Source organism: Arsenicicoccus sp. UBA6765 (assembly GCF_002453335.1).
Lineage (GTDB): Bacteria > Actinomycetota > Actinomycetes > Actinomycetales > Dermatophilaceae > Arsenicicoccus > Arsenicicoccus bolidensis.
Genome location: NZ_DKGR01000040.1, coordinates 1 through 48,530 on the forward strand (window position 1 = coordinate 1; position 48,530 = coordinate 48,530).

The window sequence follows — 48,530 nt, forward strand, 5'->3', positions numbered from 1 at the left end:
CGGCGAACTCGATGATCGCGACGACGACCGACGCGATGGGTGCTGGCGCTGCGGGTGGCAACATCACCAAGTACACGTGGGACACGGCGAACAATCCGACCCAGGTGCAGATCCCCACCGGTGCCATGACGTCGGCGGTGTACACCACAGGCGGGGCATGCGGATCCACCGACTCGGCCAACCCGGACCGGCCCAAGTGCCTCACCGACGACGCGGGCAACAAGACCTCGATGACCTACGACGCCGTCGGGAACCTGACCAGCAAGACCGACACCACCGCCACCGGCGGGGCTGCATTGAAGTACACGTGGAGCGTGCCCGGCTCGACGGACAACACGAAGAACTGCTCCCCGTTCGCGGGCCAGCTGTGCACCATCACCAAGGGCAACGGCAACGTCACCCGGTACACGTACAACGCGAACGGTGACCTGACCAAGGTCACGCCACCGTCCCCGCTGGGAGTCCAGACCTTCGAGTACGACTCCCTGGGCCGGATGACGGCCTCGATCAACGGCCGCGGCCACCGGATCACGTACACCTGGGACAACCAGGACCGGAAGGTGAGCTACACCATCCCGGACACCCCCGCGGGGAACCCGTGGACGAACTATCTGACCTACGACGCCGACGGCAATGTCACCTACAACCAGTCCACCATGGGCTATGACGCGCTGAACCGGCTGGTGTCGATGAAGACCCCGGCGCACGCGAACCCCTCGACCGTGGGCTATGACCCGGCCGGGAACGTCACCACCTCCACCGACCCTGACGGTAACGCCACCACGTACACCTACGACGCCGCGAACCAGGTCACCACGGCCGGGTTCCCCGGCGCCACCTGCAGCCAGGACCTCGCCTCGCAGGCCGGGTGCGTCAAGTTCGGCTATAACGCGAACGGCCTGGAGAACAAGCGGGTCATGCCCGCCAACGTCGTCCAGGACATCACCTACGACAACTCCTCCCGGGTGACTCGCACCAAGGCCGGCTCTCCGAACCAGGCAGTCTTGAACGACTTCGCCTACACGTACACCGCCACGGGCGGTGGGGACCGCACCCAGGTGCAGACCATGACCGACAACGTGGGCTACGCCGCTAATGGCGCCACGGCCATCCCCAAGGGCGCGGTCACCAGCTACGGCTATGACTCCCTCAAGCGACTGACCAGCGCGACGGAGAAGACCCCCGCGGGCGCCGCGTCGGCGTCGTACGCCTACGCGTATGACAAGAACGGCAACCGCACCAGCCAGACCCGGACGGGAAGCCTGGGGTACAACGCGCAGCCCGGCACCACCAGCTACGGGTACAACACCGCGGACCAGCTGACCACCCTCAACGGTGACGCCAGCAAGTTCTCCTACGACGCCGACGGCAACGAGCTCACCGCGCCTGGAGACACCGGCGTCGGGGTGCCCAACCGCAGCAGTGAGTGGACCGCTGACAACGTGGCCACCGCGATGACCACCCATGGCAGTGACCGGTACGAGTACGGCTACGTTCAGCACAGCGACCAGGGCAACCTGATGTGGTGGAACCACGGTTCCACCCAGCAGCGATCCCCGATCGGGCTGGACACCACCGTTACCGAGTCCTCGGGTACCACCAAGTACCTGCTGCACCCTTCGGGCAAGCCCCTGGCGTACAAGTGGGTCGCCAACGGCGGGGACTGGAAGACCGACCCCGGCCTTTACTACCTGACTGACCGGCAGGGCTCGGTCACCAGCACCGCGACCGGTGACCACGGCCTCGAAGCCGCGATCTACCGATACTCCCCCTACGGGGAATGGCGCGTCGCCGACGAGCACTACGACGGCGGCACCAAGGCCAACCGTATCCAGTTCCACGGCCTTCTCTACGACGACGCCACCGGCCTCTACCGCACCGACACCCGCTGGTACGACCCCGGCACCGGCCGCTTCACCCAACCCGACACCGCCGCCAAGGAAGCCAACCCCTACCTGTACGCAGGCGCTAACCCATGCAACGCCACCGACCCCACCGGTGAGTCATGCACCAAGGCTATGGTCGGAGCGGCCATAGGTGCCGGGGGGATGGTCGCCAGCGCCATCGGCGTGGGAGTATTCGCCCTTGGCACTCCCGTCACAGGTGGTCTTTCGAGCGTCGGCGCGTATGCTTCAGGTGTCGGTTTCGTGCTGTCGGCGGGTGGCCTGGCTCTGTCCATTGATTCAGTTAGGGAGTCGTGTGGATAGCTATCAGAAGAACAGGACCTTACGGTTTTACCGGCGTCTTCTGCCGTTCTTCAGCTGCGCGGTTCTATTCGGCATATTTCTCTATGCCTATCTTTACACCGACACCTGGGGGTGGCTGATTGCAGGAGCGATCTCTGTAACTGCCAGCCTCTACTTCCTAAGGGTGGCTCTGCTCAAACAGCGAAGGGAAGACTCTGAACGAGGGTGACTCTCGTAACGGTAGACATCGCGAGTTGCTCCTTCTGGGTCGTGGTGGCCGCCCCGGCTTCGGGTCGTCTTGCGCTGCTCCCAGCGCCTCGATCAGCGAAGTCATCAGCGGGGTTCATTGGAGTAAAGCTGGACATGTCCGAAATCTAGGCGACATGCCGTGGTGTGCCTAGGGCGTGTCTCCCAAAGGTGTGCGTGGTGACCCGCGATTCTTGGTGCCATGTCGCGGATGCAGGTGCTCTCGGATGATGAGTGGGAGCTGATCGAACCGTTCATGCCGAGCTCGGATGGCAAGCGGGGCAGGCGTTTTCGTGATCACCGCGTCGTTGTCGAGGGGATCATCTACCGGTACCGGACCGGGATCGCGTGGCGGGACCTGCCGGGCGAGTTCGGCCCCTGGCAGACCGTGTGGAAGCGACACCGCCGGTTCGCGGGGGACGGGACCTGGGACCGGGTCCTGACCGCGCTGCTCGTGCGCGCGGATGCCGCGGGGGTGATCGACTGGGACACCGCGGTCGACTCCACGATCGGGCGAGCTCACCAGCACGCGACGAACACCACCCGCCTCGCGGGGGGCTCTGTCGAATCACAAGAATCTGCTCACCGAGCCGGCTGACCACGCCGTCGGCAGGTCCCGCGGAGGCCTGTCCACGAAGGTCCACCAGCTGTGCGACGGCAAGGGCCGCCCGATCGTGGTGCTGCTCGGTCCCGGTCAGGGCAGCGACTCGACGATGTTCGCGAACCTGCTTGCCGCTTTGCGGATCCCGCGCCCAGGCCCGGGTCGCCCCCGCACGACACCGGACGCGGTGATGGCCGACAAGGCGTACTCCTCCCGAGCCCACCGCGCGCTGCTGCGCGCACGGGGAATCACGGCCGTGATCGCCGAGCCCCGCGACCAGCAGGCCAACCGCAAACGCCGCGGCTCGGCCGGTGGGCGTCCCCCGAAGACCGACCCGCACCTGTACGCCAAACGCCACGTCATCGAGAACGGCTTCCAACGCATCAAGCAATGGCGAGGCCTCGCGACCCGCTACGACAAGCTCGCCATCACCTACCGCGCCGGCATCCTCCTACGCGCCATCACCCTCTGGCTACCAGAATTGAGAGACACGCCCTAGGGGACCGACCTCACTAGGGACGATTCCACGACCGCCGTCCCCCAGGGGGGTGCCTGCGGCGACGCACCGGTGACGGACGGTCGCGCTCGGCTCACGGTCAGCGTCGTGTCGAGGCACCCATGACCTGGCGGCGGGCGGGGCTGACCCATCGGCCGGTGGACGGAGCGGCCCAGGCGCGACCCAGCGCGGTCAGGCACAGGGCCGCATCGAGGATCCGCAGGAGGGGGAAGGCCACGGCATACAGCAGGTAGGACGCTCGACGGGTGCTGACCGCGGCCAGGACCGACAGGATCAGGTCCGGGAGCAGCACCCCTAGCAGCACGTCCTTGACCGTGAGGAGGCCACCGAGCCAGACGAGCCACCCGGGAGGACCGGCGACGGCACCGGCGAGCGCGCTCGCCAGCAGGCTGCACGCCAGCAGGGGGACGACGAGCAGCCACACGAGGGACGCGACCACCACCTCCACCACGAAGGCGCCCAGCGCCGTCCAGAACACACCGCGGTGCAGTCCGTGCAGGCGCACCGTCTGCCAGAAGCCGAGCATCCACCGGCGCATCTGGTGGCGGTAGTCCCGCAACCGGTCGGGGTCCTGCGTGTAGGCCGTCGCGGACTGCGGGTGGAAGTCGATGCGGCCGAGGCCCTTGCGATGCACCTCGAAGGTCATGTTGAAGTCCTCGATCACCAGTCCCGGTGCCACCACGTCGATCTCGCGCAGGGCGCTGGTGCGGTAGAGGCTGGCAAAGCCGGGGACGATGGGCACGGCGTTGGCCGCGCGCGCGGCCTGGCCGTACTTGAGGAGCAGCTGCACGGCGACGTAGAGGCGCTCGCGGTAGGCGACGAGGAGGCGCCCGAGCAGGGTGGGGGAAGGCGGGTCGAACAGGGTCCGGGCGCGCCCGGCGACGGCCACCACGTCGGGGTCGGCGAGGTGCGGCAGCGCGGTGGACAGGTAGTCGTCGGCCGGCTGGGTGTCGGCGTCGAGCAGCATCACGACCTCGTAGCGGTCGCAGAGGCCGAAGTGCTCGATGCCGGCGGCGAGGGCGCCGGCCTTCCCGCGGTTGGGGTGCAGGTCCAGGACGTTGACGCCGCAGGCCCGGGCGAGCTCCGCGGTGCGGTCGTGGGAGCCGTCGCTGACGATGTGGATCTGCTGGGGCGGGACCAGGGCCGAGGCGCTGCGGATGGTCTGCTCGATCACGAGCTCCTCGTCGTGCGCGGCCACGAGGACCGCCACCTGGTCCAGGCCCGGCGGGTCCGTGTGCGCACGGTGGGACCCCTGGTGCGTGCGGCTGGTCGTCCTGCGTCGCCCGGCCACCAGACGGCCGACACCGACCAACGACCACACCGTCGTGGAGATGCCCACGACCAGCACGGCCAGCACCAGACCGGTCATCCGTCACCGCCTCGGTCCCGCCGCCGAGACCATGCCGGACGGCCCGGGCGCACGGCGGCGATGGACAGACCATGCCTTGCTCACCCGAGGGCAGGGGAGGGTTGGCCTGGGCGAGGCAGCTCAGAGCCCCCCGGGTGGCGGACGACGACCACGCTCGGTCAGCGGCGGCCACCCCCGTCGTCGGCGCGGCGACGTCGGGTCAGGCGGCTCAGGCTCACCAGCCCCCCTACGGCGAGGACGAGGGCCAGGCCGACCCACGGCCACGGGGAGCTGCCACCCGAGGAGGCGGAGGCCGACGGGCTCGCGGGCTGGGCGGTCGGGCTCGTCGTCGCGGGGCTGGTCGACGTGGGGCCGGTCGACGTGGGGCTCGACGAGGCGGGCGCGCTCGTCGTCGCGGGGGACGAGGTGGGCGTGGTGGACGTGGTGGACGTGGGAGCACCGGTGGCCCCGGACGTCGCGAGCGTGAAGTGCAGCTCGCCGGCGATCCGGTGGGTGTCGGCGCTGACGACGCTGTAGACGACGCGGTAGCGGCCGTCGACCAGCCCGGCAGGGAGCCGGGCGCTGACCACGGGGCCGGCGACCGTGGCTGCCTCGGCGACCTGGCGACCCTCGGGGTCGGTGACGATGACCTTGCTGAACTGTCCCTTGACGTCCTCGTTGAAGGTCAGGGTCACCGCCGTCGGTGCGGTGCGCAGGGTGCTTCCGTCGGCGGGGTCGGCGGACACGAGGGCCGAGTGCGCGGACGCAGGCCCGGCACCGAGCAGGGCGAGCGCTGCGGTGAGGAGGATCAGCAGCGGCAGGGCGACGTGGCGGGCTGGGCTGACGTGGGTGGGCATGGTTCCTTCCGGTCTGGACCCGTCTCGCGGCCGAGTTGTCCACAGGTCGTCGCGATCCGGTCGGCGTGGTCCCCAGGCAGAGCGGGCGCGTCCCGGGGTGGTGCAGGTCCTTCCTAGCATCCTCGCCAGGGCCGTCCATGGGAGGACGGCGCGGCGGCGGAGGTGAGCATGGACGGTGGTCAGGTCGTGGCGTGCGCGGCGGTGCTGGAGCAGCACGCGGCGGGCATGGGGCGGGCGGCGGAGCGGCTCGCGCAGGCGGCCGCGGGGGTGGACTGGCAGTCCCCGGCCGCCCAGGCCGCCCGGGACCGGGTCGACGACCTCGTCGCCGGTCTGCGCGCGGGGTCCGAGCAGGTGCAGGAGGCGGCGGTCGCGGTCAGAGCGCACGGTATGGCGGTCTCCGCCGCCTGGGCCGAGCTCGTCTCGACCGCGGCCGCCGTCCACGACGCCGCCGACCAGGGGGCCGAGGCGGTGCGCCGGGTGTTGCGTGACGAGCCGGTGGGCACGGGCCTGGTGGGCCTCCGGTGACTGGGGACGGGCCCCGGATCACGGGCGTCGACGGCGGCGCCGGCGGCATCAGGGTGGTCGTGGACGACGTGCAGATGCTGGGCGTGCTGTGCCGGGGCGTGGGCGCCGATCTCGACGAGCTGGGCGTCGCGGGCGCCCTGGCAGGCGCGGGTCTCGCGGTCGACGCGACGGCTGTCCTCTCCCCGGCCACCGCGCTGGGGGCCGCCGCGGCGCTGCAGCGGTCGCTGATCGGCCCGTTCTCCCCGCTCGTCGTCGCGGGTGGCGCGCGGGTCGTCGGCAACGCCCTCGTCACGGCGGCGAGCGGCTACGACCTGGCCGAGGTCGCCAACACCGCCCTGTGGGACGCCCGCGACGCGGCCGGCGTGGTCCTCGCGGTCGAGGGCGTCGTCCGTGACCCGGTGGGCACGACCCGGTCGGTGGGGGAGGCCTACCTGACGGAGTCACTGCGGGCCGGGGAGCCGCTCTCACCCCGGGAGGCGGCCGACCGGTGGGCCGCTGACCACGCGGGGGAGCTGGAGCACCGGATCAACGGTGCCGCTGCCCTATCTGCCCCTTGGGTCGCGGTCGCCCGTCTCGCCCAGGGCGAGGAGGTCCTGGGGGAGCACGCGGAGCTGTCCCCGGTCGCGGTGGTCGCGCACGCCGCCGCGCCGCTGTGGGTCGACGGCGAACCCGTCCTGGTGGCCGCCGGGCCCGTGTCGGTCGGGCCGGCGCCTGGACGCACCGCCGACGTGGTGCGGGGCCTCGCCGAGACCAACGCGCGCGAGGACGGCACGATCGCGGTGCGGCGCATCACCAGCCGGCAGGACGGGACGGACCGGCAGGCGGTGCTCGTCGACGTCCCGGGCACCGACGCCTGGAGCCTGCCGGGGGAGGAGACGGACCAGGTCCGAGACCTCGGCGGCAACGTGGGCCTGATGGGTGGGGAGGCCACCGCCTACGCCCGTGGCGTCGAAGCGGCCGTGGTGGCGGCGGGCGTGCCCAAGGACGTGCCGATCGCGCTGGCGGGGCACTCGCAGGGCGGCATGGCCGCGGTGGTGGCCGCCGCCCGGTTGCGCAGCCAGGGCTACCGCGTGACGCACGTGCTCGCGGTGGCGGCGCCGATCGCCCACCTGCGGCAGCCGCGCGGCGTGACCACGCTGGCGCTCGACGGCGACCGGGACGTCGTCACCAAGCTCGACGGGCGCGCCAACGGCGACCGCGCGCGGCGGGTGACGGTGCGGTTCGACAGCGGTCTCGCGGGCACGGGCCCCAACCACGACCTGCGGACCTACGCCCGGGCGGCCGACGAGGTCGACGAGCTCGCCGCCACGGACCCCTCGCTGGCTCGCGTGGTCAGCGAGATGCGTGCGGTCGGCGTGCTCAACGAGGACGGGGCAGCGGCGTCGATGGAGACCACCCACGTCCGCATCACCGCCGACCGGCGATGGTGAGCCGCGAGGGCGCGGTTCGGGCAGGCAGCCGAGAGGCCCCGGACCGTCACGGTCCGGGGCCTCGCATCGACTGGGGTGAGTGACGGGACTTGAACCCGCGGCCACCTGGACCACAACCAGGTGCTCTACCAGCTGAGCTACACCCACCATGCACCTCGACCACGGTCGCCCGCGTCGAGCAGCGCGGACCATACTACCGTGGATCTGAGGTGCTTCCGACCACGTTAGGACCGACGTTCGGCCCGGGGCGGCCCGGGACGGACCAGGGCGCTCAGGCCCGGGGGGAGCCGCCGCCCCCGCCCTCGTGTTTCGCCGCGATCCCCCGCGCCTGGTCGGTCGTGGGCCCGGGCTGCGGCACGAACATCGCCTCGCGGTAGTAGCGCAGCTCGGCGATCGACTCGGTGATGTCGGCCAGCGCGCGGTGCCCACCGACCTTCTTGGGGGAGTTGAAGTACACCCGCGGGTACCACCGCCGGGACAGCTCCTTGATCGAGGAGACGTCGACGATCCGGTAGTGCAGGTAGGACTCGAGCTCGGCCATGTCCCGGGCGAGGAAGCCGCGGTCGGTCGCGACGGTGTTGCCCCCGAGCGGGGCCTTGCCGGGCTCGGGGACCCACTCGCGCACGTAGTCCAGGACGCGGGTCTGCGCCTCCGCCATCGTCACCCCGGAGTCCAGCTCGGCGAGCAGCCCGCTCGTCGTGTGCATCTCGCGCACGAAGTCGTTCATCTGGTCCAGGGCCGCCTGCTCCGGGCGGATGATCACGTCGACACCGTCGCCGAGCTGGTTGAGCTCGAAGTCCGTGACCAGCGCGGCCACCTCGATGAGCGCGTCGTGCTCGAGCGACAGCCCGGTCATCTCGCAGTCGATCCAGACGATCCGGTCGGTCAGGGCCTTGTCGGTGCCAGCGCTAGTCACCCGCCCCACTGTAGCCACCTCACCCGGACGGCTAGCCTGCAGGCATGAGTCGGTCGCCCGGGGGACCCCCGCTGTCCATGGCCGCAGCCGTCCCCCCTCGGCGGGCGACGCTGCGCCGCTGGCTCATGGTGGGTCTGCTCATGATCGGCTTCGGGCTGTGCTCGCTCGTGCTCCTCGGCGCGGTCGGCATCTCCACCGGCGTCGGCGCCGGGCTGCTCGGTCTCGTCTTCGCCGCCCTCCCCGTCGGGGTGGTGGTGCCGGCGTTCCTGTGGATCGACCGGCTCGAGAGCGAGCCGCGCCGGATGCTGGTGCTGGCCTTCGCGTGGGGTGCGGTGGTCGCCACGGCCGTGGCGCTGGTCGCCAACACGGGCACGATGGCGATCATCGCCGGTGCCACCGGGACCGACCCGACGTCGCTGGGTGCCGTGGTGGTGGCCCCGGTCGTGGAGGAGAGCGCCAAGGGTCTCGGGCTGCTCGTCATCCTGTGGCTGCAGCGCCGCGAGTTCGACGGCGTGGTCGACGGACTCGTCTACGCCGGCCTGGTCGCGGGCGGGTTCGCCTTCGGCGAGAACATCCTCTACCTCGGGCGCGCCTTCAACGAGGCCGGTGGCGCGGGGCTGGTCGCCACCTTCGTCCTGCGCGGCGTGGTCGGTCCGTTCGCCCACCCGATCTTCACCTGCTGCACGGGCGTGGGGATCGGCATCGCCGTCTATCGGCGGCGCGGTCCTCTGCGCGTGGTCGCACCCGTGGTCGGCTGGACCGTCGCCGTGGTCCTGCACGCTGCGTGGAACCTCTCCGCCGTCGCGGGCCTCGAGGGCTTCCTCACGGGTTATGTGCTGCTGCAGCTCCCGTTCTTCGTCGCCTTCGTGGGCCTGGCGGTCTGGGCGCGCCGCCGGGAGGCGCGGATCATCTCCGAGGAGCTCACGCGCTACGCCCGGGCGGGGTGGCTGGCCCCGACCGAGGTCGCCATGCTGGCGTCCGTCCCCGCCAGGCGCCAGGCCCGGGCCTGGGCTCGCGGGATCGGCGGGCGCCGCAGCCAGGCGGCCATGGACCGCTTCCAGGACGCGGCCAGCGACCTCGCCATGCTGCGGCACCGGATGGAGCTCGGCGACGTGGACGACGGCGTCCTCGCCCTCGAGCGTCACCTGCTGACGACGATGATGGAGTGTCGGTCGCAGTTCGTGGGCTCGCGCGCCCTGTAGGGTCTGCCGCGTCGCTCTGCGACGCGACCAGGAACAGAACAGGGACGTCTCACGTGGCAACGGCACAGCTGATCGGCGGCAGCACGCCGCCCGAGCGCACCCTCGTCGACCTCCTCGACCAGGTCGTCCAGACCCATCCCGACGCACCCGCCCTCGACGACGGCACGACCGTGCTGTCGTATGCCGAGCTGCGGGCCGCCGCCTCCCGCCTCGCCGACCGATTGCACGACGAGGGCGTCCGGCGCGGCGACAAGGTGGGTGTCCGCGTCCCGTCCGGCACCTGCGACCTCTACGTCGCCATCGTGGCGATCCTGCTGGCCGGCGCGGCCTACGTCCCGGTCGACGCCGACGACCCGATCGAGCGCGCCGAGCTCGTGTTCTCCGAGGCGAGCGCCGTCGCGGTGGTGGGGGCCCGGCTGCGGCTCCAGCTGCTCGACCTCGACGCCGACCGCCCCCTGGACGACCAGCGTCGCCCCACGCCGGACGACGACGCCTGGGTGATCTTCACGTCCGGCTCGACGGGCACGCCCAAGGGCGTCGCGGTGACCCATCGCAGCGCGGCGGCCTTCGTCGACGCGGAGGGCCGCATGTTCCTCCAGGACGCGCCGCAGGGCCCCGGCGACCGGGTCCTCGCCGGGCTGTCCGTCGCGTTCGACGCCAGCTGCGAGGAGATGTGGCTCGCCTGGGGGCACGGCGCCTGCCTCGTGCCCGCACCGCGTGCCCTCGTCCGCACGGGCATGGACCTCGGCCCCTGGCTCGTCGAGCGCGGGATCACCATCGTCTCGACGGTCCCGACGCTCGCGGCGCTGTGGCCCGCCGCGAGCCTGGACGCCGTGCGGCTGCTCATCTTCGGCGGCGAGGCCTGCCCGCCCGAGCTGGCCGAGCGGCTGGTGCGCCCCGGCCGTGAGGTGTGGAACACCTACGGTCCCACCGAGGCCACGGTCGTCGCGTGCGGTGCGCGGATGACCGGCGAGGGTGCCGTCTCGATCGGCCTGCCCCTCGACGGCTGGCAGCTCGCGATCGTCAGGGACGGCGAGCTGGTCGCCGAGGGCGAGGTCGGCGAGCTGATCATCGGCGGCGTCGGCCTGGCCCGCTACCTCGACCCGGCCAAGGACGCCGAGAAGTACGCCCCCCTGCCCCTGCTCGGCTGGGACCGCGCCTACCGCTCGGGCGACCTCGTCCGCTACGAGCCCGACGGCCTGATCTTCATGGGGCGCGCCGACGAGCAGGTCAAGCTCGGGGGCCGCCGCATCGAGCTCGGCGAGGTCGACGCGGCCCTGCAGGCGCTGCCCGAGGTGGCCGGCGCCGCCGCCGCGGTCCGCACCACCGACGCGGGCAACCAGATCCTCGTCGGCTACGTCGTGCCGAACGACCCCGACGGCTTCGACCGCGCCCAGGCCCGCAGCGAGCTCGCGAGCGTCCTGCCCGCCGCGCTGGTGCCCCTCATCGCCGTCGTCGACACCCTCCCCAGCAAGACCTCCGGCAAGGTCGACCGGGACGCCCTGCCCTGGCCGCTGCCCGACCTCGCGCCGAGCGCCCCGGGCGCTCCGGGTGGCACGAGCGAGCTGACCGGCACCACGGCCTGGCTCGCCGAGCAGTGGTCCTCGGTGCTCGGCTCACCCGTGACCAGCCCGGACGACGACTTCTTCGGCCTCGGCGGGTCCAGCCTCACCACCGCTCAGCTGGTCTCGGTCCTGCGCTCGACCCACCCCGAGATGACGGTCGCCGACGCCTACGCCCACCCGCGCCTCGCGGACCAGGCGTCCTACCTCGACGTCATGGCGGCGCGCCTGCGCGCCGACGACACCCCACCGCGCACCGTGACCCCCGTGCCCCGGCGGGCCCAGCTCGTGCAGCTGCTTCTCGGCATACCCCTGTCGACGGTCACGGGGCTGCAGTGGCTGGTGGGGGTCGCCGCCGCCAACTCCGTCGCCGCCCTGGTCTGGGACATCCCCTGGGCGCCCACCGCCCCGTGGTGGGCGATCCTGCTCGGCTGGTTCCTGCTGCTGACGCCCGTCGGGCGGATGGGCATCACGGTCGTCGGGGCCCGCCTGCTCCTGCGCGGAGTCCGCCCCGGCAGCTACCCCCGCGGCGGCTCGGTGCACCTGCGCCTGTGGGCCGCCGAGCGGCTGGCCGAGGCCGTCGGGGCGGTGACCATGGCCGGCGCGCCGTGGATCGTCTACTACGCCCGCGCCCTCGGCGCCAAGATCGGCCGCGACGCCGACCTGCACACCCTGCCTCCCATCACCGGCCTCCTGTCGCTCGGTCGCGGTGCCTCGATCGAGCCCGAGGTCGATCTCGCCGGGCACTGGCTCGACGGTGACGTCCTGCACGTCGGGCAGGTCACGGTTCGCCCTGGCGCGGTCGTCGGAGGCCGTTCCACCCTCGGGCCCGGCGCAGTCGTGGGCCGCGACGCCGAGGTGCTGCCCGGGTCCTATGTCACCGGGGTCGTGCCCGACGGCGAGCTGTGGGCGGGCTCGCCCGCCACCAAGGTCGGCCGGGCGCGCCCGACCTGGCCCACCGAGCGTCCGGCCCAGTCGCGTGCCTGGCTGACGGCGTATGCCGTGAGCTCGGTCCTGCTCGGCCTCGTCCCCACCCTCGCCGTCGTGCCGGCCGCCGCGCTGGTGCTCTGGGCCGTCCACGACGCGCCGACGCTGTCCGAGGCCCTGCTGCGGGCCCTCGTGTGGACGCCACCGGCCACCGTGGTCGCGATGCTCACCCTCATGCTGCTGACGCTGGTCTGCGTGCGGCTGCTGGGTCTGGGGCTGCGCCCCGGCTACCACCCCGTCCGGTCCCGCATCGGCTGGCAGGTGTGGGCCACCGAGCGCCTCCTCGACAGCGCGCGCACCCAGCTGTTCCCCATCTACGCCAGCCTGTTCACCCCGGTGTGGCTGCGGCTGCTGGGCGCCCGCGTCGGCAAGAACGTCGAGGCCTCCACCGTCCTGCTGCTGCCCGCGATGACCCGGGTGGGGGAGGGCGCCTTCCTGGCCGACGACACGATGATCGCGTCCTACGAGCTCGGCGGCGGCTGGGTGCACATCGAGCGGGCCAAGGTCGGCAAGCGGGCCTTCCTCGGCAACTCGGGCATGGCCGCGCCGGGGCGCAGCGTCCCCAAGAACGGCCTGGTCGCCGTCCTCTCTGCCGCTCCCGCCAAGTCCAAGTCGGGCTCGTCGTGGCTGGGGAGCCCGCCGGTGCGCCTGCAGCGGCAGGCCACCGACCACGACCTGTCGCGGACCTACCACCCCACCCCCGGGCTCAAGGTCGCCCGCGCCCTGGTGGAGCTGTGCCGCGTCATACCCGTCATGTGCACGATCGCCCTCGCGGTGCTCGTGGTGGCGACCCTCGAGGTCCTGTGGGTGCAGGTCGGCTGGTGGGCCGCCGCCCTGCTCGCCGGTGTGGTGCTGCTGCTGACCGGGGTGCTGGCCGGCGCGATCACCGTCGCGGTCAAGTGGCTGCTCGTCGGCCGGCTGCGCGTCGTGGAGCACCCGCTGTGGAGCACCTTCGTGTGGCGCAACGAGGTCGTCGACACCTTCGTCGAGATGGTGGCCGCCCCCTGGCTCGCCTGGGCCGCGACCGGCACGCCGGTCCTCAACGTCTGGCTGCGCGCCCTCGGGGCCCGGATCGGGCACGGCGTCTGGTGCGAGAGCTACTGGCTGCCGGAGGCCGACCTGGTCACCCTGCGAGACGGGGTGAGCGTCAACCGTGGATGCGTCCTGCAGACCCACCTCTTCCATGATCGGATCATGCAGATGGACACCGTCACCCTCGACACCGGCGCCACCATGGGCCCGCACGGCGTGATCCTGCCTGCCGCCGGCCTCGGCGAGTCCACGACCGTCGGCCCGGCGTCCCTCGTGCTGCGTGGCGAGCAGGTGCCCGCCGGGACCCGCTGGATCGGCAACCCCATCGCCCCCTGGGCGGGCTCCGCATGAGGCCACCCGCGCTGCCGCGCCCGCGCACCTCGGCCGAGCTCGAGCCCGACCCCTACGTCCCCGCGCACGGCGACACGAGCTACACCGTCGCCCACTACGACCTGGAGCTCGACTACCGCGTGGCGAGCAACCGCCTGGCCGGGCGCGCCCGCATCCACGTGCGCCCCACCCGCCGCATCGACCGGCTGGCCCTCGACCTCGCCGGCCCGCTGGCGGTCGCCAAGGTCCTGGTGGACGGCAAGCGAGCCCGCTACGCCCACCGCGCGGCCCGGCTCACCGTCACGCTCCCGGGTCAGGTCTCCGCCGGGGCGGTGCTCGTGGTCGAGGTGCAGTGGTCGGGCAACCCGCGCCCGAGCCGGAGCCTGTGGGGCGAGGTCGGCTGGGAGGAGCTGACCGAGGGCGTGCTCGTCGCCGGCCAGCCCGACGGCGCCCCCACGTGGTTCCCCTGCAACGACCACCCCGGCATCAAGTCGACCTACGCGACGACGGTGACCTGCGACTCGCCATACACCGTCGTCACCAACGGCGTGCTGGTGCAGCGGGTCGTGCGGGGATCGCGGACCAGCTGGACCTACGAGCAGCGCGAGCCCATGGCGCCCTACCTCGCGAGCGTGCAGATCGGGGCTTACACCGCCGCGCGCATCGCCGACGCCCCCGACGTCCCGCAGACCCTGCACGTCCCGCCACGGCTCAAGGCCGAGGCGCTGCACGACTTCGGGCGCCAGCCGCAGATGATGGCCGTGTTCACCGAGCTCTTCGGGCCCTACCCGTTCCCCGCCTACGACGTGGTCGTGACGGACGACCCGCTCGAGATCCCGCTGGAGTCGCAGGGGTTCTCGACGTTCGGGGCCAACCACTGCACCGGGCGCCGGTCCGAGGAGCGGCTGGTGGCGCACGAGCTCGCGCACCAGTGGTTCGGCAACGCCGTCGGCGTCGCGACCTGGCAGCACATCTGGCTCAACGAGGGCTTCGCCTGCTACGCCGAGTGGCTGTGGTCGCCGCACGCCGGCGGTCAGTCCACCGACGCCCACGCCCGCCGCTGGCACGCGTCCCTCAAGCGTCAGCCGCAGGACCTGGTCCTCGCCGACCCGGGGGCGCGCGACATGTTCGACGACCGCGTCTACAAGCGCGGCGCCCTGACCCTGCACGCGCTGCGGATCACGGTGGGTGACAGCGTCTTCGGCGAGCTGGTGCAGTCCTGGGTGGCCGACCACCTGCACTCCGTCGTCACCACCGACATGTTCGTGACCCACGCCCAGCGGTATGGCGGAGCGACCGCCCGCTCGCTGCTCAAGGCGTGGCTCGAGCAGCCGACCCTGCCCGAGCTCCCTCGCCGCTGACGCTGCTGCCGGTCGGCTGGGTCCGGCCGACTCGCCGGCGCGTGCACAACTGCTGCACTATGGTCGGTCTCCCACGTGAGTTCCGTTGTGCCGCAACAGGTGGATCTCGACCGCTCTCCCTATGTGCAGCACGTGTGCCCGCCGCTGGGGCGGGTGGCACCTCGACGGCGGCGTGCGCCTGTCACGGCTGCCATCGCACGGAGGTTGGACGGGCGCAGCTAGTCGACGCGGAGGAGCTCGTCGCCGTCGAGCTGGGTGACGTCGATCGCCGCGACCCGGTCGTCCACGTCGTGCAGGGCCACGGCCGCGGCATACGATCCTGGCACCCTCAGGTCCGCGAGATGCACCGTGGGGGAGGGAGACTCGGGCCAGGCCAGCAGGGCCGGCTCCTCCGTCGGTGGGGTCACGCGCACGCTCGTCGGGTCGATCGTCATGCCGTGGCCGGTCGCCTTGAGGGCGGCCTCTTTGCGGACCCACCAGGTCGCCCGCGCCCAGTCGGCGTCGCGCTCGGACAGCTCCGCCAGCTCCTCGACCTCGGCAGGGTGCAGGGACACCTCGGCGAATCCCTCGAAGCCGCAGGCGGACTCGACCTCCACGTCCACGCCGACCGGGGCGGTGGGGGAGAGGGCCACCACGACGAGGTCGCCGGCGTGGCCGAGGCTGACGTGCTGGTCCAGGTCCGGGGCGAGCACCTTGCCGTGCTCGGTGGATCCGCAGGTGGGGCAACGGCGCTCGAGCACGACCTCGAGGGCGTCGACGCCGCAGCGGGAGGCCAGGGCGAGGCGCAGGAGGGCGTGCGAGGTGACGAGCCGAGCGCGGTCCGCCGGCCGGTGCAGCCCGTCCAGGCGGCGCAGCTCGTCGTCGTCGAGCAGCCCGCGCAGCGCGGGTATGTCGACCACGTGGGCCAGGTGGACCTCGACGTCCCCGGTGATCATGGGGTCATCGTCGCACCGCAGGTCACGGGGTGCAGGCAGCGGCGCGACCGGCCACTAGACTGGATGGCCGGCCCCCATAGCTCAACGGATAGAGCATCGGCCTTCTAATCCGACGGTTGCAGGTTCGAGTCCTGCTGGGGGCGCTTCAGGACAGGTCCGGCGGACCGAACACGTGATAGCCGTCGGCGCCGGGCTCGTAGGAGTAGCCCGACGAGAAGACCTGGCGGGTGAGCAGGCTCATGTCCAGCGACACGGCGCCGGCCAGCCCGTCGACCCGGTTGAGGGTCGCCAGGGCCGCGAGCCACCCGCGGGACTCGGCCTGGTCGAAGACGAACTCCTCCAGCGTGGCGACGTGGCCGCGGTACCGCGCCTCGAAGTCGTGCTCGGACATGCCCTGCTGGAAGGTCATCTCGGCGTAGGCAGCGTAGGCCTCGCCGTGCCGGTCGATGCCCTGCGCGACGGCGTTCATGGTCCACAGCTCCGGTTGCGCCATCGGATAGACGTGGTAGAAACCCATCCGGCCGTGGACCTGCCACTGGGTGTCGGCGGGGTCGCCGGGCAGCGAGCCGAGCGCCTGCTCGACCTGGCGCTCGGGGCGGGTCATGTCGATCCACTCGCCGACGCTGCACCCGGACCGGGCGACGTAGAGCATGGGGCGAGGTTGACGCTCGGCCTCCCGCCCGACCCAGCCGACCCGGATCGCCGACGCGCAGAAGCCCCGCAGGGCCTCGGTCCAGCTGGCGTGGCCGCAGGGGCGCAGGGTGGGGAGCTGGTCGAGGACGGCGTGCGGGTCGAGGATGTCGTAGATCACGAACTCGCCGAGCGGAGACTCTGCCTCCGGCTCCAGGTGCTCACCGATCACGTGGCACAGGGCGGCACCGGGACGACCGTGGACGGCCAGGTCCGACTCGAGGGCGGCGTCGGTCCACGCGGCCGTGCGGCGGTGCTCGCGCATCCAGCTGAGCTCGGCGACGTCCTCGGGGAGCGGCTGGGGGCGGTGTCGGTAGCTGTCGCTGAGGGGGGTGCCCGACATCCTCGCCTCCGTCTCTGTGATCTCGTGCTGCTCTGGCGCTGGTCTCGCGCCTCCGGCAGGGCGCCGGTCGCCCCTGCTGTCTGGTCCGTCAACGACCGTAGGGGCCCCCGGTCGTCGCGGTCCCCGCACCTGCGGAAAGGAGAGGCATTTGTCCGACGATGACCGCCCGGTCGGCGCGCACGGATCACGCAGGGTGACCGACGGTGGCGGCTCCACGGGCGGCCCGGCACCCTGTTCACCGGGCCGATGCCGCGATGTCACCCGGTGGCGGTCTTGACGGTCTGTCGGAGGCCGAGGCTAGCGTTCATCTCGCCGGCCCCCACCCCAGGGGCCGGACCACCTGCACGCTCCCGACGACGAGAGCGTGCCGTCCACTGGGAGTGACATGTCTCGAGTGCGCACCACGCGTGCCGCCGCCGCCCTCGCGGGGCTGGTGCTGGCCGCGTCCGCCACCACCGCCGCCGCGGCGCCCGCCGACCAGGGCGGAGCCGACGCCAAGGGCAAGAAGCCCGGCAAGGACAAGCTGGTCGACCTGCAGATCCTCGGCTTCAACGACTTCCACGGCAACCTCGAGGGCCCGACGGGCTCCAGCGGCCGGGTCGTCGTGGACCACCGCCTCGACCCCACCACCGGCAAGCCGGTCGACGTCACGGTCGACGCCGGCGGGTCGGCATACCTCGCCACCCACCTCAAGACCCTGCGCGAGGGCCAGACCCGCACGATCACCGCCGCGATGGGCGACCAGGTCGGCGCCTCCCCGCTGCTGTCCGCCGCGTTCCACGACGAGCCGACCATCGAGGCCATGAACCTCATGGGCGTCGGCGTGGGGACCATCGGCAACCACGAGTTCGACGAGGGCTACCGCGAGATGCTGCGCCTGATCAAGGGCGGCTGCCTCGACGACGGCGACGGCAAGGACAACCAGAACTCCTGCGCCGCCGGCGATTTCGAGGGCGCGGACTACCCGATGGTCGCGGCCAACGTGTTCTACAAGGGCACCAACCGCACCGTCCTGCCGGCCTACACGATCAAGGAGGTCGGCGGCGTCAAGGTCGGCTTCGTCGGCGCCGTGCTCAAGGACACCCCCAACATCGTCACCCAGGCCGGCGTGGCCGGTCTCGAGTTCCGCGACGAGGTGTCGACGATGAACGCCGCGGCCCGCGACCTGCAGCGCAAGGGCGTCAAGGCGATCGTCGCGATGGTGCACCAGGGCGGCTCGCTCAAGCAGCAGCAGTGGAAGGCCCCCGACGGCAAGACCTACCCCGTCAACCCGGCCTACGACGCCGTCTGCGGCAAGGGCGGCGAGCTCGACCCCAACAGCGACATCCTGCCGATCGCCCGCACCCTCTCGCCCAAGATCGACCTCGTCATGACCGGGCACACGCACCAGTCCTACGTGTGCGACGTGCCCGACCCGGACGGCCGGCCGCGCTACGTGACCTCGGCGCTGTCCTTCGGCCGGCTCGTGACCGACGCCCGGATGAAGTACGACACGAAGTCCCGTGACATCGTGCGCAGCTCGGTCCGGGTCGACAACCGCATCGTCACCCGCACCGTCACGCCGGACCCCGCGGTCAGCTCCCTGATCGCGAAGTACAAGGAGCTGGTCAAGCCCATCGCGAGCAAGGTGCTCGGCCGCATCACCACGGACGTCACCAGGACGCAGAACCCCGCCGGCGAGTCGGCGCTCGGGGACCTCATCGCCGACGCCCAGCTCGCCGACCCGTCGGTGGTCAGCAACGGCGTCAAGCCGGTCGTCGCCTTCATGAACCCCGGCGGCATCCGCACCGACCTCACCTACAAGGCGTCGGGCGCCGAGGGCGACGGCGTGGTGACCTACGAGGAGGCCTTCCAGGTCCAGCCGTTCAACAACTACCTGGTCTCGATGGACATGACGGGCGCGCAGATCTACACCCTGCTCGGCCAGCAGTTCACGGGCACCAACGCGTCCTTCCCCAAGGTGCTGCAGGTCAGCAAGGGCTTCCGCTACGAGCGGACCGCGGCGGGGGCGATCAGCAATGTCACCATCGGCGGCCAGCCGGTCGCCAACGACGCGAGCCAGACCTACCGCATCGTGACCAACAACTTCCTGTCGGACGGTGGCGACGGCTTCCCGGTCTTCAAGGAGGCGACGGGCAAGCTCATCGGCGGCCTGGACATCGACGGCTTCGCGGCCTACCTCGCCGCGAGCTCGCCCTACACCCCGGGCCCGCTGGACCGCATCGTCCTGCGCTGACGATGCACGGGCAGGTCGTTCTCGTCGTCCCTGCCGTATGACGAGGCGCCCCGCTCCCGGGCTCACCGGGGGCGGGGCGCCTCGCTGCTCGGTGGGCGCAGCGGCGTGCCTCAGCGGCGTGCCTCAGCGGCCTGCCTCAGCGGCGCGGCGCCAGCGCCCGGCCGAAGACGAGCAGGATGAACAGCAGGACCGTCGCGACGTGGATCACGGTGCACCACAGGCAGATCGCCCCGATCCCGAACAGCTCGGCCCATACGAGGTAGAAGACCATCAGGACACCGACCCCCAGCAGGACGAGGCGCGGCAGGTCGAGGTCGGCACGACGCCACGCGGCCGGCAGGCAGAGCAGCGTCACGACGACGAAGTAGGCGAGACCGACGAGCGCCACGGGCAGGCCGAGGAAGGTCGCGTACTGGCTCTCGGTGACCTTGGCGCAGTTGAGCACCTCGCCCTCGGGGCAGGCGAGCGTCGCGCTCGCGGTGAAGTGCTCGTAGGTCAGGTAGGCCGACGCGAGCAGACCCACCAGCGACAGCAGCAGCGCTCCCGAGCGCAGCCAGCCGGGCAGACCGGACGTCACTGGTGGTCCTGGATCTTGGCGGCACCCGCCTTGACAGGGGCGGAGGAGCAGACGTCGGCGGGCTTGTTGCCGGTCTGCTCGCAGATGGCGGCCGTGATGACGTTGGCGCCGGAGAGGATCTGCTTGGTCGTCTCGTCCTGCGGGTCCTTGAGCGCGGTCGCGATCTGCTGGGTGGTCTTGCCCTCGAGGACGCGGACGTCGAAGATGCCGCCGGACTGGAAGGTCTTGCCCCCGATCGACAGGAACGGGATGGAGCCACCGCTGCCCTGCACGTAGGGCGGGAAGTCGTACTTCTTGAAGGTCGCGTCGTCCTCGCCCTCCAGGGTGTCGAGCTTGACGTACTGACCGTTGCGCTGCTCGGAGGTGGTCGTCTCGTAGCCGTTGAACGCCAGGGTGTCGCTCGTGTACGCAGCGCCGTGGTTCTGCTGGCTGAAGGACACGGTCGACAGCGGGTCGAGGCCGGACTCCTGGATGGACTTGCTCTCCGTGAGGGAGGTCCACTGGCCGAAGCGCCCGAGGGCCACCGCCGTGGACCAGCGCAGCCCGGCGCAGTACGGGCAGTACTCCGCACCGACGTACAGCACCTGCGGCTTGCCCTCGCGGGTGGCGGCGGGCGCGTCCTTGACCCGCTTCGGTCCGTTCGTGATCTGGTCGCTCACGCCCGCGGCGGCGAAGGCCGTCGCCGGGACGTCGTTGATCGCGGAGAGCGCGGCGGCGTCGAGCTTGACCGCACCCGCGGCGGCGGGGGAGGGCTTGTCCTTGTTGAGCACGGCCACGGCCACGATGGCGCCGATGATGGCGAGGACCACGAGGGAGGTGACGGCGGCGATGAGGAGCCGCCGCTTGCGCTCGGCCGCCTCCTGCTGGGCGCGGATCTCGGCGGCACGCTGACGGGCGGCCTGCTTGGCGTTGTTCGCGCGGTTCTTCTTGGCGGACAAGGGGGCTCCTGCACGGGTGGGGTGTGGACGCCGGGCGGGTCACGGTCCGTCACGCGCGTCGGCCTTCCGGGGGAGTGTATCGAGCCCACCAGGGGAAACCCCGGAGGGACTCGTCAGGGCGAAGACCCGACGAAACGGGGAGGTTCCTGTCAGAATGTGCGCAACGCCCAGGGCCCGAACGTGTCGTGCCGTGGTGACGATCCGTGATCGCAACCCGTGGGGGACTCGTGGAGATGGTGGACAGCCCGGCGCCTGGTGGCAACGACCGGCTGCCGGATGCCGTGGCACACCTCAAGACCGTCGTCGACCGGGCGCAGTTCCCGATCGAGCTGGCCTCCACCGCCGAGGCTCGCGCCGCCCGCACCAGCCTGGTGACCCAGCTCGACGACTACGTCATACCGAGGCTGGCGGCGCTGGACGCGCCTCTCCTGGTCGTCGTCGGCGGGTCCACCGGCTCGGGCAAGTCCACCCTGGTCAACTCCGTCGTTCGCGAGACGGTGTCGCGCAGCGGCGTGCTGCGGCCCACGACCCGGGCCCCCGTCCTCGTGCACCACGAGGCGGACCGCGAGTGGTTCACCACCAAGGTCCTGCCGCGCTTCGGCCGGCTCACCGGCCGCAGCGACAGCCAGGGCACCGCGGACGACGACATGAGCTCGGTGCGCCTGGTGACCTCGGACTCCCTCCCCGCCGGGCTGGCCCTGCTCGACGCCCCCGACATCGACTCCGTGGTCGCCGCCAACCGCGAGCTGTCGCGGCAGCTGCTCAACGCCGCCGACCTGTGGCTCTTCGTGACCACGGCGGCCCGGTATGCCGACGCCGTGCCCTGGGACCTCCTGCGCGAGGCCGGGGACCGCGGCACCTCGGTCGCGATCGTCCTGGACCGCGTGCCCGACGAGGCCGTCGTGGAGGTCCGCGAGGACCTTGCGCGGATGCTGGCCGAGCAGCGGCTGGAGGGCGCCCCCATCTTCACGGTCCGCGAGACGGTCCTCGAGGAGGGCGGCCTGCTGCCCGAGCGCGAGGTGGGTCCGCTGCGGCGCTGGCTGGCCACCCTCGCGGAGGACGCCGTGGCCCGCCAGACGGTCGTCCGGCGCACGCTGTCGGGCGCCCTCGACTCGCTCTCGGGCCGCGTCACGGGGCTCGTCGAGGCGAGCGACGACCAGCAGATGGCCGCCTCGGGGCTGCGACTCGCGGCCGACCGGGCCTACGACGACGCCCTGGAGGGGGTCGAGCTCGGGGTCAGCGACGGCACCCTCCTGCGGGGCGAGGTGCTCGCCCGCTGGCAGGAGTTCGTGGGCACCGGCGAGTTCCTGCGCACCATCGAGTCTGGCATCGGCCGGATCCGCGACCGGATCACCGCCGCGGTCAAGGGCCAGCCCCAGCCCGCCGACCAGCTCGGCGAGGTGCTGCAGTCCGGTGTCGCCTCCCTCATCCAGGCCCAGGCCGACCGGGCCGCCTCCGACGTCCGTCGCCAGTGGCGCAACGCGCCCGGCGGCGAGGTCCTGCTGGCGCACCGCACGGGGCTCGGCATGTCCTCCGTCGACCTGCCCGACCGCGTCGACCGCCTGGTCCGCGACTGGCAGTCCGACCTGCTCGCGATGATCCGCGAGGAGGGCCAGGACAAGCGCACGACCGCGCGCGTCCTCGCCTACGGCGTCAACGCGCTGTCCGTGGTGCTGATGCTCGTGGTCTTCACCCACACCAGCGGGCTCACGGGCGCCGAGGGCGGGATCGCCGCGGGCTCCGCCGTCCTCGGGCAGCGCATCCTGGAGGCGATCTTCGGCGACCAGGCCGTGCGCGACCTGGCCCGCAAGGCTCGCCGGGACCTGATGGACCGGGTCCAGGCGCTGTACGCCGACGAGGAGCGCCGCTATCTCGAGGCGGTCGACGACGTCGCGGTGGACACCAACCAGTCGAGCGACCTGGCCCAGGCCGCCGTGAGCGTGAGGGCGGCCCGATGACCAGCATCCTGCGACGTCGCACGACCGAGGAGACCGCGCTCCCCGCTACCGAGCGCGCGCGGATCCTCGCCGAGGCGCTGCAGACCGGCGGCGCCGAGCTCAGCGAGCAGGCGGTGGCGCCGGCCCGCCGGATCGTCAACCAGACCCGCGAGCGCACCGCCCTCGTGGGGTCGCACACGGTCGTGGCGCTCGCGGGCGCCACCGGCTCGGGGAAGTCGTCGACCTTCAACGCCCTGGTCGGCGAGGACGTCTCGCGGGTCGGCGCCCGCCGGCCCACGACCTCGACGGCCAGCGCCGCGGTGTGGGGCGACGACCCCGCGACGCCGCTGCTCGACTGGCTCGGCGTCGGAGCCCGCCACCGCGTCGCCACCGACCCCGTCCACGGGCGCGCGGCCGACCTCGACGGGCTCGTGCTGCTCGACCTGCCGGACTTCGACTCGCGCACCCAGTCGCACCGGGCCGAGGCCGACCGCGTCCTGCAGCTGGTCGACGTCTTCGTGTGGGTCACGGACCCCCAGAAGTATGCCGACGCCCGCCTGCACGACGACTACATCCAGGTGCTCTCGGAGCACGACGCGGTCACCGTGGTCGTGCTCAACCACGCCGACCGGCTGTCGCCCGAGGGGGTGGAGCAGTGCACCGCCGACCTGGGCCGCATCCTCGCGGACGACGGGATCCCGTCGGCCGAGGTGATCCCCACGTCGGCCCGCACCGGGATGGGCCTGGACGTCCTGCAGCAGCGGCTCGCGGAGGCGGTCTCGTCACGCACGGCCGCCGAGCGCCGGCTCACGGGTGACCTGCGCGCCTCCGCGGAGGAGCTGCGCGACGAGGTGGGGTCCACCGACCCGCAGCTCCCGGACGGGCCCTCCGACGAGCTGGTCGCCGCCCTCGGACGCGCGGCCGGCGTGCCCGTCGTCCTCGAGGCGGTCGAGCGGGACTACCGTCGCGAGGCCGCGCAGACGACAGGATGGCCGTTCACCCGCTGGGGTCACGCGCTGCGGCCCGACCCGCTCAAGCGGCTTCGCCTCAAGGAGGACAACGACCTGGGCATCCAGGCCACCGACGTGCGCCGCACCATCGGCCGGTCCTCGCTGCCGCCGCCAACCCCGGCCGCCCGCGCCTCGGTGGACCTGGCCACCCGCCACCTGGCCGACGTGGCCTCCGAGGGCCTGCCGACCCGCTGGGCCGACGCCGTGCACCGGGCCGCCGCCCCCGAGGACAACGACCTGGTCGACTCCCTCGACCAGACGGTGCTCGAGGTGCCGCTGCGGGCTCGACGGCCGCTGTGGTGGAGCGTGTTCAACGGGCTGCAGTGGTTGTTCGCGCTCGTCGCGGTCGCGGGCCTGGTCTGGCTGCTGGTCCTGATGGGCCTCGGCTGGGCCCAGCTGCCGGTGCCCGAGCCCCCCACTGTCGGGATCCTGCCCTACCCGCTGCTCATGCTGGTCGGTGGCCTCCTGCTCGGGCTCCTGCTCGCGGCGCTCGGCCGGGCCATCGCCAGGGCCGGCGCCCGGCGCCGCCGCGACGGCATCGGCCGGCGCTTCGACGCGGCGATCCACGACGTCGCGCAGGAGCGCCTGGTCAGCGAGGTGCACGCGGTGCTCGCTCGGCACGGCCGCACCCGCGAGCTGCTCGACCAGGCGATCAAGGGCTAGCCGAGTACCGCCAGCTCAGCCAGCCCTACCCGCCAGCTCAGCCAGCCCTGCCCGCCAGCTCAGCGTGCTCGCCAGCCCAGGCATCGCCAGGGCTCCGGCCCGGAGCGGCGCCGTCGTCCACAGGGGACGGCGGCGTCGCGGCATTCCGCGTCGTCGTCCACAGGCTGCCGGCAGGCCCTGGCACCCGCGCCCTGCCCGTCCGACCCTGGGTCCACGACGTCCTTCCGACGAGGAGGACCCGACCAGGAGAACACCTCATGCACGAGACCATGATCACCGTGACCGGCAATCTCTGCGCCGACCCGGAGCTGCGGTTCACCCAGGGCGGCGACGCGTTCGCCGCCTTCCGGATCGCCTGCACCGAGCGCAAGCGCAACCGCGAGGGCGGCTGGGGCGACGGTCACACCAACTTCGTCCGGGTCACGGCCTTCCGGTCGCTGGGCCAGAACTGCGCGGCGACGCTCAAGCAGGGCACGCGCGTCATCGTGCGCGGCCGCCTGCGCGTCACGGACTGGGAGCAGGGCGAGCGCCGCGGGACCAACGTCGAGATCGACGCCCACTCCGTGGGCCCGGACCTCACCTTCGCCTTCGCCGACGTGACCAAGGGGGTCCACAGCTCCGGCACCGACCGCATGGCCGACCCCGAGGTCGCGGCGGCCAACGACCGCGGCGCCCTGCCCGACGGTGCGGAGCCGTCCGGGCTGCCCGAGGCGGACGGCTACGGCGGGCACGCCGGCAGCGGGCTCGAGGGCGGGCTGCCCGACGGCACCGACGCGGTGTCGGGCGTCGGTGCCGACGCCCACGCCCACGTCGAGGGCGTCGACGACACGGAGGACTACGACGTCGATGCCGACGGCGTCGTCACCGAGCGCGAGCCGTCGTTCGCCTGAGGTGTCAGGGACGCGCAGGTCGCGCGGTGCCCGGCCCTGACCGGAGCACCGCGCGACCAGCGTCGACGGATTCGTTGAGCCTGGCCGGCGACCGATAGCCTGAGGGGCATGGCGGAGTTCATCTACACCATGTCCAAGGCCCGCAAGGCCGTCGGTGACAAGGTCATCCTCGACGACGTGACGATGTCGTTCTTCCCCGGAGCCAAGATCGGGGTCGTCGGCCCCAACGGTGCCGGCAAGTCGACGATCCTCAAGATCATGGCGGGGCTGGACCAGCCCTCCAACGGCGAGGCCCGGCTCTCCCCGGGATACAGCGTGGGGATCCTGCTGCAGGAGCCGCCCCTGACGGAGGACAAGACCGTCCTCGGCAACGTCGAGGAGGGTGTCGGCGAGATCAAGGCCAAGGTCGACCGCTTCAACGCGATCTCCGCCGAGATGGCCGACGAGGGCGCCGACTTCGACGCCCTCATGGAGGAGATGGGCAAGCTCCAGGAGGACATCGACCACGCCGACGCGTGGGACCTGGACTCCCAGCTCGAGCAGGCCATGGACGCCCTGCGCTGCCCGCCCGGCGACGCCGACGTCACCGTCCTGTCCGGTGGTGAGCGCCGCCGCGTCGCCCTGTGCAAGCTGCTGCTGTCCAAGCCCGACCTGCTGCTCCTCGACGAGCCCACCAACCACCTCGACGCCGAGTCGGTGCTGTGGCTGGAGCAGCACCTCGCGTCCTACCCCGGCGCCGTCCTGGCCGTCACGCACGACCGGTACTTCCTGGACAACGTCGCGGAGTGGATCTGCGAGGTCGACCGCGGCCGCCTCTACGGCTACGAGGGCAACTACTCCAAGTACCTCGAGTCCAAGGCCGCGCGCCTCGAGGTGCAGGGCAAGAAGGACCAGAAGCTCCAGAAGCGACTCCGCAGCGAGCTCGAGTGGGTCCGCTCCAACGCCAAGGGCCGTCAGGCCAAGTCCAAGGCCCGCCTGCAGCGCTACGAGGAGATGGCCGCGGAGGCCGACCGCACGCGCAAGCTGGACTTCGAGGAGATCACGATCCCGCCGGGCCCGCGCCTCGGCAGCACCGTGATCGAGGTCAACGACCTCAAGAAGGGCTTCGGCGACCGGGTCCTCATCGACGGCCTGTCCTTCTCGCTGCCCCGCAACGGCATCGTCGGTGTCATCGGGCCGAACGGCGTCGGCAAGACGACGCTGTTCAAGACCATCGTCGGCCTGGAGGAGGCCGACTCCGGCAGCGTCCGCGTCGGTGACACCGTCGACATCTCCTACGTCGACCAGAGCCGCGCCGGGATCGACCCCGACAAGAACCTCTGGGAGGTCGTGTCTGACGGCCTCGACTACATCCAGGTCGGCAAGGTCGAGATCCCGTCGCGCGCCTACGTCTCGCAGTTCGGGTTCAAGGGCCCGGACCAGCAGAAGAAGGCCGGGATCCTCTCCGGTGGCGAGCGCAACCGCCTCAACCTCGCGCTCACCCTCAAGCAGGGCGGCAACCTGCTGCTGCTCGACGAGCCGACCAACGACCTCGACATCGAGACCCTCGGCTCCCTCGAGAACGCCCTGCTGGAGTTCCCCGGCTGCGCCGTGGTCATCAGCCACGACCGGTGGTTCCTCGACCGCGTCGCGACGCACATCCTGGCCTACGAGGGCACCGAGGAGGACCCCTCGGCGTGGTACTGGTTCGAGGGCAACTTCGAGGCCTACGAGAAGAACAAGATCGAGCGCCTTGGCGAGGACGCCGCCCGTCCGCACCGCGTCACCTACCGCAAGCTGACGCGCGACTGACCTCCGCGGTCGCGCGAGAGCCGCACCCCGAGCCCGCTTCCGGGCGTCCGGGGTGCGGCTCTCGGCATACGAGATGGTCCGCGCCGTGGGCGATGAAGGCTGGCGGGGTAGGGGGAGGAGGACGCCGCACGTCCGCGACGCCGACCGTCCTACTCCCAGGAGGTTCGTGCATGGCCAAGCCCACCGTCGCCGACCAGCTCGTCGCTCACCTGAAGTCCCTTGGGGTGCAACGCATCTACGGGCTCGTGGGGGACAGCCTCAACCCCGTCACCGACGCCATCCGCCGGGATGGTGAGATCTCGTTCTTCGCGGTCCACAACGAGGAGGCCGCCGCCTTCGCCGCCGCCGCCGAGTCCCGCCTCACCGGCCGGCTCGCCGTCTGCGCGGCGTCCTGCGGCCCCGGCAACACCCACCTCGTCCAGGGCCTCTACGACGCCAACCGCGGCGGCGCCAAGGTCCTGGCCATCGCGAGCCACATCCCGTCGCCGCAGATCGGCACCTACTTCTTCCAGGCGACCCACCCCGAGCAGCTGTTCGCGGAGTGCAGCCACTACGCCGAGGTCGCCAACAGCCCTCGCCAGGCCGCCCGGATCCTGCACATCGCCACCCAGACCGCCATCGCCCGCAGCGGCGTCTCGGTCCTGGTCCTGCCGGGCGACGTCGCCGAGGAGCCTGCTGTCGAGGCCCCCGCCCTCGGTCACACCTCGGAGCGTCCGCCGCGCCACGTCCCGGACCCTGCGGTGGTCACGGACCTGGCTCGCCTGCTCGACCGGGCCAAGAAGCCCATGCTCTTCGTCGGGGCCGGGGTGCGCGGCGCCCACGACCAGGTCATGGCGCTGGCCGACGCGCTGAAGGCACCCGTCGGCCACGCCCTCGGCGGCAAGGAGTGGATCCAGTTCGACAACCCCTACGACGTCGGCATGAGCGGGTTGCTCGGCTACGGCGCGTGCGCCGAGGCGATGGACCAGGCCGACCTCGTCCTGCTCCTTGGCACCGACTTCCCCTACGACCAGTTCCTGCCGCAGGACACGGTGATCGTGCAGGTCGACCGGTATGGCGAGCGCCTGGGGCGTCGCGCCACGCTGTCCCTGGCGGTCGAGGGGGACGTGGACGCGACCATCGAGGCCCTGCTGCCGATGCTCGGGCGCGAGCGGGACGGGCGCTTCCTGCAGCGGATGCTCAAGGAGCACGCCTCGACGCTCGACAAGGTGGTCAAGGCCTACACGCGCGACGTGGACACGATGGTCCCGATCCACCCGGAGTACCTCGCCTCGATCCTGGACGACCTGGCCTCCGACGACGCCGTGTTCACCGTCGACACCAGCATGTGCAACGTGTGGGCGGCGCGCTACCTGACGCCCAACGGGCGCCGCCGGGTCCTCGGCTCCTGGCACCACGGCACGATGGCCAACGCCCTGCCGCACGCGATCGGCGCTGCCGCGAGCCAGCCCGGGCGCCAGGTGATCTCGATGTCCGGCGACGGCGGGCTGTCGATGCTGATGGGCGAGCTGGTGACCGTCGCCGAGCACCAGCTGGACGTCAAGATCGTGGTGTTCAACAACTCCACGCTCGGCATGGTCAAGCTCGAGATGCTCGTGGACGGCCTCCCGGACTACGGCACGGACCGCGCGCACGTGGACTACGCCGCCATCGCCCAGGGCTGCGGCATCACGAGTATCCGCATCACCGACCCCAAGGACGTCCGCGAGGGTCTGAGCCGGGCTCTTGCCACGCCCGGACCCGTGCTCGTCGACGTCGTGACCGACCCCAACGCGCTGTCGATCCCGCCCGAGATCACCCTCGAGCAGGTGACGGGCTTCGCGTCCGCAGCCACCAAGACCGTGCTCGACGGCGGCGTCGGCAAGATGGTGGACATGGCCCGGGCCAACCTGCGCAACATCCCGCGCTGACCCGCCGACCCGCTGCAGCCGCGGGAGCCGGGGCGGCTCAGCCCTTGAGCCGCAGCATGCCCTCCTGGGCCACCGTGGCGGCGAGCGAGCCGCCGGGCGTGAACATCCGGCCCATCCCGAGACCGCGACCACCCTGCGCGCTGGGGGAGTACTGCGTGTAGAGCATCCACTCGTCCGCCCGAGCCGGCCGGTGGAACCACATGGCGTGGTCAAGGCTGGCGGCCCGCAGCCGCCGGTCGATCCACGCGATCCCGTGGCGCCGGATGATGGGCTCGAGCAGGGCGTAGTCGCTGGCGTAGGCCATCACGGCCGCGTGCACCAGCGGGTCGTCGGGCAGCGTGCCGACGGCGCGCAGCCACAGCTCCTGGTGGGCCACCTGCTCGGCGGCCGGCTCGGACCAGAGGTCCTCGCGCACGTGCCGCAGGTCGATCGGCCGGCTGTGGGCCAGGTGCTTGGCCGCGGGATGGTCGACGTGGCCGTACTTGTCGGCGACGCTCGGGAGCGTCTCCGGACCAGGCACGTCGGGCATCGCGTCCTGGTGGTCCAGCCCGCCCGCGGGCTCCTGGAAGGACGCCGTCATCGACAGGATGACCTGGCCCTCCTGCATGGCGTGCACGCGGCGGGTCGAGAAGGACCGACCGTCTCGGATGCGCTCCACGGAGAACCTGATCGGCCTGGCGACGTCCCCGGGCCGCACGAAGTAGGCGTGGAGCGAGTGGATCGGGCGGGGCACCCCGCCTGCTACGGCGCCCACGGTGCGCCCGGCGGCAATGATCGCCTGAGCGAGCACCTGCCCTCCGAAGACGCGGCGGTGGGGCTGCCACTGGCTCTTGCCCTCATAGATCTCGCGGTCGGGGTCGCCCAGGATCTGCTCGGTGAGGAAGGACTCGGGGCCGGCGTCGGTGCGGGCGCTCACGGTCATGCGCGCGGTCCCGAGGTGGTCCAGGTCGAGGATCTCGAGGAGCTCGGCGAAGGGGTCCGGCTGTGGTGGCGTCACCTGCAGCACGATAGCCGCCGCAGGGCCATCCAGATGACGTCCAGGGGACGTTTGTGGCGAGCCCCTCCAGGGTGCCTCGCCGTTGGCCTACGGTGAGCGCGCCGGACGACAGCCGTCTCCGGCCTCGACACCGTCGTCACCGTCACCTGGGGGATCATCATGTCCGCGCTCACCCGTCGCCTCGCCGCCGCCACGACCGCCATCGCCGCGGTCGGCGCCGTCTCGGTCGCCACCCTGCCCGCCGCCGACGCGGCCACGTCCTGCCGTGTCCGCTGGGGCTCCCAGGACAAGGGCATCAACCTGTCCAGCCCGGTCACCGGCACACCCGCCGTCGACCTCCGCACCGGGCACCACGCGTGCTACGACCGCGTGGTCTTCGAGCTCAAGGGCCGCACGGGAGCCACCGTCGCGGGCTACGTCGGCACCGCCCGGTCGCCGCAGGTTATCGCCGTGGGCTCGCGCACCAACCTGGTGCCCGTGGGGGTCAAGCCCGGCCAGGCGCTGCCGACGAGCTTCTCCACCGTCCGGGGCGTCGTCTATGCCGGCAAGGTGGACGGTGTCGAGGCCGTCGGCATCGTGACCCGGGCTCGCCTGCCCTACCGCGTCTTCGTCGTCAAGGGCCCGGGCGCCAACAACCGGGTCGTCGTGGACGTCGCGCACCGCTGGTGACCCGGCCGCCCTGGCCGGCTCACCCCGAGACGGCCAGGGCGAACGGCAGCACGCTCGTGGCGCCCGCCTCACGCAGGGCCCGCCCCGCCACGGTCATGGTCCAGCGGGAGTCGACCAGGTCGTCGACGAGCAGGACTGCCCCGGGGCTCAGCTCGAGCTGGTCGCGGACCATCGCTCCGGCCTGCACCCGGTCCCACACGCCCGCGAGGCGATAGGCGCTGTTGCCTCCCCGGTCGCCGATCGGGCCGCCGTCGACGAGCTCCATCGGTCCGAGGTCGACCATCCGCCCCATCGACGCGAGCCCTCGGGCGAGGGACTCGACGAGCTGTGGTCGTGATCGCGAGGGGATCCACGTCACCGCGAACGGCCGCTCGGCCCAGCCCCAGTCGCGCAGCACCGGCACGCACCCCCGCAGGAGCGCCTCGTCGACCGGAGCGTCCGGGGCCGCGAGCAGCGTGCGCACGCGCTGCCCCCACCCCAGGTCCGTGAGCCGTGCCAGCGCCCGACCGGGCTCCACCTGCTCGGCGGGCGCGATCCGTCCCTTGACCTCGACGCCCAGGCGCGGCATCCCGCTCGGCCACTGGGCGCGGGGCTCCACGAGCACCCCCGGCCGGTCGAGCCGGGTGCGGGCCTCGACGACGGCGCCCTCGGGCACCCCCTCGGGATACCACGGCCCCGCGCAGACGTCGCACCGGCCGCACGGCGCGGCCGTGGGGTCGTCGAGCACGCGCTGGAGGAAGGCCATGCGGCACTCCTCGCCGCGCTGGTAGGCGAGCATCAGGTCCTGCTCGCGCTCGCGGGCCTCGGCGACGCGTGCGTAGCGCTCCGCGTCGTAGGTCCACGGCGCCCCGGTGGCCGTCCAGCCACCCTGGACCCGGCGGACCGCGCCGTCGACGTCGAGGACCTTGAGCAGCAGCTCGAGCCGGGTGCGGCGGACGTCGACCACCGTCTCGAGGGCGGCCGTCGACATCGGACGGTCCGAGGCGGACAACGCCGCGATCACGGCGTCGGCCTGCTCGGGCCGGGGCATTGAGGCGCTCGCGAAGTAGGACCAGATGTCGCGGTCGGAGGCGGACGGCAGCAGCAGGACGTCGGCGCGTGCGACACCGCGACCGGCGCGGCCGACCTGCTGGTAGTAGGCGACGGGCGAGCTGGGGGAGCCCAGGTGCACCACGAACCCGAGGTCTGGCTTGTCGAAGCCCATGCCGAGCGCGCTGGTGGCGACCAGCGCCTTGACCTGGTTGGCGCGCAGCATCCCCTCGAGCTGCTCGCGGTCGGCGGGGTCGGTGCGCCCGGTGTAGGCCCGGACCTCGTGCCCGGCCTGGCGCAGCGCCTCGGCCACGTCCTCGGCGGCCGAGACGGTCAGGGCATAGACGATGCCGCTGCCCGGGAGCTCGGCGAGGTGCGCGGTGAGCCACCCGAGCTGCTGCTCGGCCGAGCCCAGGCGCAGCACCCCGAGCCGCAGCGAGTCGCGGGCCAGCGAGCCGCGCACGGTCAGGACCTCGTGGCCACCCACCTCGAGCTGCTCGGCCACGTCGGACACCACGCGCGCGTTGGCCGTGGCGGTGGTCGCCAGCACCGGCACGTCGGTGGGCAGCTCGGTGAGCAGGTCCTTGATGCGGCGGTAGTCCGGGCGGAAGTCGTGACCCCAGTCGCTGACGCAGTGCGCCTCGTCGACGACCAGGAGGCCGCACCGGGCGGCCAGCCCGGGGAGCTGCTCGTCCCGGAAGCGAGGGTTGTTGAGCCGCTCCGGGCTCACCAGCAGCACGTCGACCTCGTCCGCCGCCAGGGCCGCGGCGACCTCGCCCCAGGTGTCGGCGTTGGCCGAGTTCATGGTCACCGCCCGCACGCCGGCGCGCTGGGCCGCCGCGATCTGGTCGCGCATGAGTGCCAGCAGCGGTGACACGATGATCGTCGGCCCCGCCCCCGCCGCGCGCCGCAGCGACGTCGCCACGAAGTACACCGCCGACTTGCCCCAGCCCGTGCGCTGCACCACGAGCACGCGCTGGCGCGCCGACACCAGCGCCGCCACCGCCTCGAGCTGGCCGTCGCGGAAGTCCACGTCCTCGCGCCCGACCAGGCGTCGCAGCGCCGCCGTGGCGTCCCCGCGCACGGCCTCGGTGTCCACGTCGACGGCGGGCGCGCTCGGCATACGGGCCTGGTTGCTGGTCATGCCCACACGCTAGACGCCAGGGCCGACAGACCCGGCCGTGCGTGATGATGGGCCCATGCCCGACGCCCCCAGCGACCCCCGCCCGACGAGCCTCTATCGCGTCGCCGTGCCGCTCCGGTGGAGCGACATGGACGCCTACGGCCATGTCAACAACGTGGAGTACCTCCGGCTCCTGGAGGAGGCTCGCGTCGAGGCCTTCCGCGCGTGGTTCGGCAACCACGACCCGGTGCTCGGTCGCGGAGTCCTGGTGGCCCGCAGCGAGATCGAGTACCTCCGGCCGCTGGAGTTCCGGCACGCCCCGGTCGCCGTCGACATGTGGGTGACGCGGCTCGCGGGAGCGTCCTACGACCTCGGCTACGTGATGCGGGACCCCGAGAGCGTCGGGGACCAGGTCTACGCGCGGGCCGAGTCGACGATGGTGATGTACGACTTCGCCGGTGCCCGCCCCCGTCGCATGACCCCCGAGCAGCGCGAGACGCTGGGACAGTACCTCGGCGAGCCGGTCGACCTGAGGCGGCGCCGGTGACCGGCACGCTCGCCCTGGTCGACGCGGGGACCGCCTCGGACCTGCGCACCTTCGTCGCCCGGGCCGCCGCGGCGGACCGCGAGGGCGCCATGCGGCTGCAGGCCCAGGGGACCGTGCTGGCTGCGTATGCCGCGGTCCTGCCCGGGTCCGGGCTGGCGGCAGAGGGACTCGTGATGGGTCTGCGCACGATGCGTCTCGCGGAGCCCGCCGACCTCGACGTCACCGTCTCGCTGGGCTCGCTCCTGGACCGGTTCGCCCACGACCAGGGGACCCGCCTCGCGGTGCCGCCGACCGAGGTCCGCGCGCCCTGGGCCGGGCAGAGCGCCCCGCGCGCCGGCTGGGTGCCGATCGGGCGGGTGACCAGCGCCGAGCTGCACGACGCGGCGCAGGCGGGCATCGCCGACGTCGCGCGCGGAGTGGGGAGCGGCGCCGGGGCCCTCGCCGTCGCCGAGCTGCGGCACGCGGTGTGGGCCCGGCCGATGGCAGCGGCTGAGGCCGAGGGCATCCCGTCGGGGCTGGCCTTCGGGGCGCACGCCCTGGGCTTCCTCACGGGAGAGGCGGGCACGCTGCACCGCTGCGGCCGGTGGTTGCGGCTGTCCGTGCCGGTGGGTCACGTCCTCGCGCGCTGAACGTCGACCGGGCGGGCCCGCGAGCCGGCCAGGACCACCAGCGCGGCCGAGGTCGCGCAGAGCACCCAGATCAGCGTGTAGGCCGCTCCGTCCTCGCCCGGCGAGCGGTGCAGCCCGGCGAAGACGGCGCCCGTCAGCGCCACGCCGAGCGCGGAGCCGAGCGTGTCCGCGAGCTGCAGCGAGGACGAGACCTCGCCGTGCCGCTCGATGGGCGTGAGGTCGAGCCCGAGCACCGAGACCGTGGACATGGCCAGGCCCATGCCGACGCCCATGGCGCTGGCGGCGACGGGCACGAACCACTCCGACAGCCCGAGGCCGGCGATGGCGGCGAGCCCCAGCAGGCCGACGGCGAGCGACGCCCCGCCGGCGCCGAGCAGGCGGAACCTGTCGCGCACGAAGGCATCTCGTCCCTGCAGCGCCGCACCCACGGACCAGCCGAGGGAGCCGAGCGTGAGCATGACCCCGGCCACGGTGCTGCTGGTGCCGCGCTCGTTGACGAGCATCAGGGGGATGAAGGTGATGGCGCCGTTGAACGCCGCCGCCAGCAGGAAGCGCGACATGGTGACGGACGGGAGGCCCCGGGCCAGGCGGACGGTTCCCTGCGGGACGAGCCTCGGCGCGACGACGGCCACGACGACCAGACCGGCCGCCGCGAGGGCGACGGGGAGGAGCTGGAAGGGCTCGACGTGCTGCGAGCCCCACTGCAGGACACCGGCGGCCACGGCGACCAGGGCTCCCGCCACGGCGGCTCGCCGGTGCGTGCTGCGCTCGCGGCCCGAGCCCACGTGCCCGGGGGGCGACACCGTGGCGCGGCGCGACCAGGTGAGGACGGCGGTGACCAGGATCGGTGGCACGACGACGAGGAAGACCCAGCGCCAGGACAGCGCCTCGGTGAGCCAGGCGGCGAGCAGCGGGCCGACGATGGCGGGCAGCACCCAGGCGGCCGACACCCAGCCGAAGACCTTGGGCCGCAAGGACTCCGGGTAGGCGCGACCGATCATGACGTAGAGCGCGACGACGAGCAGGCCGCCCCCCAGCCCGGCGATCATCCGCCCGACGAGCAGGACGGCGAAGCTGTCGGCCATCCCCGCGATCAGGGAGCCGATCGCGAGCCCGGCCTGGCCCACCAGGGTGGCGGGCAGCGGCCCGCGCAGGTCGGTCCAGGTCCCCGACAGCACCGTGCCGAGCAGCTGCGCGGACAGGAAAAGCGAGAAGGCCAGGCCGTAGGACCGCACCGCGTCCAGCTCGGCGGCGACCGCCGGCATCGCGGTCGTGACGGCCATCGACTCGAAGGCGACGAGGGTCACCTGGGCGATCATGACGATCGTGACCAGCCGGTATGCCGGCCCCATCGGTCCCTGCGTGGTCGGTGTCTCGGCGGGGCTCACCGCTCCACGGTAACGGGGCCTGGGGGTGGTTCCTGCCACGCGCCGCGCTCGACCAGGACCGAGCGCAGGGTGTCGATGGCGTCGCTGACCAGCCCGTCCACCCCGAGGTCGAGCAGCTCGTGCATCTCCTGCGCGTCGTCGATCGTCCAGACGTGGATGTGCTTGCCGCGCCGGTGGGCCGCCTCCACGAGGGCCGGGGTCACGAGCTCGACCGAGCGCCCGGCGAGGGTGTAGGTGCGGGGGATCTGCAGCACCGGGGCGGGGGTGCTGAGCCACTGGGTCACCAGGCGCGGCAGGAACCGCAGGCTGGCCACGCCCGCGCCACCGGCCGCCGTCGCCAGGCGCGGCCCGAGCAGCTCGCGCACGTGGCGCAGCCGGCGCTGGGAGAAGGACCCGATGCAGACGCGGTGCAGCGCGCCGGCCTGCAGCAGGACCTGCGCGGTGGGGACGACCGCGCCCGGCGACTTGATGTCGATGTTGAACCGCGCGTCCGGCAGCTCCTCGAGCAGCTCGGTGAGCAGCGGGACGGACTCGCCCGAGATCCGCGCCTGCTGCACGTAGTCCCACGGCAGGTCCGCGATCGCGCCGCGCCGGTCGGTGGCCCGGTCCAGCCGCGCGTCGTGGAACGCGACGACCTGCCCGTCGAGGGTGGCGTGGACGTCCGTCTCGAGATAGCGGTAGCCCAGGTCGTAGGCGGTGCGGAAGGCCGCCAACGTGTTCTCCCGCCCGTGGTTGGGCGCGTAGGCGGCGCCACCGCGGTGGGCCAGGGCCAGCGGCCGGGGAGCGTCGAAGTACGGGAACTGCTCAGCCTTCACGGGGCCAACCTACGACGCGCGGGGCGACGACTCGGGCAGGTCACAGATCTTCGGGCCAGAACCCGAAGATCTGTGACGCACCCGACCGTCGTCAGGGGGCGTGCACCCGACCGTCGTCAGCGGGTGCGCGCCCAGACCGTGGTGTCGGTCGGGACGAGCCCCTCGGGGGTCAGCGGGCCGCTGGCCACGACGACCTCGGTCCCGTCGGGCAGCGCGACCGGCTCCTCGCCGAGGTTGGCGAGGACCAGCAGCCGGTCCGTGCCGCGCTCGTTGACGACGGCGACCACGTCCTCGCCATACCCCTGCTGCCAGTGCAGGACGCCGACGCCGAGGTCGAGCTCGCGGCGGGTGGCGAGCAGCGCGCGATAGAGCTCGAGCGTCGAGCCCGGCTTCCCCGCCTGGAGGTTCGCCGCGAGGGCGGCATACGCGTCGGGCTGGGGGAGCCAGGTGCGCTCCGAGGGACCGAACCCGTTGCCGGGCGCACCCCCGACCCAGGGGAGGGGGATGCGGCAGCCGTCGCGACCGATCTCGGCCTCGGGGGTGCCCTTGGTGCGGTGGTGCGCGGGGTCCTCGCGCAGCTCGTCCGGCAGGGTCGTGTGGTCGGGGAGCCCGAGCTCCTCGCCCTGATAGAGGTATGCCGAACCGGGCAGCGCCAGCATGAGCGCCGTGGCAGCCCGGGCCCGCCGCAGGCCGAGGTCGGCGTCCGGCTGGGGGCAGGTCGCGTCGATGCCGTTCATGCGGGGCGAGCCGACCGGATAGCCGAGCCGCGTCGCGTGCCGCACGACGTCGTGGTTGGACAGGACCCAGGTCGTGGGGGCGCCGACGCTCTGCGCCGCCTCGAGGGAGCGCGTGATGCGCTCGACGAGATCGGTTGCGCGCCAGGGGGAGTCGAGGAAGTCGAAGTTGAACGCCTGGTGCATCTCGTCCGGCCGGGTGTAGGCCACGAGCCGCTCGATCGGGGACACCCAGGCCTCGGCGCACAGGATCCGGTCGCGCTGGGGGTCGCCCTCGGGGTTGTAGGAGTCGAGGACGCGGCGCCACCCGCGATAGATGTCGTGGACGCCGTCCTGGTCCCAGTAGGGGCTGGCGTTGGTGGGGCGGGCCTCGCCGTCACCCGAGATCATCTCGGTGTGGGCGTCCCAGTCGCGAAAGCTCGGGTCCTTGGCCAGGCCGTGCGCCACGTCCACGCGGAAGCCGTCGACGCCGTGGTCGAGCCAGAAGCGCAGGATGTCGTGGAACTCCTCGCGCACCTCGGGGTGCTCCCAGTCGAGGTCGGGCTGCTTGGAGTCGAACAGGTTGAGGTACCACTGGCCCGGCTCGCCGCCGGACTCGGTGACGCGGGTCCACGCGGAGCCGCCGAAGACCGAGCGCCAGTTGGTGGGCGGCAGCTCGCCGTGCTCGCCGCGGCCGTCGCGGAAGATGTAGCGGGCCCGCTCGGGGGAACCGGGGCCCGCGGCGAGGGCGGCCTGGAACCACGCGTGCTCGTCGCTGGTGTGGTTGGGCACCAGGTCGACGACGACGCGGATGCCGAGCTCGTGGGCGCGCGCGACCAGCTGCTCGGCGTCGGCCAGCGAGCCGAACCGCGGGTCGACGTCGCGGTAGTCGCTGACGTCGTAGCCCGCGTCGGCCTGCGGGGAGGTGTAGAAGGGGGAGAGCCAGACCGCGTCGACGCCCAGGTCGTGCAGGTAGGGCAGCTTGCCGGTCACGCCGGCCAGGTCACCCATGCCGTCGCCGTCGGCGTCGGCGAAGGAACGGGGATAGACCTGGTAGATGACGGCGTGCCGCCACCAGGCGGCGGCGTCGGTGGCTGGGACGACGGCAGGGACGACGGCAGGGACGACGGTGTCGGGGGTCACCCATCCATGCTGAGGCATCGTCGCGCCCGTGTGAAATCGACTGCAACATCTGCAAGAACTTGCACCACGACGCCACGCCGCAGGTGCTCGACGACCGCGTCAGTCGAGGCGGTTGACCAGCGAGTGTGCCGCCCGCACGAGGTAGTCGCGCAGGAGCAGGTCGTGCGTCTCGTCCAGGTCGAGGGTGTCGACGGCGGCGAGCATGTGGTGCAGCCAGCGGTCGCGCATGTCCGGGGTGACGGCGAAGGGCACGTGCCGCATCCGCAGGCGTGGGTGGCCGCGCTGCTCGGAGTACGTCGTGGGCCCGCCCCAGTACTGCTCGAGGAACATCCGCAGCCGGACCTCCGCCGGGCCGAGGTCCTCCTCGGGATAGAGCGCCCGCAGCTCGGGGTCGCCGGCCACGCCGCGATAGAACTCGCGCACCAGCTGCTCGAACGTGGCTGCGCCACCGACCTCGTCGTAGAACGTCACCGCGCCAGTCTCTCCCACCCGCTCACTTGGCGGTGCTCCCGCCGCCTCCGGGCAGCACGCCGGGACCGAAGGTCGGCATGGTCGGCAGCGAGATCCCGCTGGCGCCGAGCTGCGCCATGACCCGCGACCGGACCTCGCGGCCGACCGGGACGTTCTCGTTGGGTGCGCACTTGACGATGATGCGGACCGTCGCGACGCCGCCCACGATCGACTCGACGCCACCCACCTCGGGCTGCTCGATGATCTTGCCGAACCAGTCCTCCTCCTTGTCCATGCCGCGGATGGCGCGCGAGATGATCGGCATGACCTTCTCCATGGACTCGGTGACGGGGACGGGGATGTCGACGAGGGCGGTGGACCACCCCTGGGAGCGGTTGGCGATGCGCAGGATCTCGCCGTTGCGGATGTACCAGATCACCCCGTTGAAGTCGCGGATCGTCGTGAGCCGCAAGGAGATGTCCTCCACCGTGCCGATGACCTCGCCGGTGTCGACCACGTCGCCGACGCCATACTGGTCCTCGATGATCATGAACATCCCCGACAGGTAGTCCTTGACCAGGCTCTGCGCGCCGAAGCCGAGCGCGACGCCGCCGACCGAGGCCGAGGCGAGCAGCGGGGCCATGTTGAAGCCCAGCTCGTCGCCGACCATCAGCGCCGCGACGAAGGCGACGGTGACCGTCGTGACCGAGCGCAGGACGGCGCCGAGCGTCCGCACCCGCTGCTCCTGGCGCGCGCTGCTGACGATGCTGGGGTCGCTGAAGATCTTGGCGGCCTTGCGCGCCTGGCGGCGGATGATCGGGAGCTCGGCGGTGTCGACCCGGGTGACGTTGACCGCAGCGGCCTCCACCCGTTCGGACCGCAGCAGGAGTCCGTTGACGAATCCGTTGATGGCGCGGTGGATCAGCCAGCGGGTCGCGATGGCCCCCAGGATGATCGCGACGATCGTGAGGGGTGCCCCCTGGGCCCAGGTCCACGCCGACTCCCAGGTCACGGCGAGCGGTTGCAGGACGGACGAGGATGTGCTGGCACTCATGCCTCCATCATGGCGGGTCGACCTTGGCGAACGCTGTCACGGCCGTGACACACTTCACCCCGTGACTGACGCACCGTCGACCGAACTGATCGATCTCGCCCGCGCCAACGGGGTGGCCACGGAGTACTGGGACTGGCAGGGAGCCCACGTGACCGTGCCCGCGAGCACCATCGTGGCCGTGCTCGCCGCTCTGGGTCAGCCCGCGGCGACGGAGGACGAGGTGCGTGCCTCCCTGGCGCAGGTGCGCGACCGTGAGTGGCGTCGCCCGCTGCCGCCGGTGCTGGTCGTGACGGAGTCCGAGAGCACGACGATCCCCGTGCACCTGCCGCACGGCGAGTCCGTCACGGTCTCCGTGCAGCTCGAGGACGGATCGCGCCGCCCGCTCGACCAGGTCGACAGGTGGGTGGACCCCCGCGTCGTGGACGGCCGTCAGCTGGGGGAGGCGACCTTCGACGTCCCCGCGGGCCTGCCCCTCGGCTGGCATGAGATCAGTGCCTCGTATGCCGGGACCACGGCCACCTGCACGCTGGTCGTCACGCCGGACCGCCTCGAGGTGCCGGAGTCGCTGCGCGACCACCCTGCCTCCGGCGTCATGACCCAGCTGTACGCCATGCGCTCCAGCCGGTCCTGGGGGATGGGTGACGCGGCCGACCTCGCCGAGCTCGCCGCGTGGGCCGGTCAGGAGCTCGGCTCCGACTTCGTCCTCGTCAACCCGCTGCACGCCGCCGAGCCGGTCCCGCCGGTCGAGCCCTCGCCCTACCTGCCCACCACCCGGCGGTTCATCAGCCCGCTCTACATCCGGGTCGAGGACATCCCCGAGATGGGCTACCTCACGGCGCAGGACCGGGCTCTGCTGCAGTGGCAGGCCGACGACGCGCTGCGCCTCAACGCCGAGGACGTCATCGACCGCGACGCCTCTTGGCGCCTCAAGGACGCCGCCCTGCGGCTCGTCCACAAGCAGCCGCGCTCGCCCCGCCGGGAGCGGGACTACCGCGCCTTCTGCCAGCGGGAGGGGCAGGGCCTGGTGGACTTCGCGACGTGGTGCGCGTTCACCGCGGCATACGGCGAGGACGAGGCCGAGTGGCCCGAGGAGCTGCAGGACTCCGCCGGCCCGGCCGTCACCGAGCGTCGCGAGGAGCTGGCCGCGGACGTCGACTACTACTGCTGGCTGCAGTGGGTCGTCGAGGACCAGCTGGAGCAGGCCCAGCGGGTCGCCCACGAGTCGGGCATGCGCCTCGGCCTGATCCACGACCTGGCCGTCGGCGTCCACCCGAGTGGGGCCGACGCGTGGGGGCTGCGCGACGCGCTGGCCCGCGGCGTCACCGTGGGGGCGCCGGCCGACCAGTACAACCAGCTGGGCCAGGACTGGAGCCAGCCGCCGTGGCGGCCCGACCAGCTCGCCGAGCTGGGCTACGCGCCCTACCGCGACATGCTCCGGACCGTGCTGCGCTCGGCCGGCGGCCTGCGCGTCGACCACATCATCGGGCTCTTCCGGCTCTGGTGGATCCCGCAGGGCTGCAAGCCCTTCGAGGGCACCTACGTGCGCTACGACCACGAGGCGTTCATCGGCATCCTGGCGCTGGAGGCCCACCGCGCGGGCGCCGTCGTCATCGGCGAGGACCTCGGCACCGTCGAGTCGTGGGTGCGCGACTACCTCGCGGACCGCGGCGTCATGGGCACCTCGATCCTGTGGTTCGAGCGCGACTACGAGCACGGCGGGGAGCCGATCCAGCCCGAGCAGTACCGCCGCCTGTGCCTCGCCACCGTCACCACCCACGACCTGCCCCCGACCGCGGGCTACCTCCAGCAGGTGCACATCGACCTGCGCCACGAGCTGGGCCTGCTGACCCGCTCGATCGAGGAGGAGCGCGCGAGCGAGGTCCACGAGCAGGAGGGGATCAAGGCGCTGCTGCGCTCGCGCGGCCTGCTGCGCGAGGACGCGAGCGACGAGGACACGATCGAGGCGCTGCACAAGCTCCTGTCGTGGACGCCGGCGCTGCTGCGCGGCATCTCGGTGTCCGACCTGGCCCAGGACAAGCGCATCATCAACCAGCCCGGCACCGACGAGGAGTACGCCAACTGGCGCATGCCCCTGGCCGGCGCCGACGGCCGGCCCGTGCTGCTCGAGGACCTGATGCGATCGCGCTGGGCCCGCCGCCTCGCCCGCACCCTCTGACCTACCTCAGGTAGTCACACCCGCCTGGGTTAGCACGCCGTCGACGGACCTACCCCCGGTAGAGGCATCGACCGGCCGTCGTTCCCCAGGCGGGTGTGACGGAGGCCGGCGGACCTGGCGCCTCACCTGCCTGCCTGGACGGCGTCCGAGACGTGGACGCTCGGATTACCTGACGTTTGCCTCTGCATAAGGTTCCCTTTGGTCTGCCCACCGTCGGGCGGGCCTCCCACCCATGCCGGCGCCGATCGCGCCCCGCCCCGGAGGACAACCATGTCTCGCACGCCCTGGATCACCCGTCGCACCGCCCTCGCCGCCACCGGCGCGGCGATGATGCTGGCGGTGTCCGCGTGCGGCTCCGGCTCCGGCTCCGGCTCGGAGCAGGCCACGGACAACCCCCTGGGCCTGCAGCGCCCCGGCGTCCTGCACGTCGGCACGCTGACCGACGCGCCGCCCAACGTCTTCCTCAAGGACGGCCAGTTCACGGGCTTCGACAACGACCTGCTCAAGGCCGTCGCCGCCAAGCAGGGCCTCAAGGTCGAGTTCGCGGGCACCGACTTCTCCGGCCTGCTCTCGCAGGTCAAGTCCGGCAAGTATGACGTCGGCTCGTCCTCGGTCACCATCACCGAGAGGCGCAAGCAGACGGTCGCCTTCACCAACGGCTACGACTTCGGCTACATCGGCCTCAACGTCCCCGCGGGGTCCACGCTCAAGAGCTTCGACCAGCTCACGGGCAAGCGCGTGGTCGTGGTCCAGGGCACGGTCCAGGACGACTACGCCACCGGCAAGAAGCTCGACCCCGTGCGCGTCCCCGACTACAACGGCGCGATGAACCAGCTCAAGGCCGGCACCGTCGACGCCTGGGTCAGCCCTGCTGAGATCGGCGAGAAGCTCGCGGGCGAGTCCGGCGGCAAGGTGCTGCTCGCTGCCAAGGAGCTGAGCCCCACCCCGATGGCCTACGCCGTCGCCCAGGACAAGACCAAGCTCAAGGACGCGCTCAACAAGGGCCTGGACGAGGTCGTCAAGGACGGGACCTGGCAGAAGCTCGTCGACCAGTACTACCCGGGCCGCAAGACCCCCGCGGACTTCACGCCGGGCAGCGGCGCCGTCAAGATCACGCGGTGACCCGGGGTGGACGTCCTCGAGACCCTCAGGGAGACCTTCTTCGACCTCGACGCGATGCGCGAGGCGCTGCCTGACCTGATCACGGTCGGCCTGCCCAACACGCTGCTCCTCGCGGTCGTGTCCGCCATCATCGGGACCATCCTCGGTATGGCGCTCGCGGTCGCCGGCCTGTCCCGGCACCGCTGGCTGCGGTGGCCGGCACGCGTCTGGACCGACATCTTCCGCGGGCTGCCTGCCGCCGTCACCATCCTGCTCATCGGCGTCGGCCTGGCCCCCGTCGGCCTGCAGATCTGGGGCAACAACCCGTACCCGCTCGGGATCCTCGCCCTGTCGCTGATCGCGTCCGCCTACATCGGCGAGATCTTCCGCTCCGGCATCCAGAGCGTCGAGGCCGGGCAGATGGAGGCCTCGCGGGCCCTCGGCTTCAGCCACAACGCCGCGATGCGGCTGGTCGTCATACCCCTCGGTGTCCGCCGCGTGCTCCCGGCCCTGGTCAACCAGTTCATCTCGTTGATCAAGGAGTCCTCGCTGGTCTACTTCCTCGGGCTGCTGGCCAGCCAACGCGAGCTGTTCCGGATCGGGCAGGACTATGCCGCCAACACCGGCAACCAGTCCGCGCTGCTGCTCGCCGGGCTGTTCTACCTCGTGATCACGGTGCCGCTGACGCACGCCGTCAACGCCATCGACCACCGGCTGCGCCACGGTCGTCGCTCGGACGGGGAACACCCAGAGGGCTCCGACGGCTCCGACGGCTCTGGCGGTCCACGCGCTGGCGGCTCCGCCACGCCGGACGCCCCCGACGACGGCGCACTCGCCCTGACCCAGGAGGCACACTGATGACCGCCGCACCGCTGTCCGTCGAGCTGCGCGACGTGCACCTGGCCTTCGGCCGCAACCGCGTGCTGCGCGGCGTCGACCTCGAGGTCCCTGCCGGCAGCACGACCTGCGTCATCGGGCCCTCCGGGTCCGGCAAGTCGACGCTGCTGCGCGTGGTCAACCGACTGCTCGAGCCCGACCAGGGCGACGTCCTCCTCGACGGGCGCAGCATCCTGCGCGACGACCCGGACCAGCTGCGCCGGCACGTCGGCATGGTGTTCCAGCACTTCAACCTGTTCCCGCACAAGACCGTCGCCGACAACGTCGCGCTCGGGCCCCGCAAGCTGCTCGGCCTGTCCCGCGACGAGGCACGGTCCCGGGCGCTGACGCACCTGGAGTCGGTGGGGCTCGCGCACAAGGCGGACGTCCGTCCGTCGTCCCTCTCCGGCGGGCAGCAGCAGCGCGTGGCGATCGCCCGGGCGCTGGCGATGGACCCGCGGATCATGCTGTTCGACGAGGCGACGTCCGCGCTCGACCCCGAGCTGGTCAAGGGCGTGCTGGCGATCATGCGCGACCTCGGCGATTCCGGCCTGACGATGCTGGTGGTGACCCACGAGATGGGGTTCGCGCGCGAGGCGGCCGACCAGGTGGCGTTCATGGACGAGGGCGTCGTGGCCGAGCACGCGGCTCCGGACGTGATCTTCGAGCGTCCGGCCAGCGAGCGCCTGCAACGCTTCCTCTCCCGCGTCCTCTGACCTACCTCAGGTAGTCACATTCGCCCGGCTTCGCACACCAGGCCGATGTGACCAAGGTCGGTCGGCGTGACCAAGGCAGGCGGATCCTGCGGCTCACCTGCCGCTGTTCCCTGAGCCCGTATGCCGAGCAGCCCTCCGCACGGCAGCGGGATCGGTGCCCAACTGCTGCACATGGGGGCGACGCCGGATGACCCGTCGTTGCGGCACAACGGAATTCGCCATCCAGGACCCGCAATGTGCAGCAGTTGTGCACGCCGGGCGCGCGGATGGCGTGGGGCTCGGCATACAGGATCCGGTGAGAACCCAGCCGTCTCGGCGAGCTGGATCAGACCACGACGTTGGCCACCCGGCCCCCTCTGCCCCCGGCGCAAGACCCGCCGGGGGTAGAGGCATCAGCCTGGGGAACGAGGGCCGGTCGATGCCTCTACCGCCGGTAGGTCAGGCGGTGGTGTCGCGCGCCTGCACCCGCAGCGCCCGCGCCACCGTGTCGCGGTGCTCCGCCACGGCCCGCACGAGCCCGGAGGGGGCGTCGGCGTTGGCGGCGAGCCAGGCCTCCGTGGCGTCCAGCAGCGACCGGTCCGCCAGCGGCATGGGATAGAACGCGCCCGCCACCACCTCGGCCAGCGCGAACGAGTGCCGCTCCCACATGCCGCGCAGCATCGTGAAGTACCGCTCGACATAGGGCTGCAGCAGCGTCACGTCGTGGACCCGGCCGAAGCCCTGCCCGGTCGCGCCCACGATCGTGTTGGACTCCGACGCGTCCTCGACGCCACGGCGCCAGGCCTGCGCCTTGGCCTCAGCGGTGGGGAGCGCGGCCACGGCCACCGCGGCGTGCTCCTGCCCGGACGCGGTCCGGTCCCGCTCGAGCTCGGCCTCGACCTCGGCCCGACCCACGCGTCCCGCCGCCGCGAGCGCGGTCAGCAGGGTCCAGCGCATGTCCGTGTCGACGGCGAGACCGTCCAGGGAGAGGCGCCCGGCATACAGGCCCTCGATCAGGTCGAGGTCCGTGGGGCGGCGCGTGATCGCGGCGAGCGCCGACACCAGCTGCAGCTGGGCGTCGCTGCCGGGCGCGGCCGTCTCGACCAGGCGCCGCAGCTCGGCCCCCACCGTCTCCCGGGCGCTGTCGCGATGGCCGGGAGCGACGTATGCCGCCAGCGCGGTGGAGACCTGGGCGAGGAGCACGCGCAGCAGCGTGGCGTCCGTCTCGCCGTCGACGGCCCGCAGCGCCAGGGTGATGTAGTCCCGCGCCCGCATCTGCGCGTCGCGCGTCATGTCCCAGGCCGTCGCGAGGGCGAGGGAGCGGGGCAGCGACTCGGTGAACGCCCGCGGGTGCTCGATCACGGTGGCCAGGGACCGCTCGTCGAGCCGCAGCTTGGCGTAGGCCAGGTCGTCGTCGTTGACCAGCAGCAGGTCGGGCATCGGCCGGCCGACGAGGAAGGGCAGCTCGGTGCGCTCTCCGTCGACGTCGACCTCGTGGCGCGCGACGCGGACCAGCGAGTCTCCCTGCAGCTCGTAGCACCCCACAGCCAGGCGGTGCGGCCGCAGCACGGGGAAGTCCTCGGGGGCGGTCTGCACGATCGCCGCGGCCTCGATCACCCCGTCGCCGTCCGAGCCGAGCGTGAGGTCCGGCGTCAGCGTGTTGACGCCGGCCTGCTCGAGCCACAGCTCCTGCCAGCGACCGAGGTCGCGCCCGGACGTGGCCTCGAGCTCGGCCATCAGGTCGCCGATCGTGGTGTTGCCCCACGCATGCTTGGCGAAGTACGCCCGGATCCCGTCGCGGAAGGCGTCGCGACCGACGTAGGCCACGAGCTGCTTGAGCACGGACGCGCCCTTGGCATAGGTGATCCCGTCGAAGTTGGTCTCGACGTCGTGCAGGTCGCGGATGTCGGCGGCGATCGGGTGGGTCGAGGAGAGCTGGTCCTGGCGGTAGGCCCAGGCCTTCTCCGCCGTCCCGAAGGTCGTCCACGCGGACTCCCACTGGGTCGCCTCGGCCTGTGCCGTCGTCGACGCCCACTCGGCGAAGGACTCGTTGAGCCACAGGTCGTCCCACCAGGTCATGGTGACGAGGTTGCCGAACCACATGTGCGCCAGCTCGTGCAGGATCGTCAGGGCGCGGCGCTCGACGAGGCCGTCGGAGACCTTGGCGCGGAAGACGTACATCTCGTGGAAGGTCACCGCCCCGACGTTCTCCATCGCGCCCATGTTGTACTCCGGCGTGAAGATCTGGTCGTACTTGGGGAACGGGAACGGCTGGTCGAACTCCTTCTCGAAGAACGCGAATCCCCGCTTGGTGCAGTCGAACAGGTTGGCGTGGTCGACGTGCGGCGTGAGGGATCGCCGGCTGAAGATCCCCAGCGGGATCTCGCCGGCGCGGGTCGAGACGGTGTCGCGGACGACGTCATACGGCCCGGCGATCAAGGCAGTGATGTATGACGAGATGCGCGGGGTCGCCTCGAAGGCCCAGGTCGCGGCCGGCGTGGAGCCGGCGGCGCCGTCCGCACGCGGGGCCGGCGTGGGCTCGGGGGTGGGGGAGCAGCTGATGACCTGCCAGTGCGCGGGCGCCGTCACGGTGAACGTGAACTCGGCCTTGATGTCGGGCTGCTCGAAGACGACGAACATCCGTCGCGAGTCGGGGACCTCGAACTGCGTGTAGAGGTAGACCTCGCCGTCGGCCGGGTCGACGAACCGGTGCAGACCCTCGCCGGTGTTCATGTAGGTCCCGGTCGCTCGGACGGTCAGCTCGTTGCGAGCCTGCAGGCGGGGCAGCGTGATCCGCGCGTCGGCGACATGGGTCGCGGGGGCCAGGGACTCGCCGTTGAGGACGATCTCCTCGACCGAGGTGCCGATGAAGTCGATGAACGTGCTCGCCCCCTCCTCCGCGGCGCCGAACCGTGCCGTGGTGGTGGTGCTGAAGGTCGTGGGACCGGTCGTCAGGTCGAGCTGGACGTCATAGGTCACGTCGCTCACGAGCTGGGACCGGTCACGCGCCTCGTCGCGCGTGAGGTTGGTGCCTGGCACGGTGGGGCCTTTCGGTGGTGCTGGAGCGCCCCGGAGCACGGGGGAGCGGATGGCCGCTCCATCCTTGCAGGTATCCCGCACGCCGTCCCTGCGGATCGCGGCGAGGTCGTCATACGGTGCCGCGCGGGGGCGGGGCGGGTGCTGGCAGGATGGCGGGGTGAGCGAGACGAAGCAGACCACCCAGCCGCAGACCACCCAGCCGCAGGCTCCCCAGAGCGGCTCCCCGTCCGTCGAGATGTTCTTCGACCCCGCGTGCCCCTGGGCCTGGATGACCTCCCGGTGGCTCATGGAGGTCGAGCGAGCCAAGGACATCACCGTGACCTGGTCGGTGATGAGCCTGGCGGTCCTCAACGAGGGCCGCGACCTGCCCGAGGACTACCGCGCGCTGATGGACCGCGCGTGGGGCCCGGTCCGCGTGATCATCGCGGCGGCCCGGGAGCACGGCGACGACGTCGTCAAGCGTCTGTACGACGCGATGGGCACGCGCATCCACCTCGAGGGCGAGAAGGACTTCGACGTCGTGGTCGAGGACGCCCTCGCCGAGGTCGGTCTGCCGGCCGAGCTCGCGTCGTATGCCGCGCCGACCGCCGGCGACGAGACCGATCGCGCCCTGCGCGCCTCGCACGAGCGCGGGATCTCGCTGGTCGGCGACGAGGTGGGCACCCCCATCATCAACGTCGACGGCGTGGCGTTCTTCGGCCCGGTCGTGTCGCCGGCGCCCAAGGGCGAGGACGCGGTGCGGCTCTTCGACGGGTGCGTGCTCGTCGCGGGGACGCCCGGCTTCTTCGAGCTGAAGCGCACGCGCGACGTCGGCCCCATCTTCGACTGACCTACCTCAGGTAGGCACATCCGCCCGACTTCGCACGCCAGGCGGATGTGACGACCTGAGGTAGGCACATCCGCCCGCCTTCGCCCCCGGCCGACACACCTACCGCCGGTAGAGGCATCGACCGGCCTCCGTTCGCCAGGCTGATGGACCTACCCCCGGTAGGTCCATCAGCAGGCTCTACCCCACCGCACCTCAGCCCGGCCCCGCACACCACCCCGCACCCCGGCCCCGCACACC

At 72.2% G+C, this 48,530-nt stretch carries 36 protein-coding genes and 2 tRNA genes; 22 read left to right on the forward strand and 16 right to left on the reverse strand.

Annotation, left to right across the window (positions count from 1 at the left end; genetic code table 11):
- Together B4K29_RS10560 and B4K29_RS10565 are read left to right on the forward strand one after the other, a co-directional pair.
- Positions 1-2,207, forward strand: a 2,207-nt coding sequence (locus B4K29_RS10560; RefSeq protein WP_286956206.1) for an RHS repeat-associated core domain-containing protein, incomplete at its 5' end; no start/stop codon positions are given.
- Between the two features lie 427 nt (positions 2,208-2,634).
- Positions 2,635-3,532 (forward strand): IS5 family transposase gene (locus tag B4K29_RS10565; protein WP_286956207.1). Its coding sequence is split into 2 segments (ribosomal slippage): positions 2,635-2,985 and positions 2,987-3,532, totalling 897 coding nucleotides; the frame shifts between segments, so codons are not numbered across the junction.
- A gap of 97 nt (positions 3,533-3,629) precedes the next feature.
- Here the strand turns inward: B4K29_RS10565 and B4K29_RS10570 are convergent.
- The gene (locus B4K29_RS10570; RefSeq protein ID WP_286956209.1) at positions 3,630-4,919 is read right to left on the reverse strand and encodes a glycosyltransferase family 2 protein; all 1,290 of its coding nucleotides are present in this window, start codon (positions 4,917-4,919) and stop codon (positions 3,630-3,632) included.
- A gap of 158 nt (positions 4,920-5,077) precedes the next feature.
- Positions 5,078-5,755 (reverse strand): copper resistance CopC family protein, encoded by a 678-nt coding sequence (locus B4K29_RS10575; protein ID WP_286956211.1) that lies wholly within the window; start codon positions 5,753-5,755, stop codon positions 5,078-5,080.
- Between the two features lie 168 nt (positions 5,756-5,923).
- On the opposite strand from B4K29_RS10575, the gene B4K29_RS10580 reads away from it, so the two are divergent.
- Together B4K29_RS10580 and B4K29_RS10585 are read left to right on the forward strand one after the other, a co-directional pair.
- Positions 5,924-6,280, forward strand: a complete 357-nt coding sequence (locus B4K29_RS10580) for a hypothetical protein (protein ID WP_286956212.1) — start codon at positions 5,924-5,926, stop codon at positions 6,278-6,280.
- Entirely contained in the window at positions 6,277-7,710 is a 1,434-nt protein-coding gene (locus B4K29_RS10585; RefSeq protein WP_286956214.1) for a thioesterase domain-containing protein, read from the forward strand. Before B4K29_RS10580 ends, B4K29_RS10585 begins: the two co-directional genes overlap by 4 nt.
- A gap of 71 nt (positions 7,711-7,781) precedes the next feature.
- Here the strand turns inward: B4K29_RS10585 and B4K29_RS10590 are convergent.
- Together B4K29_RS10590 and orn are read right to left on the reverse strand one after the other, a co-directional pair.
- Positions 7,782-7,857, reverse strand: a tRNA-His gene (locus tag B4K29_RS10590).
- A 124-nt stretch (positions 7,858-7,981) separates the two neighbouring features.
- A complete protein-coding gene (orn, locus tag B4K29_RS10595) occupies positions 7,982-8,626 on the reverse strand; it encodes an oligoribonuclease (protein ID WP_286956217.1) in 645 nt (214 codons plus the stop codon).
- Between the two features lie 44 nt (positions 8,627-8,670).
- Here orn and B4K29_RS10600 point away from each other — a divergent pair, with 44 nt between their 5' ends.
- From B4K29_RS10600 to B4K29_RS10610, 3 genes are read left to right on the forward strand one after another with little or no spacing between them, the layout of a single operon-like run.
- Positions 8,671-9,828 (forward strand): PrsW family intramembrane metalloprotease, encoded by a 1,158-nt coding sequence (locus tag B4K29_RS10600; RefSeq protein WP_286967267.1) that lies wholly within the window; start codon positions 8,671-8,673, stop codon positions 9,826-9,828.
- Positions 9,829-9,881: 53 nt separating this feature from the next.
- Positions 9,882-13,760 (forward strand): Pls/PosA family non-ribosomal peptide synthetase, encoded by a 3,879-nt coding sequence (locus B4K29_RS10605; RefSeq protein WP_286967268.1) that lies wholly within the window; start codon positions 9,882-9,884, stop codon positions 13,758-13,760.
- The gene (locus B4K29_RS10610) at positions 13,757-15,100 is read left to right on the forward strand and encodes a M1 family metallopeptidase (RefSeq protein ID WP_286956228.1); all 1,344 of its coding nucleotides are present in this window, start codon (positions 13,757-13,759) and stop codon (positions 15,098-15,100) included. The genes B4K29_RS10605 and B4K29_RS10610 overlap by 4 nt, the downstream gene beginning before the upstream one ends.
- 218 nt (positions 15,101-15,318) lie before the next feature.
- Here B4K29_RS10610 and B4K29_RS10615 read toward each other — a convergent pair whose 3' ends face one another.
- Positions 15,319-16,035: a 4'-phosphopantetheinyl transferase family protein gene (locus B4K29_RS10615; RefSeq protein WP_019287750.1), complete on the reverse strand. Its 717-nt coding sequence runs from the start codon at positions 16,033-16,035 to the stop codon at positions 15,319-15,321.
- 70 nt (positions 16,036-16,105) lie between these two features.
- Here B4K29_RS10615 and B4K29_RS10620 point away from each other — a divergent pair.
- Positions 16,106-16,178 (forward strand) — tRNA-Arg (locus B4K29_RS10620).
- Between the two features lie 2 nt (positions 16,179-16,180).
- Here B4K29_RS10620 and B4K29_RS10625 read toward each other — a convergent pair.
- Positions 16,181-17,068, reverse strand: a complete 888-nt coding sequence (locus B4K29_RS10625) for an antirestriction protein ArdA (RefSeq protein WP_019287751.1) — start codon at positions 17,066-17,068, stop codon at positions 16,181-16,183.
- 385 nt (positions 17,069-17,453) lie between these two features.
- Between B4K29_RS10625 and B4K29_RS10630 the strand changes: the two genes are divergently transcribed.
- The gene (locus B4K29_RS10630; protein WP_286956233.1) at positions 17,454-19,304 is read left to right on the forward strand and encodes a bifunctional metallophosphatase/5'-nucleotidase; all 1,851 of its coding nucleotides are present in this window, start codon (positions 17,454-17,456) and stop codon (positions 19,302-19,304) included.
- A 136-nt stretch (positions 19,305-19,440) separates the two neighbouring features.
- Here B4K29_RS10630 and B4K29_RS10635 read toward each other — a convergent pair whose 3' ends face one another.
- Positions 19,441-19,881, reverse strand: coding sequence for a vitamin K epoxide reductase family protein (locus B4K29_RS10635; protein WP_029211639.1), 441 nt, complete (start codon positions 19,879-19,881; stop codon positions 19,441-19,443).
- Complete coding sequence (locus B4K29_RS10640) at positions 19,878-20,819, reverse strand: DUF929 family protein (RefSeq protein WP_029211640.1); 942 nt, start codon at positions 20,817-20,819, stop codon at positions 19,878-19,880. The genes B4K29_RS10635 and B4K29_RS10640 overlap by 4 nt, the downstream gene beginning before the upstream one ends.
- Before the next feature lie 203 nt (positions 20,820-21,022).
- On the opposite strand from B4K29_RS10640, the gene B4K29_RS10645 reads away from it, so the two are divergent.
- From B4K29_RS10645 to B4K29_RS10665, 5 genes are all read left to right on the forward strand, one after another.
- Positions 21,023-22,777, forward strand: a complete 1,755-nt coding sequence (locus B4K29_RS10645) for a dynamin family protein (RefSeq protein WP_286958948.1) — start codon at positions 21,023-21,025, stop codon at positions 22,775-22,777.
- Positions 22,774-24,429 (forward strand): GTPase, encoded by a 1,656-nt coding sequence (locus tag B4K29_RS10650; protein ID WP_286956254.1) that lies wholly within the window; start codon positions 22,774-22,776, stop codon positions 24,427-24,429. Before B4K29_RS10645 ends, B4K29_RS10650 begins: the two co-directional genes overlap by 4 nt.
- Before the next feature lie 257 nt (positions 24,430-24,686).
- A complete protein-coding gene (gene ssb / locus B4K29_RS10655; protein WP_286956258.1) occupies positions 24,687-25,319 on the forward strand; it encodes a single-stranded DNA-binding protein in 633 nt (210 codons plus the stop codon).
- A 108-nt stretch (positions 25,320-25,427) separates the two neighbouring features.
- Entirely contained in the window at positions 25,428-27,110 is a 1,683-nt protein-coding gene (gene ettA / locus B4K29_RS10660; RefSeq protein ID WP_286956259.1) for an energy-dependent translational throttle protein EttA, read from the forward strand.
- Positions 27,111-27,280: 170 nt separating this feature from the next.
- Positions 27,281-29,020, forward strand: a complete 1,740-nt coding sequence (locus B4K29_RS10665) for a pyruvate dehydrogenase (RefSeq protein ID WP_286967269.1) — start codon at positions 27,281-27,283, stop codon at positions 29,018-29,020.
- A 37-nt stretch (positions 29,021-29,057) separates the two neighbouring features.
- Here B4K29_RS10665 and B4K29_RS10670 read toward each other — a convergent pair whose 3' ends face one another.
- Complete coding sequence (locus B4K29_RS10670; RefSeq protein WP_376786861.1) at positions 29,058-30,023, reverse strand: acyl-CoA thioesterase; 966 nt, start codon at positions 30,021-30,023, stop codon at positions 29,058-29,060.
- Positions 30,024-30,176: 153 nt separating this feature from the next.
- Between B4K29_RS10670 and B4K29_RS10675 the strand changes: the two genes are divergently transcribed.
- Complete coding sequence (locus tag B4K29_RS10675) at positions 30,177-30,686, forward strand: AMIN-like domain-containing (lipo)protein (RefSeq protein WP_286956266.1); 510 nt, start codon at positions 30,177-30,179, stop codon at positions 30,684-30,686.
- A 19-nt stretch (positions 30,687-30,705) separates the two neighbouring features.
- Here B4K29_RS10675 and B4K29_RS10680 read toward each other — a convergent pair whose 3' ends face one another.
- Positions 30,706-32,859 (reverse strand): RecQ family ATP-dependent DNA helicase, encoded by a 2,154-nt coding sequence (locus tag B4K29_RS10680; RefSeq protein ID WP_084412728.1) that lies wholly within the window; start codon positions 32,857-32,859, stop codon positions 30,706-30,708.
- Between the two features lie 55 nt (positions 32,860-32,914).
- On the opposite strand from B4K29_RS10680, the gene B4K29_RS10685 reads away from it, so the two are divergent.
- Both B4K29_RS10685 and B4K29_RS10690 read left to right on the forward strand, forming a co-directional pair.
- The gene (locus B4K29_RS10685; protein ID WP_019287765.1) at positions 32,915-33,385 is read left to right on the forward strand and encodes an acyl-CoA thioesterase; all 471 of its coding nucleotides are present in this window, start codon (positions 32,915-32,917) and stop codon (positions 33,383-33,385) included.
- Positions 33,382-34,014: a hypothetical protein gene (locus B4K29_RS10690; protein ID WP_019287766.1), complete on the forward strand. Its 633-nt coding sequence runs from the start codon at positions 33,382-33,384 to the stop codon at positions 34,012-34,014. Before B4K29_RS10685 ends, B4K29_RS10690 begins: the two co-directional genes overlap by 4 nt.
- Here the strand turns inward: B4K29_RS10690 and B4K29_RS10695 are convergent.
- The 5 genes from B4K29_RS10695 to B4K29_RS10715 all read right to left on the reverse strand — a co-directional run bounded on the left by B4K29_RS10695 (position 33,996) and on the right by B4K29_RS10715 (position 39,577).
- The gene (locus B4K29_RS10695; protein ID WP_239261662.1) at positions 33,996-35,402 is read right to left on the reverse strand and encodes an MFS transporter; all 1,407 of its coding nucleotides are present in this window, start codon (positions 35,400-35,402) and stop codon (positions 33,996-33,998) included. The two genes, B4K29_RS10690 and B4K29_RS10695, sit on opposite strands and share 19 nt — an antisense overlap.
- Positions 35,399-36,217 (reverse strand): glycerophosphodiester phosphodiesterase family protein, encoded by an 819-nt coding sequence (locus tag B4K29_RS10700; protein ID WP_286967270.1) that lies wholly within the window; start codon positions 36,215-36,217, stop codon positions 35,399-35,401. Before B4K29_RS10700 ends, B4K29_RS10695 begins: the two co-directional genes overlap by 4 nt.
- 116 nt (positions 36,218-36,333) lie before the next feature.
- Positions 36,334-38,091, reverse strand: coding sequence for an alpha-amylase family glycosyl hydrolase (locus tag B4K29_RS10705; RefSeq protein ID WP_376786860.1), 1,758 nt, complete (start codon positions 38,089-38,091; stop codon positions 36,334-36,336).
- A gap of 81 nt (positions 38,092-38,172) precedes the next feature.
- On the reverse strand, positions 38,173-38,544 hold the full coding sequence (locus B4K29_RS10710; RefSeq protein ID WP_084412732.1) for a globin: 372 nt from the start codon (positions 38,542-38,544) through the stop codon (positions 38,173-38,175).
- Positions 38,545-38,566: 22 nt separating this feature from the next.
- Entirely contained in the window at positions 38,567-39,577 is a 1,011-nt protein-coding gene (locus B4K29_RS10715; protein WP_286967273.1) for a mechanosensitive ion channel family protein, read from the reverse strand.
- Positions 39,578-39,638: 61 nt separating this feature from the next.
- On the opposite strand from B4K29_RS10715, the gene malQ reads away from it, so the two are divergent.
- The 4 genes from malQ to B4K29_RS10735 all read left to right on the forward strand — a co-directional run bounded on the left by malQ (position 39,639) and on the right by B4K29_RS10735 (position 44,446).
- Entirely contained in the window at positions 39,639-41,753 is a 2,115-nt protein-coding gene (gene malQ, locus B4K29_RS10720; protein ID WP_286967274.1) for a 4-alpha-glucanotransferase, read from the forward strand.
- Positions 41,754-42,023: 270 nt separating this feature from the next.
- Positions 42,024-42,875 (forward strand): ABC transporter substrate-binding protein, encoded by an 852-nt coding sequence (locus tag B4K29_RS10725; RefSeq protein ID WP_286955515.1) that lies wholly within the window; start codon positions 42,024-42,026, stop codon positions 42,873-42,875.
- A 6-nt stretch (positions 42,876-42,881) separates the two neighbouring features.
- The gene (locus B4K29_RS10730) at positions 42,882-43,712 is read left to right on the forward strand and encodes an amino acid ABC transporter permease (protein ID WP_286955514.1); all 831 of its coding nucleotides are present in this window, start codon (positions 42,882-42,884) and stop codon (positions 43,710-43,712) included.
- On the forward strand, positions 43,712-44,446 hold the full coding sequence (locus B4K29_RS10735) for an amino acid ABC transporter ATP-binding protein (RefSeq protein ID WP_286955513.1): 735 nt from the start codon (positions 43,712-43,714) through the stop codon (positions 44,444-44,446). Before B4K29_RS10730 ends, B4K29_RS10735 begins: the two co-directional genes overlap by 1 nt.
- Positions 44,447-44,884: 438 nt before the next feature.
- On the opposite strand, the gene pepN is transcribed toward B4K29_RS10735, so the two are convergent.
- Positions 44,885-47,464 (reverse strand): aminopeptidase N, encoded by a 2,580-nt coding sequence (pepN, locus tag B4K29_RS10740; protein WP_286967275.1) that lies wholly within the window; start codon positions 47,462-47,464, stop codon positions 44,885-44,887.
- A 235-nt stretch (positions 47,465-47,699) separates the two neighbouring features.
- Here pepN and B4K29_RS10745 point away from each other — a divergent pair, with 235 nt between their 5' ends.
- Positions 47,700-48,293, forward strand: a complete 594-nt coding sequence (locus tag B4K29_RS10745; protein WP_037215674.1) for a DSBA oxidoreductase — start codon at positions 47,700-47,702, stop codon at positions 48,291-48,293.
- Positions 48,294-48,530 lie beyond the last annotated feature (237 nt).

What these genes read in the sequence shown, in the direction of transcription:
- B4K29_RS10625 (WP_019287751.1), bottom strand. Translation starts at nt 17,068, where the DNA reads ATGTCGGGCACCCCCCTCAGCGACAGCTACCGACACCGCCCCCAGCCG.
- B4K29_RS10600 (WP_286967267.1), top strand. Translation starts at nt 8,671, where the DNA reads ATGAGTCGGTCGCCCGGGGGACCCCCGCTGTCCATGGCCGCAGCCGTC.
- B4K29_RS10580 (WP_286956212.1), top strand. Translation starts at nt 5,924, where the DNA reads ATGGACGGTGGTCAGGTCGTGGCGTGCGCGGCGGTGCTGGAGCAGCAC.
- B4K29_RS10705 (WP_376786860.1), bottom strand. Translation starts at nt 38,091, where the DNA reads ATGCCTCAGCATGGATGGGTGACCCCCGACACCGTCGTCCCTGCCGTC.
- B4K29_RS10575 (WP_286956211.1), bottom strand. Translation starts at nt 5,755, where the DNA reads ATGCCCACCCACGTCAGCCCAGCCCGCCACGTCGCCCTGCCGCTGCTG.
- B4K29_RS10630 (WP_286956233.1), top strand. Translation starts at nt 17,454, where the DNA reads ATGTCTCGAGTGCGCACCACGCGTGCCGCCGCCGCCCTCGCGGGGCTG.
- ettA (WP_286956259.1), top strand. Translation starts at nt 25,428, where the DNA reads ATGGCGGAGTTCATCTACACCATGTCCAAGGCCCGCAAGGCCGTCGGT.
- B4K29_RS10610 (WP_286956228.1), top strand. Translation starts at nt 13,757, where the DNA reads ATGAGGCCACCCGCGCTGCCGCGCCCGCGCACCTCGGCCGAGCTCGAG.
- B4K29_RS10715 (WP_286967273.1), bottom strand. Translation starts at nt 39,577, where the DNA reads ATGAGTGCCAGCACATCCTCGTCCGTCCTGCAACCGCTCGCCGTGACC.
- B4K29_RS10650 (WP_286956254.1), top strand. Translation starts at nt 22,774, where the DNA reads ATGACCAGCATCCTGCGACGTCGCACGACCGAGGAGACCGCGCTCCCC.
- B4K29_RS10735 (WP_286955513.1), top strand. Translation starts at nt 43,712, where the DNA reads ATGACCGCCGCACCGCTGTCCGTCGAGCTGCGCGACGTGCACCTGGCC.
- B4K29_RS10680 (WP_084412728.1), bottom strand. Translation starts at nt 32,859, where the DNA reads ATGACCAGCAACCAGGCCCGTATGCCGAGCGCGCCCGCCGTCGACGTG.
- B4K29_RS10685 (WP_019287765.1), top strand. Translation starts at nt 32,915, where the DNA reads ATGCCCGACGCCCCCAGCGACCCCCGCCCGACGAGCCTCTATCGCGTC.
- B4K29_RS10570 (WP_286956209.1), bottom strand. Translation starts at nt 4,919, where the DNA reads ATGACCGGTCTGGTGCTGGCCGTGCTGGTCGTGGGCATCTCCACGACG.
- B4K29_RS10675 (WP_286956266.1), top strand. Translation starts at nt 30,177, where the DNA reads ATGTCCGCGCTCACCCGTCGCCTCGCCGCCGCCACGACCGCCATCGCC.
- ssb (WP_286956258.1), top strand. Translation starts at nt 24,687, where the DNA reads ATGCACGAGACCATGATCACCGTGACCGGCAATCTCTGCGCCGACCCG.
- B4K29_RS10665 (WP_286967269.1), top strand. Translation starts at nt 27,281, where the DNA reads ATGGCCAAGCCCACCGTCGCCGACCAGCTCGTCGCTCACCTGAAGTCC.
- B4K29_RS10725 (WP_286955515.1), top strand. Translation starts at nt 42,024, where the DNA reads ATGTCTCGCACGCCCTGGATCACCCGTCGCACCGCCCTCGCCGCCACC.
- B4K29_RS10615 (WP_019287750.1), bottom strand. Translation starts at nt 16,035, where the DNA reads ATGATCACCGGGGACGTCGAGGTCCACCTGGCCCACGTGGTCGACATA.
- B4K29_RS10745 (WP_037215674.1), top strand. Translation starts at nt 47,700, where the DNA reads ATGTTCTTCGACCCCGCGTGCCCCTGGGCCTGGATGACCTCCCGGTGG.